Genomic DNA, 57671 nt, shown 5'->3' on the forward strand with positions numbered 1-57671 from the left:
TGATCCTTGGCGAGCTTACGGAATCGCGGAAAGAGGCCGTTTCCCACCTCGCCCGCGCCGTCCCAGGAGAAGACCACGAACTGGGGCGGCTTCTGGCCCGGCTCCAGCTTCTCCGGTGCGGGCGGCTGGTTGGGCTGCTTTCCGGTGTAGGCGGTCGAGCCGTCGCCGATCGGCTTGCTCTTCGCCGTCTTGCCGGGCTTGGTTCCGACCGTGCCGGAGGCCGACGAACGGGAGGAGGAACAGCCGGCGACAGTGAGCGCGGCCGCCGCGCCTATCCCGAGTCCACATATGCCCCGGCGGCTGAATTCACGCATAACGGTCCCATCGCATTCGTTCGAAGTTCTGGTAAGTGGGACGCCCAGAGGAGTGGGACGCCTAAAAAGAGGGCGAGGCGGATGCTGAGGTTCCGCTGCGACCCCGAGAAAAAGAATCCTCAACGGAGGGTCGTGTGCGACTTACTCTCCGAAGTCAAATGTGGAGGGATTCTCGGAGCCCGGCGCTCCGCGGCGCTCTACGTCATCCGGCGTCATTCTCTGCATGTCGTGCTCCCCCGTTCGATGGGCGGGGCAGAAAGCCGACGGCCGCAGCGGCCCTCAACCAACGCCCTTGGACGCACATGACTCTCACGGAGATCGCTAGCGCACCGGTAACGCCTCACTAACAACCCACCGTTGCCGTATCAGCCCGCCGCGTGGACCCCGACGGTCAACCCGTCGGGGTCGCACAGGAAATCGGTCGTGCAGGGCCCCAACTCCCATGGGCGGCCCGCTGTTGCCCGCGGCCCGGCGGGCACATGAGGCACAGTGCCGCGTTCACTGCGGGTGAGATCATCGTCACCGGGGTGGCCGTGCAACCCCTCTCTTTACCTGCCAATGAGTCCATGATTGCGGGGTTTTGGGGAGCGGGAAGTGGTTTTCTGCACGCGGTTGTGCCGCCTGTACGCCCTTGGCTCGGTCGGTGGTTCTCGGTACCGTAACGGCGATATTTACGACGGCATGGCGGAAGCCGGTGAGAGCCCGGCACGGTCGCGCCACTGTAAGTCCAGCACGACCCGTCCCCGGTAGGGGCGGTCGGTGCCGGGCGAGTCAGACCCGCTGCCGTCGTTGCGAGCTCCAACGACTTGGGACGCGTGTTTCCCTCAGGAGGTCCTGTTATGGCGGAGTCTGTCGCCCCGCTGACACTTGCCCCCGCTGCTCCGGCCGCGCTGCCGGCCTGGCTGATTGTTGCAGCGGGCGGTCTTCTGCGACGTCCTGATGTGTGTCCCGCTGCAATGCGCCGTCTTCCGGCGAGGAATTGTGTGAGTGAGGGGCGGCGCGGCCGTCGTCCGGCCGGTTGCGAATGGTCCCGGCAAGGACCGAAGCGGTGGGCCGGGACCGCCGCTGTGGCGGCATAAACCCGGCTTCCGGAAACACCGTGGCAGGCTCCTGCGGCCTGCGTGCGTCTGCGGCCTGCCTGCGTCCTCGGTGGACTCCTCCGACTCCTGATGATCCGTCAGTGTGCCTTGCGCCCCTGCTCGCCAGTTCCGGTTACTCCACGCATTGAGGTCATTACCTCAAGTAATTCCTTGGCTCTTCCGTGAGGTTGAGCCACCGAGTTCAGGCATGCCCTGACGAGCCCCAAGGAGAGAACGTGAATTCCGCACAGTCCGCAGTGTCCTGCCCTGCACCGGTCGAGAGTGCCCCGCATCAGCGACGGAGGATCGCTGTGATCGGTGGCGGCGCTTCGGGTACGGCGTTCTTGGTCGCCCTCGTGAAGCAGATCTCGGCCGAGCCGGCTGTGGAGGCTCCTGACGTCGTGGTGTTCGAACCGGACGGGCCGTGCGGGCCGGGCTTCGCCTACCGGGACGACACGGAGGGCGCGTTGCTCAACCGGCCGGTCTCCGCGATGTCGGTGGACTACGTGGACCGCGGTCACTTCCGGCGGTGGCTCGGGCAGCACGGGCCGGTGGCCGCCCGCACCGATGCCGGCAGCATGCTGTTCGCACCACGGTCGAGCTTTGGCAGGTATCTGACGGATGTCTTCGCTACGGCATGCCGTGACCTGCGTAATCTCGGCGGTTCCGTGGAGGCCGTCCGAGAGCCGGTGTGTGAGGTGCAGCCCACCGCGGAACGCAGCGCGGTGGTGCCGGCGCGCTCTGCCCCGCGCTGGGCGGACGACGTGATCCTCTGCCTGGGATCGCTGCCCGCGCGGGATGTGTACAAGCTGTCCGGCGCACCGGGTTACCTTCACCAGCCCTATCCCGTGCAGCAGAGTACGGATGCCGTACCGCCCGGTTCCGAGGTACTGGTACTCGGCTCCGGACTGACGGCGATCGACGTGGCCCTGGAACTGGGGCGCGGAACGGACGGGGTGCGCGTCACCCTTGGTTCGCGCAGTGGTGCGTTACCGGATGTGCGCTGCGATCTCGGTGCGGGGGACTGCGCTCAGGAACTCGTCGAGGACGTCCGGCGCACATTCGCCCAGCGGGACACCATCGGTCTCAAAGATCTCGCCGGGCTTCTCGACGGAGAGCTGGCGCGCCGGGGTACGACCCTGCGGGAAGCGCTTCACCCCTTCCTGGCCCGGACCGGCGGCGCCGAGCTGCTTCGCGCCCGGCTCGGCGAACCAGGTCCCGCCGCTGCGGTGCAGCGGTGCATCGTCGCGCTGACTCCCTGGTACTCGCGGCTCTGGAGAGCCCTGGACGCCACGAGTGGCACGGAGTTCACCCGGCGCTACAGCCGGATCTTCACCTGCCTGCGAAGTCCGATGCCTCCCGTCAACGCCCGGTCGCTGCTGGCACTGGCCGACTCCGGCAGACTCTCGTTCCGCGCCGGCATCCTCGATGTCCGCGCCGAGGGCCGCCATTTCCGGGCGTTCTACCGCGGAGGGGAGGAGCGGCGGTACGACGTGGTGGTGAATGCGACGGGACGGGGCATCGACGTGAGCGCCGCTCGCCCCGGCAGCTTGGTCGAGATGCTGACCCGGAGTGGATTCGCCCGTCCGCACCCGCTCGGCGGACTGGACGTCGACCCCGACACCAACGAGGTGCTCGATGCGTGCGGGGTGTCGATCCCCCGGCTGCACATCGTCGGAGACCTCTCGTCCGGGGTGCACTTCCACACCAGTTCGATGGAGTACGCGGCCACCCAGGCGGGCCGGGTCGCGGAGCAGGTCGCATCCCGTCTTCCCACGCGCGCGGGAGTGCTGCTGTGAACCCCGACCGGTCCACCGTGCGGATATGTCTGATCTTGCTGGTCGTCGTGCCGCAGGCGACGCTGGCGGCGTTTGTGCCCGCTGTGCCGCACATCGCCGCGGACCTCGCGACGTCGCCCGCGGCCATCGACCGCAGTCTTGTGCTGTACATGTCCGGGTACGCCATTGCCATGGCCGTGGCCGGGGTGCTGGCCGCTCGCACAGGTCCACGCAAGGTGCAGCTCGCCGCTCTGGTACTGCACGTCGTGGCGTCGGTGGCGGTGGCGGCCGCGCCCGATGTCCTCACCCTGACCGCCGCCCGGGTACTCCAGGCACTCGGTGGCGGCGCGGGGACGGTGCTCGCCCGGGTCTATGTGCAGGAAGCCCTTCCGGAACGCCAGCGGCTGGCGGCACTCACGGGGCTGTCCACAGCCATCGCGCTCACGCCCGCGCTCACACCACCCGTCGTCGGGCTGCTGGTCGACCATCTGTCATGGCGGCCGATCATGCTGGGGCTCGGCCTGCTGAGCGCCGGTACCTTCCTTGTCGCCCGGCGCACCCTGCCCCACTCGGAGGCCCAGCCCTCCGGCGCCGGATCGGGGCTGCGTCAGGTCCTGGCGAGGCCCCAGTACTGGTGGTTCACCGCAGCGATCTGCCTCGCGTGGTGCGTGTACTTCACGTTCACCACGTTCTCCAGCCACACCCTTCAGGTGCGCCTCGGCACCACGTCAACGGTCTTCAGCCTCCTCTACGCACTCGTGGTCGTCGGCTACATCGTGGGGAGCAGGACCGCCCGGAGAATGCATCAGCGCCACCGGCTGGAGCGGATACTGCTCGTCTCGGGGCTGGTGTCCCTGGTAGCGACGGCGGCCATGACCCTGGGCGCGTACCTGTTCCCGCAGGAACCTCTCGTTCTCGTCGTGCCGATGGCCGTAGCGATGACGGGTATCGGTGCCGCCTTCCCCGTCTGCCAGGCCGGCATGCTGCGGTCGGTGGGAGCCAATGCCCGCAGCGCCTCCGGCCTGTTCTTCTTCCTGCAAATGACCAGCGGTGCCCTCTATACGGGCGTGTTGTCCTGGACGGACCCGACCGAATCTGTCGCGCTGAGCCTCGCGGTGCTGGCCCCGGCTGCGGCGCTGGCCGTGTTGGTCACCGTCGTTCGCCCGGCACGGAACGCCCGCTCCGGGAGGGAGGAGAGTCCCCTCGGATCACCGGCGGGGCCGGACACACCCCAGGTCAGCAGTTCCGGCGATCCCTGTCGTACGGCTTCGCCCCAGGCGGCCGAGCGATAGACGGGTCAACGCCCGATGCGAGGCCGGGGCCCGGACAGGCCCCGGCCTCCCGTGGCATCTCCGGTCAGAGGCGCCCTGCCCATGCCCGCTACGCCGATGGCCGGTCCGGCGCGGGTACCCACCCCGCCGGCCGCGAGACAAGCGGCCGGCAAACCCGATGGTCGTCAAGTCCACTCATTGTGACGGTGGTTGAGCTCGATCTGTGTCCCATGGCGGCAGCTGACGCATGCATCGGTCGTACGTTTCTCCCCTCCCTGTAGGGCTGTGGCAGAGGGCATGGCGCCTGTCACGGGCGCCGAGGTGGCCGAACCCCCAGCACGACAGAAACCCCGGGCACAGGCTTCGGGGCAGGAAGAAGGCGCAGGTACGACCATGCATCTGACTCCACACGAACAAGAGCGCCTGATGATTCATCTCGCGGCGGACGTCGCCGAGAAGCGTCGGGCCAGAGGGGTCCGGCTCAACTACCCCGAGACAGTGGCGCTGTTGACGGTGCATGTCCTTGAGGGGGCCAGGGACGGCCGCACCGTCGCCGACCTGATGTCTTCCGGGCGGAAGCTGCTGGCCAGGGAGGACGTCATGGAGGGCGTCCCCGAGATGATCAAGAATGTGCAGGTGGAGGCCACGTTCCCGGACGGCACAAAGCTGGTCACCATCCATGATCCCTTCCCGGAAGCGGGCGAGGGCGAAGAGCTGCTCGTCTCACCCGGGAAGGTTGAGTACTCCACGGAGCCGGGCGACAAGGTCGTGCGCTTCAACGAGGGCCGTGAGGTCACCCGCCTGACCGTCAACAACCCGTGCGACCGTCCCGTCCAGGTCGGTTCCCACTACCACTTCGCCGAGGCCAACCCCGGGCTGGACTTCGACCGTGAGGCCGCCTGGGGCAAGCGCCTCCACGTCCCTGCCGGCAGCTCCGTACGCTTCGAGCCCAACATGCCCGAAGACGTCGAGCTCGTACCCATCGAGGGCAAGCGCGTGGTCCACGGCCTGCGCGGCGAGGCCGGCGGCCCCCTCATCGGTATCCCGGAGTCGTCCGATGAGGTCAGGGGTGGGCACAGTGACTGAGTGCTGCCCTGAGCCTCCCAAGCCTTCGGACCCCCTGACCCGCGCCCAGTACGCGGACCGGTTCGGCCCTACGACCCGTGACCGTATCCGTCTCGCCGACACGGAGCTGCGGATCGAGATCGAGGACGACTGGGCGGGCGGTCCCGGGCGCAGCGGGAACGAGATGGTCTTCGGCGGGGGCAAGGTGATCCGTGAGTCGATGGGGCAGTCCATCGCGCCACGCGACCCGCGCGTCGACGACAAGCCCGGCGGGCCGCAGGAGTTCGGTGACTCCGCCGGCGACGAGGTCGTCGAGCCCCCCGACACCGTGATCACAGGCGCTGTCATCCTGGACCACTGGGGCATCGTCAAGGCCGATGTCGCCCTCCGCGACGGCCACATCACCGCGCTCGGCAAGGCGTACAACGACGAGACGATGACGCCTCTCCATGAGGGGGCCGGCGAACACAACGACATCGGCCCGAAGCCCACGGATTTCGTCATCGGCCCCGAGACGGAGGTCATCGCGGGCAACGGGAAGATCCTCACCGCCGGCGGGATCGACACACACGTCCACTTCATCTGCCCCGAGCAGGTCGGCGAGGCGCTGGCCGCGGGTGTCACCACGCTGATCGGAGGCGGTACCGGGCCGGCGGCGGGCACCACCGCCACCACCGTCACGCCCGGTTCCTGGCACCTCGCCCGTACCTTCGAGGCGCTGGACGCCTTCCCGGTCAACATCGGACTGCTCGGCAAGGGCGCCACCATGTCCGAGGATTCCCTGTACAACCAGGTGGACGCCGGCATCATCGGCTTCAAGATCCACGAGGACTGGGGCGCCACCCCCGCCGTCATCAAGAAGTGTCTGGACGTCTGCGAGACGACGGGTATCCATGTCCAACTCGCGCTCCATGCCGACTCGTTGAACGAGGCGGGCTTCGTCGACGACACCATCGCGGCCATCGACGGCCGCTCGATCCATGTCTTCCACGTCGAGGGTGCGGGCGGTGGCCACGCCCCCGACATGATCAAGATGGTGAGCGAGCCGAACGTCCTGCCCGCCTCCACCAATCCCACCCGGCCGCTGACCGTCAACACGGTCAAGGAGCACTTCGACATGGTGATGGTCTGCCATCACCTCAACCCGGAGATCAAAGAGGATCTGGCCTTCGCGGACTCCCGGATCCGGCCCTCCACGATGGCCGCCGAAGACATCCTGCACGACCTCGGCGCCATCTCGATCATGTCCTCCGACGCCCAGGCCATGGGCCGCATCGGCGAGATGATCATGCGCACCTGGCAGACCGCACACGTCATGAAGGTACGGCGGGGCTTCCTGGAAGAGGACAGGCTGCCGGAGGATGAGCGGCCGACGAGGGACAAGGGAGCCGATAACAGGCGCGCCCGGCGGTACATCGCGAAGTACACGATCAACCCGGCGATCGCCCAGGGGATCGATGCGGTGGTCGGGTCCGTGGAGCCCGGCAAGCTGGCCGATCTGGTGCTGTGGGAGCCGAAGTTCTTCGGGGTCAAGCCGCATCAGGTCATCAAGGGCGGGCAGATCGCGTACGCGCAGGTGGGCGACGCCAATGCCTCCATTCCGACCCCGCAGCCGGTCCTGCCCCGCGCCGTGTGGGGCGCCACGGGACTGGCACCCCGCTCCAACTCGTTCAACTTCGTCACCCAACGGGCCATCGACAACGGGCTGCCCCAACGGCTCAGGCTGACCAAGCAGTTCAAGGCCATCAGCAGCACGCGTGACGTCTGCAAGGCGGACATGAAGGAGAACGACGCCACCCCCGACGTCGAGGTCGACGCCGACACCTTCGAGGTGATCGCCGGGGGCGAGAAGGTGGAGGACGTGTCGACGTCCATCGATGGCCGGACCGTCGAGCGGAACTACCCCCGTGAACTCCCCATGGCACAGCGGTACTTCCTCTTCTGAGATCGCTGAGGTCTTTGAGGTATGAGTGACGAAAGGTACCTGCGAAATATGAGCCGTGCCGCGCTGTTCGTCCTGGCCGATGGCCGGTTCCCCGCCGGGGGGCACGCGCACTCCGGTGGCGCCGAACCGGCCGTGGCCGCGGGCCGTATCAAGGATGCGGACTCGCTGGAGGACTTCTGCCGGGGGCGGCTGCACACCGCGGGACTGGTCGCGGCGGCGCTGGCCGCCGCGGCCGCCGCGGGGCACGATCCACTGGCGCTGGACGACGCCGCCGACGCCCGTACCCCTGTGCCGGCGCTACGGACCACCGCCCGCAAGCTGGGCCGGCAGATGATGCGGGCCGCCCGCGCGACCTGGCCGTCGGCCGAACTGGACGCGCTGGCCGCGGCCCGGCCACGGGGCGCGCACCAGCCGGTGGTGCTGGGCCTGGCGGCACGCTCGGCCGGGCTGGCACCGCTGGATGCCGCGTATGCGGTGGCGTACGAGAACATCAGCGGCCCGGCCACCGCCGCCGTCCGGCTGCTGAGCCTGGACCCCTTCGACGCCACCGCCGTCCTCGCCCGCCTCGCCCCCGACCTCGACCGGACCGCCGCCGCAGCCTCCGCGGCCGCCGAACGCCTCCCCGCTGAGGGGCTCGACGCGCTGCCCGCCGCCTCCGCGCCGCTGCTCGACATCACCGCGCAGCAGCACGCCGCCTGGCCGGTACGCCTCTTCGCCTCCTGACCCGCACGACAACCACGAAGCACTGCGAAAGACCGGAGTCTGTATGCACCGCGATCACGGCGAGACCTTCCCCGAGCGCCACACCTACAGCGCCGCCGACCTCGTACGCCCCGACGGCACCCGGCGTGCCCTGCGTATCGGCCTGGGCGGGCCGGTCGGCTCGGGCAAGACCGCCACCGTCGCCGCCCTCTGCCGGGCTCTGCGCGACGAGCTGTCCCTCGCGGTGGTCACCAACGACATCTACACCCGCGAGGACGCCGCATACCTGCTCCGCGAGGCGGTCCTGCCCGCCGAGCGCATCACCGCCGTCGAGACCGGCGCCTGCCCGCACACCGCCATCCGCGACGACATCTCCGCCAACCTGGAAGCCGTCGAGGACCTGGAGGCCGCGGCTTCGTCCGAGGGCGCCGGACTCGACCTGGTCCTGGTCGAGTCCGGCGGCGACAACCTCACCGCCACCTTCTCCAAGGGCCTGGCCGACGCCCAGATCTTCATCATCGACGTCGCCGGCGGCGACGACATCCCCCGTAAGGGCGGCCCCGGCGTCACCACCGCCGACCTCCTCGTCATCAACAAGACCGACCTCGCGCCCTACGTCGGCTCCGACCTGGAAGGCATGGCCCGCGACGCCAAGGCCCAGCGTGGCGAACTCCCCGTCGCCTTCACCTCCCTCAAGACGGACGGCGGCGTGAAACCGGTCGCCGACTGGGTCCGCGCACGCCTCTCCGACTGGACCGCGGGCCCCGCATGACCCTCGCGCCCCCGCACACCGTGCCGGCCCCCCAGCGGACTTCCGTAGGCGTGCGTGCCACCGCCCGCATCACGGCAGCAGCCAGGGGCGGCACCACCACCCTGCCCGTCCTCGACGGCGACGGACCCTTCGAACTGCGGCGCCTGCGCCCACGAGGGACCGAGGCCCGGGTATGCGTCATCGGCGCCATGAGCGCCCCCCTCGGCGGCGACCGGCTGCGCATCGAAGCCACCGCCCAGCAGGGCGCGGCGCTGCACCTCACCTCCGCCGCCGCGACCCTCGCCCTGCGCGGCCCGACCCCTGAGCCCGCCACCTACGACGTGCAGCTGACCGCAGGAGAGCACGCACAGCTCCACTGGCTCCCCAAACCACTGATCTGCGCGGCCGGCAGCGCTCTGCGGCAGACCTGGACCGTCGATCTCGCCCCCACCGCACGGCTCGTACTGCGCGAGGAACAGGTCCTTGGCCGCACGGGCGAACCGCCCGGCCATGTGGCATCTCGCCTCACCGTCCGCCGCGGCGGACGCACACTGCTGGACCAACAGGCCGCGTACGGCCCGGGCGCACCCGGCTGGGACGGCCCCGCCGTTCTCGCCGCCCACCGCGCGGCCGGGCAACTCCTCCTCGTCGACCCGGCTTTCGAGGACCAGCCCCCGGAAGTCCGCCTGCTCGGCGGCGTTCCGGAAGACGGCCGGGCTGTGCTGACACCACTGGTCGGCCCTGCCGCTCTGGTCACCGCCGTCGCCCCGGACGGACTCCGCCTGCGCCGCCTCCTGGACGCCGCACAGGCGACCGCGGCCCGCGCGGACGCTGATTCGCCGTAGCCACCACCACCCCATCCCTGCCCCTTGGTGATGTGTGCTCGTTTCGCCCTGGTCGACGCGCCGTCTGGACGCCGTCTGGACCGCCGTCTGGTGCCACCCTGGCGCCATGTGCTGGGCTGACGGGGCGCTGACCATGCGGGCGCCACCTGCTGAAGTTCGCCTGCAACCTGGATCGCCCCTCCGGCGCCGGCGCGAATCCCTACCCGCCACATCCAGCACGGCCTGGTGCCCACGTGACGTCACGATGGCGCCATGGGGGCCGAGGTGGCGCCAGAAAGGCTTGCGGTGGTGCCATAGTGATGCCATAGTGGGGTCATGGACCTCACGCCCTACGTCGACAACCTCCGGCACGAACTCGCGGTCGCCGCGGATGCGGGTGGCGACGACGCCCGCGCTCTGGCCGAGCGGCTCACCACGCCCCTGGAGTCGGCCGCCCGGCTGACCATTCTCAACGCACTGTCCGACGCCATGGGGGAGGTCACCCGTGACCTGGCGCCGGGCTCGGTCGACGTACGGCTGCGCGGGCTCGACCCGGAGTTCGTGGTGACACTGCCGCCGGAGCACGAGGTGTTCGAGGAGGCCGGGGAGCCCGAGAACGTCCCCGCACCACCGCCGGTTCCTGCCGCGGACACCGACGAGGGCGGCACCGCGCGCATCAACTTCCGGCTCCCGGCCCATCTCAAGACCCGGGTCGAGGAAGCCGCCGGCCAGGAGGGCCTCTCGGTCAACGCCTGGCTGGTACGAGCCGTCGCAGCCGCGCTGGAGCAGCCCGGCGAGCGGGCCCGCCCGGCCGGCCGCCGCTCCCGAGGCCAGCAGGGCTTCACGGGCTGGGCCCGCTAGGACGGCCCGGGCGCCACCGCTCAGCAACCCGGCACGCACACCAGCTCAGTTACTCATTCACCCTCCCCAGCCAACGCTGGGAGAGGCCCCTGACCAGCGGAAACGCAGACCACAGTCAAGAGGACGGGACAGCCATGCCAACTTTCGACACTCCCGAACCGATCTCCGCCACCCTCGAATTCGACATCGGGTCGGTCCGGATCGTCGCGAGCAAGCGCACCGACACGGTCGTCGAGGTGCTGCCGAGCAACGACGCCGATGAGCTCGACGTACGGGCGGCGGAGCAGACGAAAGTCACCTGCTCGGGCGGCAAGTTGCTGGTCAAGGGGCCCAAGAAGCGCTCCGTGTTCGGCAAGAGCGGCTCGCTCGACGTGACCATCGAGCTGCCGGCCGACTCCGAGGTCCTGGGAAACGCGCCCATGGGGGACTTCGTCTGCGAAGGCCGTCTGGGGCAGTGCCGGCTCAAGACCTCGCTCGGCGCCCTCCAGGTCGAGGAGGCGGCATCCGTCAACCTCAGGACCGGTCACGGCACGATCAGCGTGGACCGCGTAACGGGAAACGCCGAGCTCGTCGGGGCGGGGCGGATCCACGTCGGCGAGGTCGCGGGCGCGGCGTTGGTCAAGAACGGCAACGGGGACACCGTGGTCGGCGAGATCACCGGCGACCTGACGGCGAAAGCGTCCAACGGCGGCATCTTCGTTGATGTCGCGCATGCCTCGGTCGACGCCAAGACCGCCAACGGCGCCATCAAGATCGGCGATGTGACGCGCGGTCGTATCGCACTGCACTCCGCTGCCGGTGATCTCGAAGTCGGCATCCGGGAGTCCACCGCCGCCTGGCTCGACGTACACACCCGCGCCGGTGGGTTGCACAACTCCCTTGGGGAGTCGGAGGGCCCGGGCGACTCCGCCAACAAGGTCGAGGTGCGCGGCCGCACCGGCGTCGGCAACATCGTCATCCGCCGCGCGTGACGAGGTGAGCGGCGGCTCCCGGCCGCGCGATCCGCCGCTCACCGCCCACCGGCCTTCACACCCACCACCACACACGACACACCACACACGACACACCACACTTCACACCGCACTCCGCGAGGACTGTCATGTTCATGTCCAGTACGCCCGCCGCTTCACCGGCGATCACCGCCACCGGTCTCTCCAAGTCCTATGGCGACAAGGTGGTGCTCGACGGCATCGACCTGCACATCCCCGAGGGCACGATCTTCGCCCTGCTCGGCCCCAACGGCGCCGGCAAGACCACCACCGTCCAGATCCTCTCCACCCTCATCTCCGCGAACGCCGGCCAGGCGCAGATCGCGGGCCACGACCTGACCCGCGAGGTCGATGCCGTACGCGCCGCGATCGGCGTCACCGGCCAGTTCGCGGCGCTGGACAACCTCCTCACCGCCGAGGAGAACCTGTTCCTCATGGCGGACCTGCACCACCTGCCCCGCCGCGAGGGCCGCCGGCGCTCCACCGAACTGCTGCGCCGCTTCGAGCTCACCGACGCGGCCAAGAAGCCCGTGGCCACCTTCTCCGGCGGTATGCGCCGCAAGCTCGACCTCGCGATGACCCTGGTCGGCAACCCCCGCATCATCTTCCTCGACGAGCCGACCACCGGCCTGGACCCGCGCAGCCGCCGCACCATGTGGGAGATCATCCGCGGCCTGGTCGCCGACGAAGGCGTCACGATCTTCCTGACCACGCAGTACCTGGAGGAGGCCGACCAACTCGCGGACCGCATCGCCGTACTGGACCACGGCAAGCTGGTCGCCGAAGGCACCGCGGACGAGCTCAAGCGCCTCATCCCCGGCGGCCACATCCGCCTCCGGTTCGCCGACCCGGACGGTCTCGCAACGGCCGCCGCCCTCTTCGGCTCCGCAGCCCGAGACAGCGAAGAACTCACCCTGCACATTCCCAGCAACGGCAGCATCCCCACCCTGCGAGCCGTCCTCGACGCCCTGGACGACGCGTCGATCGAGGCCGAGGCCCTCACCGTGCACACCCCCGACCTCGACGATGTCTTCCTCACCCTCACCGGCCGGACCCAGTCGGGCGCCGGGACCAACTCCCAGAAGGAGAGCGTCCGATGAGCTCCCTGTCCTACGCCGTCAGCGATTCCATGACGATGCTGCGGCGCAACCTCAAGCACGCACTGCGCTACCCGAGCATGACGGTCACGGTCGTCGCGATGCCGCTGGTGATGCTGCTGCTGTTCAACTACGTCTTCGGCGGCGCCCTGGGCACCGGCATCGGCGCCATGCCCACCGGCGGCGGTGAGTACATCGACTACATCGCGCCCGGCATCATCCTGATGGCCGCGACCTCCGGAGCCCTGTCCGCCGCGATCAGCGTCTGCTCGGACATGACCGAGGGCATCGTCAACCGGTTCCGTACGATGTCGATCTCCCGCGCCTCGTTCCTCACCGGCCATGTCGTCGGCAGCGTCATCCAGACCCTGGTCAGCATCGCTCTCGTCCTCGGCGTAGCGCTGCTGATGGGCTTCCGTCCCAGCGCCACCCCCGTGGAGTGGCTCGCCACCGCCGGCCTCCTCGCCCTGCTCACCCTGGCCCTCACCTGGCTGGCCGCCGCCATGGGCCTGATAGCCAAGAACGTCGAGACCGCCAGCAACATGCCCATGCCGCTGACGTTCCTGCCCTTCCTCGGCAGCGCCATCGTCCCGCCGGAGTCGATGCCCACCGGGCTGCGCTGGTTCGCCGAGTACCAGCCCTTCACCCCGGTCATCGAGACGCTGCGAGGCCTGCTGATGGGCACCGGGATCGGCAACAACGGGCTGATAGCCGTCGCCTGGTGCGTCGGGCTCACCCTGGTCGGCTACCTCTGGGCCCGCTCGGCCTTCAACCGCGACGCGAAGCGGTAACCCTCCCACCCCACAAGCCACTTCCCCCCTTCAATCAACGTCAATCAACTTCAACCAACACCGGAGAACACCATGCACACCGAACCGTCGACGCACTCCGCCCACGACGCGCCGCAGCACTCCGAGCCGGTGACGCGACCGACCGACCGCCGCACGGGCTGCCCCTTCGACCCGCCCACCGAGCTGGCGCAGTTCCGTGCGGAGCAGCCGCTGCGCCGGCTGCGCTTCCCCGACGGACACATCGGCTGGCTGGCCACCGGGCACGACGTGGTCCGCGCGATCATGGCCGACGGACGGTTCAGCTCCCGCAAGGAGCTCATGCACGACCCGTCCATGGACATAGGTGACATGGAGATGCCTCCGGCGGCGCCCGGCGAGTTCATCCACATGGACGGGCCACAGCACGGCCGTTACCGGAAACTGCTGGCGGGCAAGTTCACCGTCCGACGCATGCGTTTGCTCACCGAGCGGGTCGAGCAGGTCACCGCCGACCACCTGGACGCCATGGAAAAGGCCGGGCCGCCGGTGGACTTAGTGACCGCGTTCGCCAAGCCCATCCCCGCGATCATGATCTGCGAGCTGCTGGGGGTGCCGTACGAGGACCGGGGCTCCTTCCAGGAGCAGGCCGCGACGATCTTCGGCGCGGACAACCTGGAAGACAAGGTGGCCGCCTACACAGCGATCCAGGAGTACCTCACACAGCTGGTGGCCGCCAAGCGCACCGATCCCACCGACGACATACTCAGCGACCTCACCGACAGCGACCTCACCGACGAGGAACTGATCGGTGTCGGCTTCCTTCTGCTGGCAGCCGGTCTCGACACCACCGCCAACATGCTCGGGCTCGGCACCTTCGCGCTGCTGAGCAACCCCGACCAGCTCGCCGCCCTACGCAGCGATCCGGGCCTCGCAGGCCAAGCCGTCGAGGAACTGTTGCGCTATCTCACCATCGTCGACCTGGGGCTGCGGGTCGCGCTGGAGGACGTCGAGATCGACGGCCGGCTGGTCAAGGCCGGTGAGACGGTCGTCGTCTCCTTCCCGGCCGCCAACCGCGACCCGGCGAAGTACCCGGAGCCCGAGCGCCTCGACCTGCACCGCAAGGCCATCGGACATCTGGCCTTCGGCCACGGCGCCCACCAGTGCCTGGGCCAGCAACTGGCCCGCGTCGAGATGACCGTCGCCTTCCCGGCGCTGCTCACCCGCTTCCCGACGCTACGGCTGGCCGTCCCGCCGGAGGACGTACCGCTGCGCGCCAACACGCCCATCTACGGCGTACAGAGCCTCCCCGTCACCTGGGACAAGGAGTAGCCCGGTGCCCGTCACCCTGACCCTTACCGTCGACCGTGACCGCTGCGTCGGCGCCGGCATGTGCGCACTGACCGCCCCCGCGGTGTTCGACCAGAACGACGAAGACGGCCGGGTCCTCCTCCTCGACCCGGAGCCGCTCCCCGCCCACCACACCGCGGCCCACCAGGCCACCGGCCTCTGCCCCGCCGCGGCCATCACCGCCATCGACACCACAACGCACCAACAGGGAAGGGAAAACCCATGAGGCCTCCGAGGCCGCCGAGGTCTCCACGGTCTCGCGGCGGCCCCTGACCCCGCCTGGACAACAAAGAGACCCAGCTTGGGGGTTGTCCCCCTGAGCTGGGCTCTGGATTCTGGAGCGGGTGACGGGAATCGAACCCGCGCTCTGAGCTTGGGAATCAGGGCGCCTTCGCAGCCTAGGAGTGGTCCTGACCTGCACAAACAATGTGCTGCGCGGCTGACTCGGACGCTTCTCTGCTCTTGATTGACCGCTGTTTACCGCCGCATCTGGCACGACACTGGTACCGCGGCCGTCGGGGACGGGACACCCAGAGGGCAGGTTGTTGCGATGCCCCAGGCGCCCTGTTGCTGGTACGCCGGTTGCACTCATGAAGGCATGGCCAAGAGTGTCCCGCGATGCAAGGTGAAGCTAAGCCAGGCCGCGCTAAGGGGGTGTGTCAAGTTAACGGCTGATCTTGGTTGTTGAGGTCTCAATGACTGGTGGAGGTTGGGCGGCCAAGCGCGTCAGGGCGGGGTCGGCCAGCGGGTTACCGCTCCCAGTACTTCGCCACCGCCTGCGCGTACGCCACCCGGTGGTCGAGCCTGTCGCCCCGGACCCGGAACCGGCCGCGCACGGACTCGGTCAGGGCCGCCCGGCCGAAGAGCTCACCCGGCCGTTTCCAGGCCGTCCGCAGCGGGGCAGTGGTGGTGTCGGCGGGGGAGTCGGAGAGTGCGAGGGCAACCAGGTACAGCAGGGCGAGCGGCAGTAGCACCAGGCACAGGAGCAGCGACGGCACCGTTCCCTCACGCCCACGCAGCACCGTTCCGTCGGGCAGGTGGATCTCGTACGCGGGCCGCCACCGCTTCTTCCGCGGCGGCAGGCGCAGTTCGGCCAAGTGCTCGTGGTCCGGGGTGAGCACGGCGAGACGACCGCCGTCATGCCGGACGACCACGGCGAGGGGCGAGGTACCGGCAGGGTCGTCGGCGAGCGTAAAGCGCGGCTTGCACCCCTTAGGTAGGGGGCGGCCGTCGGGGGCGCCACGGCGCACGTGGACGGGGGCGGAGCCTCGGGGGCGCAGTTCGTAGCGCTTGGCGTCGGGGTGGCGGGTGAAGATGAGGGTCATGGCGTGTCTCGTCTCGTCGCGTCGGATCTGGGCGCCGTTGCCGGTTGCGGAGTTCAACAGGAGAGATAGCCGTCGGGGTGGCCCGTACTCCAGAAGAGCGCGACCCCGGGCGTCTGGTCCAGGCGGAGAGTGACGGCGTCTCGGCACACTCGGCTGTGGCTTTCGATCGTCTGCATCCGGGCACGGCCACAGCCCGCATCGTCCGTCGGCGCCCGCAACGTGCGCCCGGGGAAGGCAAGTGCAGTGCCGGTCAGGTTGCCGAAGAACGCTACCGCCATCCACAGCACGCTCAAGGGGAACACACAGACGCGACGGACAGTAGCGAGGCGACCGACGAGCGGGCACGCAGCGTGCGGCGGTCCGGGAGGAACACGTCGCACGACGGCAGGTGGCTCCCATGGGCGCTCGCGGAACGCCAGGCACGCGAGTTCCCTCCCGTGCGGGTGCGAGACCGTTGAACCCCGCTTCCGGCGGGCCATGACGGAGAGCGGCTTGCCGTCCGGCGTGCGGGGGAGGGTGAACCGCAGCCTGTCCTTGGAGAGCCGCGCCACCGGTGACCCCGTACCGCAGTGCGCGGTAGCAGGCACGCTTCTCCTCTTCGTCGGCGAAGACAGCTGTCACAGTCCGGTTCACCCATCCTCCGGCCTAACCGAATACCGCGCGCACGTCACTGGCCGCCGGCGTCCCCGGGAGGTCGTCCGCCTGCTCCGCCGGGCGGACGACCAGAGATTCACCGATCTGCCGCAACATGCCTGTGTACCGCGGCAGGTCGGTGAAGCACGGTGTGGTGAGGGCGAGGACCAGCAGCCAGCCCCGGACCGGAGAGGGTATGTACAACTCGAGGTGGGCGAATTCCAGTGCCGGAAGGATGCCCTCGCCGTCCGTCTCAGTGGCGTGCAGGGAGATCACGGCCGGGCCGCAGGGTAGGTCCACCTGGGAGACGCTGCGGTGTTCGTCGAACGAGAGCGTCTCCTGGAATGAGGCGGCGATGATCTCCGGGGCCTCCGGGTCCACGGCCTCCGCCCGTACCAGGAGGTGAGCGGTGCTCGCCGTGCCGTCGTCCGTCTCGTAGAAGGCGACGGACGCGTGAAGAACGTCGTCGGCGGTCAAGGCCGTTGTGAGGTCGGAGTAGACGGCGGCGGTGGTCTCGCGCTGGAACTCCGTACCGCCCGGCCAGATCTCTTCCGCCAGCTCCCACAGGGCGACGTCGAGGACGTCCGGGGGGAGGTGCAGCGGCAGTTCGTGGAAACCCTCCGGCGTGTCCAGGGCGATCGACACGCTCTGTGGGGACGCGGACATCAGAGCCTCCCCGCAGCCGGCGTATTGGGATCGGTGAGCTGAGTGTGGGTGTCGATGGCGAGGCCCGGCAACTGCTGGACCACCTGCGGGCCCTTGGACCACCAGGAGAGGGGGTCGATGGAGCCGTCGGCTCTCAGGGCCCCGCGCAGAGATGACTTGACCGCCTCGGGGGTGAAGCTGCTGTCGAGGACCTTGTTGAGACCCTTGCTGATGCCCGCCTCCTTGATGCTTGCCCCCGCGACGTCCTGGACGTGGCTGGTCCAGGCCAGCTTCATGCGGTTGCCGAACCCAGTGGTGGTGAAGACCTTGCTTCCGCCGACGTACTCCGCCCCCCTCCCGAAGAGCGACTTGCCCTCCAGAGCCCGGCCGGTGAACCCGGCGTCCCGCAGGGCGCGGATCTTGTTGACCTTGTCGATCGAGGCGACGGTGCGGCCTTCCACCTGCGCCAGCTTCATGGGCACCTTGGCCCCCTTCATCGCGACGGAGCCGAACTTCCCGAACGGGATCACCCCGATCCCGTCCCCCACCAGGTCCATCACACCCACGTTCGCCCCACCGAGCTTCGCCGCCCCATGTGTGGCGAGGGCGCCGAGGGAGGCACCCGCGCTGGCGAGGGCCAGGGCGCCGGAGAGCGGCGGGCACCACAGGGTCAGCAGCGAGGCGACGCCCAGGATGCTGGAGGCGATCGACAGCCAGTCGCCGATCTCCTTCAGCAGGTCGGCGTGTTTGGTGCACCACTCTTGGATGCCGTGGCCCATGCGGGTGAAGAAGTCACCGAGGCTTTCCCAGAACCCCGGGTCGGGCGCGTTCTCCGTGGCCCGCCGGATGCGTTCGGCGATGCCTCGGGCCTCGTCCTGGTGGTCGCCGAGGAGGTGCTCGGCCTTTTTGACGATCGCCTCCAGCTCCTGGGTGGCGGAGTCCAGACGGTTGCGGGCGGAGTCGAGGGTTGCGTCCGCTTTGTCCAGGCGGTCGCTTGCTGCGTCTATCCTCTTCTGCGCGGCGTCCAGGGCGGCCTGGTCGGTGTAGTAGGCGCCGGCCAGGCGCAGGTCCGGGTTGGCGGCGGCCTCGTTGTAAGCCTTGACCGCGTGTTCCTTCTCGGTCTCCCGGGCGGTCACCGTCCGCTTGGCCGCTGCGGCCTCTGACTCGTATTGGCGCCCCTTGGTCTGGTACGAGGAGAGCGCGGTGTGCCATGAGCGGAGCTGTGTGACGGCGTCGCGCATGGCGTCGCGGCTGTCGCTCACGTACTTCGGCAGGTCGCCGACCTTCTCCGCGAACGCCTTTGCCGCGTCGCCCTCCCACTCGCCACCGCCCTTGCCGATGCGGGACAGGACGGCATGGGCGGAGTCGAGGGAGCGCTTGGCCGAGTCGAGCTTGCCGGTGACGGCGTCGACAGAACCCAGGTCGCCGGGCGCCGGGTTGAAGCCGAGCGCGGGGAAGTGTTGTGTGGTCATGGAGTCACCTGTCGGAGGTCGGAGCGAAGCATGGGTTGGGTGAACACGAGCTGCGTGGTGCCTACTTGGCGTTCTTCGCGAAGGCGTCGCGCAGTGAGTGCTCCAGCGACTCGTAGTTCTGCTTGACCTGCTTCAGCTTCTCCTCGATCGCCTGGGTACCGTCAGCGATCTTCTTGATGGCGTTGTCCCAGCTGTCGTGGAACTCGTCGCACGCGTTGTCCAGAGACTCCGCTCCCATCGACTTTGGGCCGGTGTCCTTCATCGCGCCGAGCGCCTTGCGCATGTTGTCCTGACTGTCGTGCAGGTCCTTCAGCATGCGTCCGAGATTGTCCGCCTCGACCTTGAAATAGCCGCCCATACGCCCTCCCCGGCGTTCCCCGTATCTGTGCACAGCCGTCAACACGTTACCGTCGGCCGGGCGTTCGACCGCACGGGGCGTCGGACGCCTGCCGAGCTGTACCGCGCCGATGTTCGGTTCGTCGACCGCGGTCACGGCCCGGTTGCACTGGAGCTCTGCGGCGTCGAGCAGCATGCGCACCGCGTCCCCCCCCACGTCTCCGCCCCATGCTCCCGGCCAGGGCGCCTGATATGCCGTGGCGGGCCCGCGGCGGGGGGCTCCCCGGTAGAGCCATCGCTGGGTGTTCGCAGGGTCATCGCCGGCCTGGAACCATCGGTCCACCGCGTCGCTGGGCAGTATCAGTGGAGCTATCGCCGCAGCCAGTGACGGGGCCAACACAGTGGGTGCGGGGGCGGAAGTCGAGAGGCGAGTATTCGCGCAGGTGCGCAGGTGTTCAGCGGCCTTGCGGGCGGCCATGACCTTCGTGCTGGAGCTGGGCACCGGCGGGCTGTGGGGCGGTCAGGAAGCTGAGGTTGCAGCGCTGTCGCGGTGGCTGCTTCGTCCACGCCGCAACCTGGCGAAGGGGCGCCTTTGTAGCGCGGGAGGCGCTGCCGGTCCTGTCTGGCGGCTTCCCACCACGCACGCCCGGGCGTGCCTAACGACCCCCCTGAAGGCCGACCAATAAACAAGGCCCAGGTCGCCGACCTGGGCCTCGACTATGGAGCGGATTACGGGAATCGAACCCGCGCTCTGAGCTTGGGAATCATCGGTGCGGGGGCGCCGCCCCGGCGACGCCATGTGTGGGGCCGGCACCAGCAGCGGCGGTGCCGGCCCCACGGATGCGTGTATGTCAGTCGCGGTGCTGGTCGAGGAAGTCGGTGATGAGCTGCTGCCATTCCTCGGGGCGTTCGACCATGGGCAGATGGCCGGTGGGGATCTCCGTGAGTTGGGCGCCGGGGATGGTGTCGGCGAGTTGGTGGTGCAGGCGGGTGGAGGTGAAGCGGTCCTGGGTGGTGGAGATGACCAGGGTGGGTGCCTGGATGCCCGGGAGGTCGTCGCGGACGTCGACCCGGGGGGCCAGCTCGGCGTGCTCGGGGGTGCCGTCGGCGACGCCGGCGGCGGTGAACCCGACAGCCTGCTGGAGCTGCTCCTCCGGCATCGCCTCCAGCGCGTCGGCGCCGAGGGCCATCATCGTGAGGTACTCGGCCAGCAGTTCGCGGTTGCCCGATTCGGCCAGCTTGCGCCAGACGGACAGGGCGAGCGCGAGCCGGTTGTCCCGGTGGGGGAAGGTCGCGGTCAGGACGAGGGCGGTGATGCGCTCGGGGTGGCGGGCGGCCGCGCGGATGGCGACCGGGCCGCCGAGCGAGTAGCCGGACACCGCGAAGGTGTCCAGGCCCTCGGCGACGGCTGCGGCGACGAGCTGGTCGGCCAGGTCGTCCAGCGACAGCGGCGCGGCGGAGCGGGGAGTGTCGCCGCTGCCGGGGTAGTCGATACCGACCACCGTGTGGCGGGCGGCCAGGCCGTCCAGGATCGGGCCGTAGGTGCCGGCCACGCTGCTGCCGGCGCCGTGGGCGAGGGCGAGGCCGGGGCCGGAACCCAGGACGGTGCGGGCGAAGGTGGCTTCGGGCAGGGGGTGTGCGGACATGGGGGTTCCCTTCTTCGAGGGGCTACGGGGTGTAGGGGTGCGGTGCTGCGACCAGGAGCGGATCTGCTCCAGGGCGGGCAGCAGGGCCCGTCCGTCGGCGGTGAGCGTGTAGGTGGTGGGCCCGGGCGGGAGCCGGCCGTGGGTGACGAGCCCGGCCTCGACGAGTTCGCGCAGCCGGTCGGCGAGCATCTTGGTGGGTTCGGTGGGCGGGCCGCAGCCGGCCGGGGGCGGCTGCGGCTCGGGCCGCCTCGTCAGCTCCGGCGGCGAGGCGGCGGCACGGAGGTTCAGGGAAGGAGGACGACCTTGCCCTTGTTGCGGCGGGCCTCGATGTCCCGGTGGGCGGTGGCGGCCTGGTCGAGCGGGTACGTACGCCACACGGGGATGTCGAGTTCGCCGGCCGCGGCCAGCTGCACCAGCTGCGGCAGGGGGTCTTCGGCGTGGTCGGCGCTGCCGGCGCTGAAGCGGACACCGTGCTCGGCGGCGGACATGTCGGCGATGGTGATCACGCGTGCGCTGTCGCCGGTCAGGGCGACGGAGTCGGCGAGGACGCCGGCGCCGGAGGCGTCGAAGACGAAGTCGACTCCCTCGGGGGCCGCGGCCTTCACCCGCTCCGCCCAGCCGTCGCCGTAACGGACGGCGGTGGCGCCCAGCGCGGTGAGGCGCTCGACGTCGTGCTCGCCGACGGTCCCGACGACGGTGATGCCGCGGGCGACGGCCAGTTGCACCGCGATGGTGCCCACACTGCCCGCGGCGCCGTGGACGAGCAGGGTCTGCCCGGCCTGCGCACCCAGCTGCCGCAGGACACGGGACGCGGTCTCGCCGACCGTGACCAGCGAGGCGGCGACCTCCCACGACAGGGCCCGGGGCCTGGCCACCGGCCGCTCCAGCAGGGCGTACTCGGCGTAGCCGCCGCCGACGGCAGCACCGAGGACCTCGTCCCCCACGGCCGCACCGGCTCCCTCGCCGACGGCATCGACGACACCGGCCGCGTCCAGGCCGGGGACCACGGGGAAGCGCGCCGGGGCGGCCTTCGCCATCAGACCGGACCGGATCTTGAGGTCGAGGGGGTTCACGGAGGCGGCCCGCACCCGGATCCGGACCTGGCCCGGCGCGGGCTCCGGCGGGGTGACCTCCGACGGCCGCAGCACCTCGGGCGCGCCGTACTCGGAGAAGGTGATTGCTTTGGACATCGGAAACTCCCAGGTAGGGGCGAGAAGAGAGGCAACTGCACGCGCTGTGACTCACTGTGCGGCTGCCTCGGCGCAGTCGACGCTCAGGCGGTGAGGGTGGGGTAGTCGGTGTAGCCGCGGTGGTCGCCGCCGTAGAAGGTGCCCTTGTCGGGGTCGTTGAACGGGCCGCCGGAGGCGAGGCGCCGGGGCAGGTCGGGGTTGGCCAGGAACAGCGCTCCGTAGGCCACCATGTCCGCGCTCCCGTCCTCGATCAGACCCAGCGCGTCGGGGCCGGTGACGTCGGGATAGGTGAACGGGTTGAGGACGAACGTGCCGGGCCAGACCTTGCGCAGCCGCGGGGTCAGGTCGCGGTTCGGCCCTTCCATCAGGTGCAGGTAGGCCAGGTCCAGGCCGGCGAGCCGGTCCAGCAGGGCGAGGTAGACCTCGTCCGGGGTGTCCTCGGAGATGTCGTTGAACTGGTTCCCGGGCGAGATCCGCAGGCCCACCCGGTCGCTGCCGATCGCCTCGGCCACGGCGCTGACGACCTCGACGGCGAAGCGGATCCGGCCCTCGGTGGTGCCGCCCCACTCGTCGGTGCGGTGGTTGGTGTTGGGCGCGAGGAACTGGTGGATCAGGTAGCCGTTGGCGCCGTGCAGCTCCACGCCGTCGAACCCGGCCTCGACCGCGTTGCGGGCGGCGTCGGCGAAGTCGGCGATGGTCTGCCGGATCTCCGCCTCGCTCAGCTCCTTCGGCGTCACGAACTCCTTCGGCCCCTCGTGGGTGTAGACCCGCCCCTCGGCGGCCACCGCGGACGGCCCCACCGGCACCAGCCCGTCGGGCAGCAGGCTCGGGTGCCCGATCCGGCCGGTGTGCATCAGCTGCGCGAAGATCGCACCGCCCTCGCGGTGCACGGCGTCGGTCACCGTCCGCCATGCCCGCACCTGCCCGGGCGTGTGCAGGCCGGGGGTGTCGGGGTAGCCCTGGCCGAGCGGCGAGGGCTGGATGCCCTCCGTGACGATCAGTCCGGCGGTGGCGCGCTGCGCGTAGTACGTCGCCATCAGCTCGGTCGGCTCGGCGCCGGGACCGTAGGCACGGCTGCGGGTCATCGGCGCCATCACGAGGCGGTTCGCCAGGCGCTTGCCGCCCAGGGCGATCGGATCGAAAGCGGTGGTCATGGGCTTCTTCCTCCGGGTGGGTAGTGCTCCGCGGCCGGGCGCTCACGAGCCCGCACCAGCAGATGCCTGCCTGAACAAGTAAATCACCTGTCCGAACAGGTAACGACATCGAATCCATTCCCGCTCTGAAATGTGAAGCACGCAACACATCGCTACCTGCCCGTATGTTCCCTGGTGGCGGCGTAGGTGCCGCCAGGTATCGCGTGGGAAGGTAGGATTACGCTGCCTAAGCAGGAAAGTGAGTTCCGATGACGCAGTCCACACCGGAAACCGGGAAGGGTCCCGCGGGGACGGGGCAGGAGGTCACCGTTCCGGTGCCGGCCGCGGCCGGCGGCGGGCCGGTCAGTCACGCGATCTTCCGCCTGGCCCGCCTGCACCGCATGTTCGCCGGACAACTACTGCGCCGGATCGGCCTGCATCCGGGCCAGGAGCTGGTGATGATGCACCTGTGGGAGCTCGGCCCCCAGAGGCAGGCCGACCTGGTACGGCTGATGGACTCCGACGCCGCCACCATGACCCGCACCGTCCGGCGCCTGGAGCAGGCCGGCTTCGTCCGCCGCCGCCCCTCACCCACCGACAAGCGCGCCTCACTCATCGAACCCACGGCGGCCAGCCATGCCCTGCGCCGTGAGGTCGAGCAGGTCTGGAGCCAACTGGAGGACCTCTCCACGGCGGGCCTCTCCCCCGACGAGCGAACCGCCGCCCTGCACACCCTCGAACGCCTGGAACAGAACCTCGTCCAGGCCGCCGCCGACCCCGACGGAGCATGCGGGGAGAATTAGCACCTCGACGGCTGCAACGGCAGCAAAAGGGAGTGTCGGCAAAGGGGATGCCGACAAAGGGGATTGACCACCCGTCAGCGGCTGTCCGCAGTGTTGACGGCCCCCTGAAAACCCCACGCCCAACAGTTCCCGGACGCCTGTTCGCTGCCTGACCCACCCCTCAACGTCCCCGCGTCCGAGCCAATCTGCGCCACCCACCGCTCGGCGAGTGCCTGTCGGCGGGGAGCGCCGCACCGGGGGATCCCACGGCGCACCATCCCTCAGGGGGCGCCGCATACCCTCCGGCCTCGCCGTTCTCACGGGAAGGGGCACGCGGACGGTGCGTCGGATTGCAAGAGGTCCAGATGAAGCAAGGACCAGGTCACCGACCTGGGCCTCAACTATGGAGCGGGTGACGGGATTCGAACCTGCGGCTCTGAGCTTGGGAATCACGGGGTGATCGGCATGCAATCTGCGCCCTGATCTGCCAGAAAGGCCACCTGGGCGCCTCATTCCGATACCCCGTTGCGTACCCGAATTCCCCGTGGTTCACCGGCCCTTCGGGCACGCAACGGGCACGACGGCCGTCGGTGTGTCGGCACATGGCGTGGCGAAATTGCGCTCTTGCACAGTAATGCATCATCTGCACAATCGGGACGAAGGGGGACGCTGCTTGCCGAGGAGCTGAGTAGATGGATGCTGCCGCTCAAGTAACACTCATCACCGGCTTCGCGACGGCCGCCGTAGCTATTCTTGGTTACTGGGTTAACCAGCATGCCGCCCGCCGCGAGCGGAAATCCAAGACCTATGCTGAGGCGTTGTTGGCCATCTCGGACTACGAGGAACTTCCGTATCTCATTCGACGACGGCCCGATGGGGTCGGTGAGACACGAGCTGCAATCGTTCAGCGTCAGACTGAAGTGTTCTCGCGAATCCGCTATAACCAGGCGCTCTTGGATATGGACTCTGCGGTGGTAGGGGAGGCCTACCAGCTTCTTTTCACGCAGACTCGTCGACGGGGAGGTCCATACAGGAAAGAAGCTTGGATGGGGGAGATTATCACGAGCGACGCAGAGATTCCGGACTCTGCATATTATCCATACGACAATGACCCGGAACTTAAACTCTGCTTGAAGGCCATGCGGCGGGAATTGACGCCATTCTCTGGGTCTTACGCAGCGACAGATCAGGAAACTCCGTGAAAGTCGGCCCGAGTGGCAAGCGCCTGCATGGATGAGGGCTCGCGAGGCCGGCGCCACGACATCCGCTTTGTAAGTTCGCTCCGACACTCAGGTGATAGCTGCGCCTCGGACCGTTTACACCACCGTAGGCCGCTCGCGTCTCCCGTCGTTCGCAGCCGTTGATGTCAGCTGTAGATGTCAGCCACACCGCATCTCACTGCCGCCACCGCTCGCGCAGGTCCGCCCCGTTCGCCGACAACGCGCGCCTTCTTGCCCTGGTACTCGCCCCGCCCGGCGCTGCAACGCCATCAGACATTTGACAGCTGAACTGTGGTGACGCACTCGCCAGCTGGCGACATCTGTCAGCCTTGGTCCGCTCCGGACGGCCCAGCGACGGCCCGGCTACCGATCCGACTGCGGCGGCTGCCATGTCGATCCCGTCTGACGACCGGCGATGGCTGCGGCGAGTGCCAGCAAGGCTTCAACCTGTGCGACCTGGGCACGGGCTTCATATGAGGCTAGCTTTCCGAGCTTGATCGGTGCCAAGAGATCGCTCGCGGCTTGGGCGTGTTCTTCGTAGCTGGCCATGCGGAACTCCCCAGTGAGTGGATCATGGGAGCGGAACCGTACTACGTCGACCGTCGAGCCTGATTCCCTCCCCGGTACAGGCAACCCGCTACCGCTCGGATGGCGGAGTCTCAATGGCGGAGGCAACCCGCCGACCGATCGACGTCCCTCGATGCGAACTACCGGCGGGGTCGTCGCTGGGGTCTGTTGGCCTGGTCGTCAGAGGTCCTGCGGTCTCGGGCGGTCATCTGAGATCACCACGGTTGCTGTACTTCGTTGCTATACAGCAGATGCTAGGCGTCCGGTAGCGGGTAGAGGCTCTTCAAGTAGGCAAGAGCCACACCAGATACGGTCGGCTTCCAGCCCAGCTCCCGTTCCACTTCCTCACACCGCGACCCTGCCCGGGCACGCAGCTGCTCACTAGGCCTCACGTTTAGGCTGCCATCGGCCTTCGCGGTGCCCCTTACGGCTCGCGTGGGTCGATCGGGAACGAACTCACCCGAGAGGAAAAGGCGCAGACCCTCGTTCACGCGATCAGTGATGGCGTCACCAACTGCCTTGGCCGACTTCTTGAGGTGCTCACGCTCCTGCGCTGTGGTCCGCATTGCGAGGTTGGGTCGACCTTTGTTGGCGGCAGGACCAGACTGTCGCAGTCGCCCCCACGCGTTGGGAGCCAACACTTCGTCGACAGACTCTGCAAGTTCGATCGCCGCGTTCCGAGGGTGAAGGCGACGATGGCGGCTCGGCGGGAAGTGTGAGCGCGCGCCTGGGCTGCGTGAAAGCGTTCGAGGGCGATGCCGTCCCGGCTGATCGGGCACGTAGCGGGCACGAAACGCCTAGCACGGTCTAGACAACACAGAGGCCCAGCCGGGGAGTTAACTCCCTGAGCTGGGCCTGAGTCTTTGGAGCGGGTGACGGGAATCGAACCCGCGCTCTGAGCTTGGGAAGCTCATGTTCTACCATTAAACTACACCCGCGTAATCCCGCCTCGGATCGAGAGCGGAACATCGTCGCACACTCTACCCCATCACCGCGTCGCGGTGCATTTGGCATGCCCGGGCGCCGCAGGCCGGGGGTGGTGCGGGGTGCTTCGCGGGTCGTGGGGGAGGGCTCCGCCGGGTGGGATGTGGGTGCGGGGCGCGGGAGTTGGGGCGTACGGTTGGGCGTCGGAGTGCCGCGTGCGAGTGCGCCCAGTTCATCCCCTAATGTGGCTTTTGTTGTCCACGCAGTTGGGAGAGGGACCTGATGGAGCGCACCGTCGTACGTTGTGCTGAGGGCCATGTGTTCAGCACCGCTTCGTTCCCCATGCAGACCACCGACCGGCTCGGTCCCGGACGGCTGTTGCGCTGCCCGCGCTGTGCTCGGCTGCGGCATTCGGTGCCCGTGGAGCACGCGAAGCGGTAGCGGGCGGGCCGCGGCGCTCGAAGAGCGGTCGGGCAGTGGTCGGGCAGCGATCGCGTAGGGGCCGTGCGGTGGTCGCGTAGCGGTCGAGCCAGTGGTCGTCGAGCGGTCGTTCAGCGGTCGTGTGGTGATCGTGCGGAGCGAGGCGGTCGTGGCCAGGTCGTGAGGTGTCGATCAAGAGGGCGTAGTGGTGGGCCCGGTCTCCCTGGGGGGGGGCCGGGCCCTCGTCGTGCGGTGGGGGTGGTGCGGGCGCGTATCCTCATGTGCGTGCTTCTCTCAGACAAGGACATCCGGGCCGAGATCGACGCTGGTCGGGTGCGCATCGACCCCTATGACGAGTCGATGGTGCAGCCGTCCAGTATCGACGTGCGCCTCGACCGGTACTTCCGGGTGTTCGAGAATCACCGGTACCCGCACATCGACCCCGCCGTCGAGCAGTCCGATCTGACCCGTGAGGTCGTTCCGGAGGGGGACGAGGCGTTCATCCTGCACCCGGGTGAGTTCGTGCTGGCCTCGACGTACGAGGTCATCTCGCTGCCCGATGATCTTGCGTCCCGGCTCGAGGGGAAGAGCTCGCTGGGGCGGCTGGGGCTGCTGACGCACTCGACCGCCGGGTTCATCGACCCGGGGTTCAGCGGGCATGTGACGCTTGAGCTGAGCAATGTCGCCACGCTGCCGATCAAGCTGTGGCCGGGCATGAAGATCGGGCAGCTGTGCATGTTCCGGCTGACCTCGCCGGCCGAGCACCCGTACGGCAGCGAGCGGTACGGCTCCCGTTACCAGGGGCAGCGTGGTCCGACGCCGTCCCGGTCGTTCAGGAACTTCCACCGTACGCAGGTGTGAGGCGGGCAGAGGCGCGTGGCCGGGCGCAGGGCGGGGCTGTCCGGCCGGCCGTGGGACAGAGAAGGCTGAGAGAGATACGTGAGTGACGTGCGGGAGAACCTGACGTACGAGCGGTTCGGCGGGGCGATCCGCGAGCTGGCGCAGACGATCGCGGATGACGGGTACGAGCCCGACATAGTGCTGTCGATCGCCCGCGGTGGTGTCTTCGTCGCGGGCGGGCTGGCGTACGCGCTGGACTGCAAGAACATCCACCTGGTGAACGTCGAGTTCTACACCGGTGTGGGGACCACGCTGGAGATGCCGGTCATGCTGGCGCCGGTGCCGAACGCGATCGACTTCTCCGAGAAGAAGGTGCTGATCGCCGACGATGTCGCCGACACCGGTAAGACGTTGAAGCTGGTGCACGACTTCTGTGTGGGGACCGTGGCCGAGGTCCGTAGCGCGGTGATCTATGAGAAGTCGCACTCGCTGGTGAAGTGCGAGTACGTGTGGAAGCGCACGGACGAATGGATCAACTTCCCGTGGAGCGTCGAACCGCCGGTGGTGCGCCGTGAAGGACAGGTTCTCGACGCCTGAGGCGCGCAAGTAGCTTTTGTGGTGAGGGAGTTGGCCGACAGGTCAGCTCCCTCACGCATGTTTCGGCCAATCCCGTTCCGGGTGTTCCGCCTGTTCTTACTTACGAGTAAAACCCGCGGTAACAGCAGACCGGAGGGGAGACCCCATGGTGCGTGCGAGACGTGGGCGGCGGGGGCGGGCGGCGGTCGCGGCCTTGACCGCGGCCTTGACGGTGGTGTTCACCACTGCGGTGAGCGGGGCGAGCGGCGCCACCGCAGGGGCTGGTGCCGCCACCGCAGGGGCGGGCGCCGCGGCGGCCAGGCCGCTGTCGGCCGAGCTGGAGAAGGTCCGGGCACAGGAGGCGGTCGCGCTCTACGGGGACCCGGCCGAGCGGCCCCTGGCGGAACGGAAGTCCGCATTGATCTCGCTGGGGGACAGTGAGATCTCGGGCGAGGGCGTCGGGACGTACGAGCCGGGGACGGACGGGCCCGGGAACTGGTGCCACAGGTCACCGGACTCGGCGATCCACCGGACCGGGATCGCGGCCGAGGTGACGTACAACGTCGCCTGCTCGGGCGCGTACAGCGGCAACATCGTGATCGGCGGGAGCCGGCAGTACCCCGATGAGCTGGTGCAGAGCGACAGTCTGGCGATCAAGGCCCGTAACACCCGGCTGAAGATGGTGCTGCTGGTCGCGGGCGCCAATGACGATCTCCAGTTCGGGCCGGTGATGACGGACTGTGTGAAGCGCTGGTTCCTGTTGCAGGGGACCTGCCGGCCCGGGTACGAGCCGGGGTGGCAGGGGCGGGTCGACGGGCTGGTGCCCAAGGTCGAGCGGACGCTCGGCGATCTGCGGACCGTGATGCGGGACGCGGGGTACGCGGACGGCGACTACCGGCTCGTGGTGATGTCGTATCCGAGCCCGATCGGGCCGGACGTGGAGGACAACCCCAGCTATCCGGGGAAGCTGCCGGGCGGCTGCACCGGCTACACCTCGGATGCGGCGTGGGGGCGCGATGCCGCCGTACCGGCCTTCGAGCGGGGGATACGGAAGGCGGCGCGGGACACGGGCGCGACGTACCTCGACGCCTCGCGGCTGTTCCACGGGCACGAGGTGTGCATGGAGGACACCTGGGCCCGCGGGCTGTGGGTGAACCTCACCAACCCCTTCCCGCCGGACGCGAATTCGGTGCGGCAGTCGTTCCATCCCAACCTGCGCGGGCACGGTGCGTTCGCGTCCTGTCTGACCCAGCTCTACGCGGAGCCGGGGCTGCGGGAGGCGTCCTGTACGGATCCGGCGAGCACCGGGCGGCCGAAGCTGTACGCGGGAGGCTGGGACGACGTCTACCGGCCGTGGAAGAACGCCGCCACCGGGAGCTGTGTGGACGCGAACGGCGGCAGCAGCCGGAACGGTACGGCCGTCATCGGGTGGGACTGCCACGGGCAGCGCAACCAGGACTGGTGGTACGACGGCGAGCAGCGGTCGGTGCATGTGGGGCTGACCCAGGACCGGTGTCTGGACGTGCCGGGCGGACGGTACGAGGCGGGTGCGGCGCTGGTGCTGTGGAACTGCTCGGGCGCGGCCAACCAGCAGTTCGTACGGGCCGATGGCGGCGCGGTGCAGCCGGCCGCTGCCCGGGCGCTCTGTCTGACGCTGGGCGGGGCGAAGGAGCCGCTGCGGCTCCAGCGCTGCGACGGGTCCGCGGGGCAGCGGTTCACCGGCTGACGTCCGCCGTACGGCCAGGGGCCCGCTCCGGAGCCGAGTGCTCCGGGGCGGGCCCCCGCGTGGTGGGCCGGGCCTGCGGCCTACAGGGTGCCGAGCTTGAGCAGGCCCAGGAGGGCGACCAGCTGGATCGCCGAGGCGCCGAGGGCCTTGGGCCACGGCAGGTCGTGCGACTTGCTGACCATGGAGGTCAGCAGATAGCCGCAGGCGAGCCAGGTCAGCCAGCCCAGGACCTGGACCAGGGTGGAGTCGCCGCCCAGGAACATCGCGAACAGCAGCCGGGGCGCATCCGAGATGTTCATGATCAGCATGGACAGGCCGATGGTCGGCTGCCAGGCGCCGTCGCCGCCGAGCTGGCGGGCCAGGGTGTGGGTGACCGCGCCCAGGATCAGGCTGCCGATGATGAACATCACGGCGGTGATCAGCACCCAGGGGATGCTGTTGGAGAGCGTGGCGTTGAGCACGTCCTCGCGGGCCTTGTCGAAGCCGAAGACCGCGAGCAGGCCGTAGACGAAGGTGACGATGAGCGCCGGGCCCCAGACCGTGTGGTCGCGCATCTGCCAGAACGTGGCGTCGGGGCGCAGCACCATGCCGGACAGCAGCTGCTTCCAGTGCAGCCGGGGGCCGGCCGGCGGTGCGGAGGTCTGGCCGGCGCGGTAGGTGCCGCCGGCCGCGTAGTCGCCGTCACCGGGGCCGTCGCCGTACTGGCCGGGGTACTGGCCGTAGGCGTCCGGGGCCTCGCCGATGCTGAACTGCCGGGTGCTGCCCGGGTTGTTGTGGTCGCCGTACGGCGCGTAGGACTGCTGGGCGGGCTCGTAGCCGCCGTCGCCGAAGTACTCGGGCTCACCGTACTGCCCGGGAGCCTGCGGCTGTCCCTGCGGCCCGCCGCCGTACTGCTGCGGGGGCTGCTGCCACTGCCCGTGCGGCGGTGGGGGCTGCTGTCCGTACGGTCCTTGCTGTCCGTACGGAGCCTGCTGCCCCTGGTGCCCCTGCTGTCCGTCCTGCGCGGGGCGGGCATCCCGTCCGCGACCCATCCTGAATCCAGCCACGCCTTCGAAAGTACCTGGTCCGCGGGGAACGGGGGGCCGGGCCGGGGGACTGGGGCGGCGTTTGCTGCTGAGCTGTGACATCCCCTAGGGGGATCCCGGAGGGAATTCCGGTCCGGAGCCCGGAGTCCGGCCAAGGGTCAGCTCCGGAAGGTTCTCCCTGTTGCCACTGCCGTCGTTCGTGGCCAGGACCCGGAAACCGTGGTGGGCGTAGAACGCCCGGGCCTCGCTGTTGAGTTGGAAGAACACGCAGGGTGAGACCGCCGGGGCGGTGGCGCCGCACCTCGGCGAGCAGCCGGCTGCCGATGCCGGTGCGCCGGACGTCCGGGCGGAGGTAGAGCTGGTCGAGCAAGTTCACGGGGGCGGGCGGGTGGCCGGGCAACCGGATTTGGGGGTGTACGCCGACGGCCGGCCCCCACCACAAGGGGACCGGCCGTCGGTCAATGCGCCTGCGCGCGCGGTTACTTCACCGGCTCGGGCTCCGGGGTGTCCGTGGACTCCTCGTCGTCGGCCGGGTCGGCGGGGGCCTTGACGGAGTCCAGCAGCAGCTGGGCCACGTCGACGACCTGGACGGATTCCTTCGCCTTGCCGTCGTTCTTCTTGCCGTTGACCGAGTCGGTCAGCATCACGAGGCAGAAGGGGCAGGCCGTCGAGACGATGTCCGGGTTGAGGGACAGAGCCTCGTCGACGCGCTCGTTGTTGATGCGCTTGCCGATGCGCTCTTCCATCCACATACGGGCACCACCGGCGCCACAGCAGAAGCCGCGCTCCTTGTGGCGGTGCATCTCCTCGTTCCGCAGGCCCGGCACCTTCGCGATGATCTCGCGCGGCGGGGTGTAGACCTTGTTGTGCCGGCCCAGGTAGCACGGGTCGTGGTACGTGATCAGACCCTCGACCGGGGTGACCGGGATCAGCTTGCCCTCGTCGATCAGGTGCTGGAGCAGCTGGGTGTGGTGGATGACCTCGAACTCGCCGCCCAGCTGGGGGTATTCGTTCGCGATGGTGTTGAAGCAGTGCGGGCAGGTGGCGACGATCTTCTTCTTGGACTTGGGCTTCTTGGTGGACTCGTCGTCACTGTCCTCGCCGAAGGCCATGTTCAGCATCTCGACGTTCTGCTGGCCGAGCTGTTGGAAGAGGAACTCGTTGCCCAGACGGCGGGCCGAGTCACCGGTGCAGGCCTCGTCGCCGCCCATGATGGCGAACTTGACACCGGCGATGTGCAGCAGCTCCGCGAAGGCCTTGGTGGTCTTCTTCGCCCGGTCCTCCAGGGCGCCGGCGCAGCCGACCCAGTACAGGTAGTCGACCTCGGTGAGGTCCTCGATGTCCTTGCCGACGACCGGGACCTCGAAGTCGACCTCCTTGGTCCACGCCAGGCGCTGCTTCTTGGCCAGGCCCCAGGGGTTGCCCTTCTTCTCCAGGTTCTTGAGCATCGTGCCCGCCTCGCTGGGGAAGCTGGACTCGATCATGACCTGGTAGCGGCGCATGTCGACGATGTGGTCGACGTGCTCGATGTCGACCGGGCACTGCTCGACGCAGGCGCCGCAGGTGGTGCAGGACCACAGCACGTCCGGGTCGATGACACCGCCCTCTTCGAGGGTGCCGACCAGCGGGCGCTCGGCCTCCGCGAGGGCGGCGGCCGGGACGTCCTTCAGCTGCTCCTCGGTGGCCTTCTCCTCGCCCTCCGCGGTCTTGCCGCCGCCCGCGAGCAGGTACGGCGCCTTGGCGTGCGAGTGGTCGCGCAGCGCCATGATCAGCAGCTTGGGCGACAGCGGCTTACCGGTGTTCCAGGCGGGGCACTGCGACTGGCAGCGGCCGCACTCGGTGCAGGTGGAGAAGTCGAGGATGCCCTTCCAGGAGAAGTGCTCGACCTGGGAGACGCCGAACTGGTCGTCCTCGCCCGGGTCCTCGAAGTCGATCGGCTTGCCGGCGGAGGTCATCGGCTGGAGCGCGCCCAGCGTCACCTCGCCGTCCGCCTCGCGCTTGAACCAGATGTTGGGGAAGGCCAGGAAGCGGTGCCAGGCCACACCCATGTCGGTCTTGAGGGAGACCGTGATCATCCAGATGAAGGACGTCGCGATCTTGATCCCGGCGAAGAGGTAGGTGAGGTTCTGGAGGGTGCCGAGGCTCAGGCCCTTCAGGAAGACGACCAGCGGGTACGAGGCGAAGAACGCGGGCTCGTAGTGATCGACGCCGTGCTGGGCGCCCTCCAGGGCGTGCAGCGTCACGATGCAGATGCCGACGATGAGGATGACGGTCTCGACGAAGTACGCCTGGCCGGTGTTGGAGCCCGCGAAGCGGGACTTGCGGCCCGCCCGGCCCGGCCTGCTCAGCTGCCGGATGACGATCAGGACGATGATGCCCACGGTCGTCAGCGTGCCCATGCCCTCGACCCACATCTCCCACGGCAGCCAGCCGCCGATGACCGGGATCAGCCAGTCGGCCTGGAAGAGCTGACCGATGGCGTTGACGATGGTCAGCAGCAGGGAGAAGAAGCCCACCGCCACGAACCAGTGCGCCACGCCGACGACGCCCCAGCGGTTCATCCGGGTGTGGCCCAGGAACTCCTTGGCCACCGTGAGGGTGCGCTGCGCGGGGTCGTTGGTCCGGGTCCCGGCGGGTACGGGCTGGCCGAGCCGTACGAAGCGGTAGATCTGCAGGATGGCGCGGCCGAACAGCGCGACGCCGACCGCGATTAGGACCAGCGACACAATGATCGCGGCGAGTTGCATTGGTGGCTCCTCGAACCTGCGAGAGCGGAAAAGACTGGGATTGCTGGGAAGGCTGAGCGGTACTACTAAGCGGTAACTTTTTGGGTCTGCGGCTGAGGTTACCCATTCTCCTCGGTGCCATGAAGCCGCCCGGCCGGTGATCTGTGTCGCGAAGGCAACCCTGTCCGGGGTGCCGACGTCTTCGGGGGCGGCCAGGTGACGGTACGGGCCATATGAAAGTTGAGCGACCCTGACTCAGGTCTGTTGACAGGTTTTCTTTGGTGCTGCACTCTTGAGCCTGTTCCACTCAAGTCAGCTGGAGGAATTGAAATGGCACGTGCGGTCGGCATCGACCTGGGCACGACGAACTCCGTCGTCAGTGTTCTCGAAGGCGGTGAGCCCACCGTCATCACCAACGCCGAGGGCGCCAGGACCACGCCGTCCGTTGTCGCCTTCGCCAAGAACGGCGAGGTGCTGGTCGGCGAGGTCGCGAAGCGCCAGGCGGTCACCAACGTCGACAGGACCATCCGGTCGGTCAAGCGCCACATGGGCACCGACTGGAAGATCGACATCGACGACAAGGGCTTCAACCCGCAGCAGATGAGCGCCTTCATCCTGCAGAAGCTCAAGCGGGATGCCGAGGCGTATCTGGGCGAGAAGGTTGTCGACGCGGTCATCACCGTTCCGGCCTACTTCAACGACTCCGAGCGCCAGGCCACCAAGGAGGCCGGTGAGATCGCGGGCCTCAACGTCCTGCGTATCGTCAACGAGCCCACCGCGGCCGCCCTGGCCTACGGCCTGGAGAAGGACGACCAGACCATTCTGGTCTTCGACCTCGGTGGCGGCACCTTCGACGTCTCGCTGCTGGAGATCGGCGACGGCGTCGTCGAGGTGAAGGCCACCAACGGTGACAACCACCTCGGTGGTGACGACTGGGACCAGCGTGTCGTCGACTACCTGGTGAAGCAGTTCCAGAACGGCCACGGCGTCGACCTGTCCAAGGACAAGATGGCGCTCCAGCGTCTGCGCGAGGCCGCCGAGAAGGCGAAGATCGAGCTGTCGTCCTCCACCGAGACGACGATCAACCTTCCCTACATCACCGCCTCCGCCGAGGGCCCGCTCCACCTGGACGAGAAGCTCACCCGCTCGCAGTTCCAGCAGTTGACCGCGGACCTCCTGGAGCGCTGCAAGACCCCGTTCCACAACGTCATCAAGGACGCGGGCATCCAGCTCTCCGAGATCGACCACGTCGTTCTCGTCGGTGGCTCGACCCGTATGCCGGCCGTCGCCGAGCTCGTCAAGGAGCTGACCGGCGGCAAGGACGCCAACAAGGGCGTCAACCCGGACGAGGTCGTCGCCATCGGCGCCTCGCTCCAGGCCGGTGTCCTCAAGGGTGAGGTCAAGGACGTTCTGCTCCTCGACGTGACCCCGCTGTCCCTCGGTATCGAGACCAAGGGCGGCATCATGACCAAGCTCATCGAGCGCAACACCACGATCCCGACCAAGCGCTCGGAGATCTTCACCACGGCCGAGGACAACCAGCCGTCCGTGCAGATCCAGGTCTACCAGGGCGAGCGCGAGATCGCGGCGTACAACAAGAAGCTCGGGATGTTCGAGCTGACCGGTCTGCCGCCGGCCCCGCGTGGTGTCCCGCAGATCGAGGTCTCCTTCGACATCGACGCCAACGGCATCATGCACGTGACCGCGAAGGACCTGGGCACGGGCAAGGAGCAGAAGATGACCGTCACCGGCGGCTCCTCGCTGCCGAAGGACGAGGTCGACCGGATGCGCCGGGAGGCCGAGCAGTACGCGGACGAGGACCACCGCCGCCGCGAGGCCGCCGAGGCCCGCAACCAGGGCGAGCAGCTCGTCTACCAGACCGAGAAGTTCCTCAAGGACAACGAGGACAAGGTCCCCGGTGAGGTCAAGACCGAGGTCGAGACCGCCGTCGGCGAGCTGAAGGAGAAGCTCAAGGGCGAGGACACCGCCGAGATCCGTACCGCCACGGAGAAGGTCGCGGCCGTCTCCCAGAAGCTGGGTCAGGCCATGTACGCCGACGCCCAGGGCGCGCAGGCCGCCGGTGGCGCCGAGGGCGCTGCCGCCGGTGACCAGGCCAAGGCCGAGGACGATGTCGTCGACGCCGAGATCGTCGACGACGAGAAGCCGAAGAAGGATGGTGCCGCGTGACGGAGGAGACCCCGGGCTTCGAGGAGAAGCCCGACGTCCCTTCCGACGCCGCCCCCGAAGACGCGGCGCAGGCCGAGTCCGCCGAGAAGGCGGGCTCGGCCCCGGCCGGGGACGTACAGGACGTGGCACTCCAGGCGCAGCTGGACCAGGTGCGCACGGCGCTCAACGAGCGCACGGCGGACCTCCAGCGGCTCCAGGCGGAGTACCAGAACTACCGCCGTCGGGTGGAACGGGACCGGGTCACGGTCAAGGAGATCGCCGCGGCGAACCTCCTGTCCGAGCTCCTTCCCGTGCTCGACGACATCGGCCGGGCGCGTGAGCACGGCGAACTGGTCGGCGGCTTCAAGTCGGTGGCCGAATCGCTGGAGACCGTGGCCGCCAAGCTCGGCCTCCAGCAGTTCGGCAAGGAGGGCGAGCCCTTCGACCCGACGATCCACGAAGCGCTGATGCATTCGTACGCGCCGGATGTCACCGAGACGACGTGCGTTGCGATCCTTCAGCCCGGGTATCGCATCGGTGAGCGGACGATCCGTCCCGCACGGGTCGCCGTCGCCGAGCCGCAGCCGGGCGCGCAGAGCGCCAAGTCCGCCTCGGACGAGGACGCCAAGCCGTCGGACGAGGAGAGCGGTGGCCCGGAAGAGGGCTGACGTGCGGACACAGAAGAGAACAGAACGGAAGGAGGGACGTCGGGGATGAGCACCAAGGACTTCGTCGAGAAGGACTACTACAAGGTCCTCGGCGTCCCCAAGGACGCCACCGAAGCAGAGATCAAGAAGGCGTACCGCAAGCTCGCCCGCGAGAACCACCCGGACGCCAACAAGGGCGACGCCAAGGCCGAGGAGCGCTTCAAGGAGATCTCCGAGGCCAACGACGTACTGGGCGACGCCAAGCGCCGCAAGGAGTACGACGAGGCGCGGGCGCTGTTCGGCAACGGCGGCTTCCGGCCCGGTCCGGGCGGGGGCGGCGGCTCCTTCAACTTCGACCTGGGCGACCTCTTCGGGGGCTCGGGCGGAGCCGGGGCCGGCGGCTTCGGCGGCGGGCTGGGGGACGTGTTCGGCGGTCTGTTCAACCGCGGGGGCGCCGGTACGCGTACCCATCCGCGGCGCGGCCAGGACATCGAGTCCGAGGTGACGCTGAGCTTCACCGAGGCGGTCGACGGGGCCACGGTCCCGCTGCGGATGTCCAGCCAGGCGCCGTGCAAGGCGTGTTCGGGCACCGGCGACAAAAACGGTACGCCTCGGGTCTGCCCGACCTGTGTCGGCACCGGACAGGTCAGCCGGGGCGGGGGCGGCGGCTTCTCGCTGACCGACCCGTGCGCGGACTGCAAGGGCCGGGGCCTGATCGCCCAGGACGCGTGCGATGTCTGCAAGGGCAGCGGACGCGCGACCAGCGCCCGCACGATGCAGGTCAGGATCCCCGCGGGGGTCTCCGACGGGCAGCGCATCCGGCTGCGGGGCAAGGGCGCGCCGGGCGAGCAGGGCGGCCCGGCGGGCGACCTCTACGTCGTTGTGCATGTCGACGCCCACCCGGTCTTCGGCCGGAAGGGCGACAACCTCACCATCACGGTGCCGGTCACCTTCCCGGAGGCCGCGCTCGGCGGCGAGGTGAAGGTGCCGACGCTGGGCGGCCCGCCGGTGACGCTGAAGCTGCCGGCCGGCACTCCCAACGGACGCACGATGCGGGCCCGGGGCAAGGGCGCGGCCCGCAAGGACGGCACCCGGGGTGATCTGCTGGTCACCATAGAGGTGGTCGTTCCCAAGGACCTCGGCGACAAGGCGAAGGAAGCGCTGGAGTCCTACCGCGAGGCGACCGCGGGGCCGGACCCGCGGGCGGAGCTGTTCCAGGCCGCGAAGGGAGCTTGAGATGGACAGCCGGGGCGGGCAGCGTCGTAACCCGTATGAACTGACCGATGAGTCGCCGGTGTACGTCATCTCCGTCGCGGCTCAGCTCTCCGGCCTGCATCCGCAGACCCTGCGGCAGTACGACCGGCTGGGGCTGGTCTCGCCCGACCGCACGGCCGGGCGGGGCCGCCGCTACTCGGCCCGGGACATCGAACTGCTCCGTACGGTGCAGCAGTTGTCCCAGAACGAGGGCATCAACCTCGCCGGCATCAAGCGCATCATCGAACTGGAGAACCAGGTCGCGGCCCTCCAGCAGCGGGTCGCCGAACTCCAGGGCGCCCTGGAGGGCGCGGCCAGCGCGATGCAGCAGAGGGAGGCGGCGGTGCATGCCTCGTACCGGCGCGATCTGGTGCCGTATCAGGACGTCCAGCAGACCAGCGCGCTGGTGGTCTGGCGGCCCAAGCGCTCCGAGTAACGGGCGCGGTGAAGTCGCAGACGAAGGGCCGGGGTGACGAACCCCGGCCCTTCGTGCTGCATACGGGCCGTCAGCAGCCGTTGTAGCCGGCCGTAGGCATCGACAGCCGCCGGTGTACCTGGGACTTCATCGCCAGGGTGTAGACCGGCTCGTCCAGGTCCGCGGTCTCCAGGCGTACGCCGGCCGCCGCGCAGCGCTCGGAGAACTCGTCGGCCCCGTCGATGGCGTTCTCCAGCGCCCGGCGATTGGGCGTCACAAACACATCGACCAGGCCCTTTTCCACATCGCGCCACAGCGCGCTGTGGTCGGCGCGCAGCTGGTGCAGGCTGAGCCGGCAGGTCAGGTGGTAGTCACGGGCCACCGCCCACTGCCGGCACATGTCGTGCTGGCTGCGGTCGTCGACCAGGAACGGATCCTCGTCCAGCTCGGACAGTGGCATCAGGCAGGCGATCGCCGTGACTCGGACCGAGTTCATCGTGCCCTCCGGGGCGTGGCGACTGTGGGGGCGACGATACTCCCGAGGGCGGCCCGCGGTGCAGGGGCGGTACCGGGCGGCGAGGCGTATCCGCAGGCGTGGCAGATCTTCCAGCCGTCCTGATTGACGGCGAGCTGGCCGCCGCAGCGCGGACAGAGCTCGGCGCGCGGGTGCGGAAGGGCGGGGCGCGGACGCCGCGGGACGGCCCTCACACTGCGCGATGCCGGCGCCATGCATCCTCCAACTGCCCTCATTTGTACGGGACAGGGCCGATGCCGCCCGCCCTTGCGCGAGGCTGTTCGGTTCCCGTTCGTACCTGGGTACCAGGTGGAGAGCGGGTGCCGGATGCGGAGCGTCCGTTTTCGGCCAGGGCCGGGCTGGGTGCGGGAGGGGGAGACGGGCGTCAGGCCCGCCCCATCGCCCTGGTGACCGCGATCTCGATCATGACCCGGTCGGGGTTGGGCGTCGGGGTCCGCCCGTACCGCGCGGCGTAGCGGCTGACCGCGTCGGCCACCGACTCGGCGTCCGTACGCACCCGCGCGATGCCCTCCAGGGTCGCCCAGCGCCCCTTGTCGACCTGGCACACGGCGACGGTGGCGCCGTCCGCGCCGGCGGCGAGGATGTTCTTGACCTTGGTGCTGTCCTTGCGGGTGATGACCCGCGCGATCCGCTGCCCGGCGTCGTAGGTGACGCCCACCGGAACGACGTGCGGCGTCCCGTCCGTACGCAGCGTGGTGAGCGTCGGCATCAGGTACTCGTCCCAGAAGGCGAGGTACTCCGGACTGAGGGCGCTGAGGTCGTGGGCCATGGGGTCAGGGTAGAGGGGGCCTTGCCGGCCCGGCCCGGCGGTCGGAAAAACCGGGGGTTCCTCGGCACGGGCCACCTTGAGTGGAATAGACTCAACTTATCGCACGTTGGCATGAGCAGGATTGGCTGAGGGCACCCGTGCCGATAGGCAGTACGGGCACGATGGCACGAGTACGAGGAGGACCGCGAGGACCGTGGACGCCGAGCTGACCAACAAGAGCCGGGAGGCGCTGAGCGCCGCCAATGAGCGGGCGGTCACCGCCGGGCATGCGGACATGACGTCTGCGCATCTCCTGCTCGCGCTGCTGGCCGGGCAGGACAACGAGAACATCATGGACCTGCTGGCCGCCGTCGAGGCGGACGCCGCCGCGCTGCGCAACGGCGCAGAGCGCCAGCTGGCCGGGCTGCCCAGCGTGCAGGGCTCGACGGTCGCCCCGCCGCAGCCCGACCGCGAGCTGCTCGCCGCCATCGCGGACGCCACCCAGCGCGCCAAGGAGCTGGGCGACGCCTATGTCTCCACCGAGCATCTGCTGATCGGGATCGCCGCCAAGGGCGGGCGCACCGGTGAGCTGCTGGAGCAGCAGGGCGCCTCCGCCAAGAAGCTGCTGGCCGCCTTCGAGGCCAGCCGCGGCGGGCAGCGGGTGACCAACCCCGACCCGGAGGGCACGTACAAGGCGCTGGAGAAGTTCGGTACGGACTTCACCGCCGCCGCCCGCGAGGGCAAGCTCGACCCGGTGATCGGCCGGGATCATGAGATCCGCCGCGTGGTGCAGGTGCTCTCCCGCCGTACGAAGAACAACCCGGTGCTGATCGGCGAGCCGGGCGTCGGCAAGACCGCCGTCGTCGAGGGGCTGGCGCAGCGGATCGTCAAGGGCGATGTGCCCGAGTCGCTGCGCAACAAGCGGCTGGTCGCGCTCGACCTGGGCGCGATGGTCGCGGGCGCCAAGTACCGCGGTGAGTTCGAGGAACGGCTGAAGACCGTTCTCGCGGAGATCAAGTCCAGCGAGGGCCAGATCATCACCTTCATCGACGAACTGCACACGGTCGTCGGCGCGGGCGCCGGCGGCGACTCGTCGATGGACGCCGGCAACATGCTCAAGCCGATGCTGGCCCGTGGCGAGCTGCGGATGGTCGGTGCGACCACGCTCGACGAGTACCGCGAGCGGATCGAGAAGGACGCGGCGCTGGAGCGCCGGTTCCAGCAGGTGCTGGTCGCCGAGCCGACCGTCGAGGACACGGTGGCGATCCTGCGCGGGCTCAAGGGCCGCTACGAGGCGCACCACAAGGTGCAGATCGCCGACTCCGCGCTGGTCGCCGCGGCCACCCTCTCCGACCGCTACATCACCTCCCGCTTCCTGCCGGACAAGGCCATCGACCTGGTCGACGAGGCCGCGTCGCGGCTCCGGATGGAGATCGATTCGTCCCCCGTCGAGATCGACGAGCTCCAGCGCGCCGTGGACCGCCTCAAGATGGAGGAGCTGGCGCTCAGGAACGAGACCGACGCCGGCTCGCTCCAGCGCCTGGAGAAGCTGCGCAAGGACCTCGCCGACAAGGAGGAGGAGCTGCGCGGCCTGACCGCCCGCTGGGAGAAGGAGAAGCAGGGCCTCAACCGCGTCGGTGAGCTCAAGGAGAAGCTCGACGACCTGCGCGGACAGTCCGAGCGGGCCCAGCGCGACGGTGACTTCGACACCGCCTCCAAGCTGCTCTACGGCGAGATCCCGGCCGTCGAGCAGGAGCTGGAGGCGGCGGCCGCCGCCGAGGCCGAGCAGGAGGCGTCCAAGGAGTCGATGGTCAAGGAGGAGGTCGGGCCGGACGACATCGCCGATGTGGTCGGCTCCTGGACCGGCATCCCGGCCGGCCGGCTCCTGGAGGGCGAGACCCAGAAGCTGCTGCGTATGGAGGAGGAGATCGGCAAGCGGCTGATCGGCCAGGCCGAGGCCGTACGGTCGGTCTCCGACGCGGTGCGGCGCACCCGCGCCGGTATCGCCGACCCCGACCGGCCCACCGGCTCGTTCCTCTTCCTCGGCCCGACCGGTGTCGGCAAGACGGAGCTGGCCAAGGCGCTTGCGGACTTCCTCTTCGACGACGAGCGGGCGATGGTCCGGATCGATATGTCGGAGTACGGCGAGAAGCACTCGGTCGCCCGCCTGGTGGGCGCGCCGCCCGGCTATGTCGGCTACGAGGAGGGCGGTCAGCTGACCGAGGCGGTCCGCCGTCGCCCGTACAGCGTGATCCTCCTCGACGAGGTGGAGAAGGCGCACACCGAGGTCTTCGACATCCTGTTGCAGGTCCTCGACGACGGCCGCCTCACGGACGGCCAGGGCCGCACGGTCGACTTCCGCAACACCATCCTCATCCTGACCTCCAACCTCGGCTCCAACTTCCTCATGGACCCGCTGCTGAAGGAGGAGCAGAAGAGGGAGAAGGTGCTGGAGACGGTCCGTGCGGCCTTCCGCCCCGAATTCCTCAACCGCCTCGACGATGTGGTGGTCTTCCACCCGCTGGGCACCGAGCAGCTTCAGCGGATCGCCCGGCTCCAGCTCGCCCACCTCCAGCACCGCCTCGGCGACCGCCGGCTCACCCTGGACGTCACCGACCGTGCCCTGAGCTGGCTCGCCTGGCTCGGCCAGGAACCGGTTCCCGACGCCCCGGCCCCGGACCTCTCCTACGGCGCCCGCCCGCTGCGCCGCCTGGTCCAGACGGCCATCGGCGACCAGCTCGCCCGCGCCATCCTGGCGGGCGAGGTCCTGGACGGGGACACCGTCCGGGTGGACGTCGACGGCGACCGGCTGTCGGTCGAGGCGGAGCGGCCGGGCCCGGCCGCCTGACCTGCGCTTGCCGGGTGCTTGCCCGGGCCGCCGCGATATCCGCTCCGTCCGGGGTTGCCAGGACGGGGCGGATGTGGGGGAGGATGGCAGGGACCATACGAAGGGAATTCCACGGTGAGCATCGACCCGTCCTCGATTCCGAATTTCGGGGGCCAGCCCGAACCTGAGCCGTCGGGGCCTGATGGTCCCGTCCTGCCCGACCAGGACCTGGTCAAGCAGCTCCTCGACCAGATGGAGCTGAAGTACGTCGTCGACGAGGAGGGTGACCTCGCCGCCCCGTGGGAGCAGTTCCGCACGTACTTCATGTTCCGCGGCGAGGAGGAGCAGCAGATCTTCTCCGTCCGCACGTTCTACGACCGTGTCCACGGCATCGACGAGAAGTCGAAGCTGCTGGAGGCGATCGACGACTGGAACCGCCGGACCCTGTGGCCCAAGGCCTACACCCACACCCATGACGACGGCACGGTCCGTCTGATCGGTGAGGCATCGATGCTGATCGGCACCGGCGTCTCGCTCGAACACTTTGTGTCGAGCACGGTCAGCTGGGTTCGCGCCTCGATCGAATTCGACAAGTGGATCGTCGAGCAGCTCGGCCTGGAAGCCGAGATCGAAGGCGACTCCGACCAGAAGCCGGGCGACGACGAGGCCTGACGCACGTACGTCTCACCCAGCTCGGCTGCGTGGGCCCGTGGAGCATCCGCTCCACGGGCCCACGTCCGTTCCGGCAGGCAGACGCCGGGGCCGGTCGGGGTGTCAGAGCCGCTTGAGCCGGGTTGCCGCCTCCTGGAGGACGTCGACGCTCTTGCAGAAGGCGAAGCGGACGAAGGGCGCGCCCTGGTCCTTGTGGTCGTAGAAGACGGCGTTGGGGATGGCGACGACGCCGGCACGTTCGGGGAGGGCCCGGCAGAAGGCGAAGCCGTCGGTCTCGCCGAGGGGACGGATGTCGGTGGTGATGAAGTACGTACCGGAGGGGCGGAAGACCTGGAAGCCGGCGTCGGTGAGGCCGGTGGTCAGGACGTCGCGCTTGGTGCGCAGGTCGTCGCGGAGGCCGGTGTAGTAGCTGTCGGGGAGGGCGAGGGCCTCGGCGACCGCGTACTGGAAGGGGCCGGCCGAGACGTAGGTGAGGAACTGCTTGGCCGAGCGGACCGCGCCGGTCAGTTCGGCCGGTGCGGTGACCCAGCCGACCTTCCAGCCGGTGAAGGAGAAGGTCTTGCCGGCCGAGCTGATGGTGACGGTGCGTTCGCGCATGCCGGGGAACGACGCGAGCGGAAGGTGCTCGCCCTCGAAGACCAGGTGTTCGTAGACCTCGTCGGTGATGACGAGGAGGTTGTGCCGCACCGCGAGCTCGGCGACGGCGGCGAGTTCATCGCGGGTGAGGACGGTGCCGGTGGGGTTGTGCGGGGTGTTGAGGAGGATGAGCCGGGTGTTGTCGGTGATGGCGTCGCGCAGCTCGTCGAGGTCGAGCCGGTAGGCACCGGACTCCGGGTGGGCGCGCAGAGTCACCGGGACGCGGCGGCCGCCCGCCATCGCGATGCAGGCGGCGTAGGAGTCGTAGTACGGCTCCAGGGCGATGACCTCGTCGCCCGGTTCGAGCAGGGCGAGCAGCGAGGCGGCGATGGCCTCGGTGGCACCGGCCGTGATCAGGACCTCGGTGTCCGGGTCGTAGGACAGGCCGAGGTGGCCGTAGAAACGCTGTTGGTGGGCGGCGACGGCGGTGCGCAGTTCGGGGATGCCGGGGCCGGGCGGGTACTGGTTGCCGCGGCCGTCGCGCAGGGCGCGCACCGCTGCCTCTCTGACCTCCTCGGGTCCGTCGGCGTCGGGGAAGCCCTGGCCGAGGTTGATGGAGCCGGTCCGTACGGCAAGTGCCGACATTTCGGCGAAGATCGTGGTGCCGAACTCGGCGAGGCGTCGATTGAGCAGCGGTCGGTCCATGCGCGCCATCCTCCGCCGAACCTCTGGACTTCCTCAACTGTGCTTTGAGACTCCGCGGCGAGGGCATCAGCCCCGCACCAAGGACAGTGACGGCCGGCAACGGGGGCGGCCGACGGCGGCACGGGACGGTGCCGCGGCACAGGCGCCGGTCCGGAGCGGATGACTCGCTTCGGTGGCGCACCGGGCGATGGACGGAGCGATGCTCCCCCACTGCCTGAAGGGCGTGGGAGGTACCCCCCACGCTTCGGGGGAACGAGAGGAGTGTGAGGCAGATGGGAATCGCAGTCTTCCTGGTGATCTGCGTGGTGGTGATCGGCGTGGTGGCCGTGGCCTCCCGGCTCGGCACCGGTGGGAGCGGCCGCAGCTACGGGTCGGGCGGCGGCAACAACGGTTCGGGCGGCGGCAGTTGGTGGGCCGGCGGTGACTCAGGGTCGAGCGGTGGCCACCACGGCCACCACGGGCACCACGGGGGCCACTCGTGCGGCGGCGGCTCCTCCTGCGGCGGCGGAGGAGGCGGCTGCGGTGGCGGTGGTGGCGGCGGTGGCTGCGGCGGTGGCGGGGGCGCCTGAACCGCGCCGGGACATCTGAAGAACGAAACGCGGCTTCCGGACCACCGGACGGCCCCTCAAAAGGGACACATGCGGGGGCGCGTGCGATGCCGCATATGCGCCCGGCGGGCGTTGGTGACCGTTCACCAACGCCCGCCGGGCGCACTGGCGTTGAACAGATGAACTGCATGGCCCTCTAGGGGATGAGAACCCGGAGAAGATGAGTAAAGACGCTGTGAGTGAGCGGTCATTCATGATTCCCTCTTCATAGAGAATCCCCCACGTTCTCCGATCCCACGTGGGCACGAGCCGGCAGGCAGACGTACATTCCTGATCCTTAACGGGCGGGCCGGCCCACCATTCCACTGCGTGCTTGCGGAGCCGACCCATGCTCACCACTCTGAAGACGGCGTACACCGATACCCGTGCATCCGACCTCGCCTGGGCGTTGGGCAGGGAACCCCTGCCGGCCCTTGCCGTACTTGATCTCCAACTCCATGGCGCACACGTGCAGTTGAGGCTGCTCGGCGCCTCTCACCAGGTGATTCTCGAAGAGGAGAGCGGCAGCTGTTCCGAGACGGTCGCCTGTATGCCGGGCAGCAGCACCCCGCTGCCGCTCGGTGTGGCAGAACGCCTGGGCGACTGGGAGTACGAATTCGCCGCCCATGTGGAGACCCTTTCGCGGGGCTCCTTCGCAGGCCGGGCACAGGAGTTGCTGGCGCTGGTCGCCGAGCATCCGCACGGCCTGGCCGGTACCTTCCCCGGCTCGCCGCACGCCTTCACCGCGATGCTGGCGCAGTGTCAGCAGGGGCAGGTGCGCTGGCGGACCTGGCACGCGTACCCGCAGGAGGGCCGCCTGGTGGCCACCCGTACCCGCGTGGGCGTACGTGCGGCGGTCGCGGCGGTCTAGCGCGGGACCGGCGGAAGTGAGTAGGCGGGTCGGCGGGGCTGGTTGGCCGGGGGTGTGCGGGGACGTGGGGTGTGACGGGCGCGTGGTGCATGCGCCCAGAGTGCGGAGAGCCGTCGGGGCGCGTACGGGGCTGTTCGCGCCGGGCGCACAGCGCGGCGACTCCCGCCGTCCGGTGCGCGGAAACAACGCCCCAGCCGGCGTACGCAACCCGGCAGACTGCACTCGTGTGGGTGACCAAAAGCCAATGAACCGTCACGTAGCGTTCGCCCCATGAACGACCCGCCAGAGCCCGCTCGCACCGGCGTCGTCGTGCCGCCGGAGGCCGTTCCGTCGGAGGCCGTGCCACCGCCGGCCCGGCTCCCCGTGCCGGCCGGGCTCGGCCGGCTGCTGGTCCTCGCCGTGGTCTTCGTCTGCGCCGCCTGCGGTCTGGTCTACGAGCTCGAACTGGTCGCGCTGGCAACGTACTTGGTCGGCGACTCGGTCACCCAGGCCTCGGTCGTGCTGTCCGTCATGGTCTTCGCGATGGGCGTCGGCGCGCTGCTCGCCAAGCGGCTGCGGTGCCGGGCGGCGGCCGGGTTCGGGGCGGTCGAGGCCGGTCTCGCGCTGGTCGGCGGCTGTTCGGCGATGGCGCTCTACGCCTGCTTCGCCTGGTTCGGCCAGTCCCGCTCCGCGCTCGTCGGCTTCTCCCTGCTCATCGGCGTCCTGATCGGTGCCGAGGTGCCGCTGCTGATGACGCTGATCCAGCGGGTCTGCCGGCAGGACGCGGGCGGTGCGGTCGCCGACCTGTTCGCCGCGGACTACGTCGGTGCCCTGGTCGGCGGGCTGGCCTTCCCCTTTCTGCTGCTGCCGTGCCTCGGACAGCTGACCGGTGCGCTGGTCACCGGTGCGGTCAACGCGGTGGCCGGCGCCGCGCTGGTGCTGTGGCTGTTCCGCCGTGATCTGACCGTCCGCGCCCGCTGGACGCTGCTCGGCGTCAACGCCCTGGTGCTGGCGTTGCTCGCCGCGGGCATGGTGCTGGCCACGCCGTTCGAACGGGCCGCCCGGCAGGCGGTGTACGGCGCCTCCGCCCGGGTCGCGGTGCAGACCGGCATCCAGGAGGTGGTGATGACCGGGGGCACGGGGGACGGAACCGGTGCGGGACAGGAGAGGAAAGGTTCCGGCCGGCCGCTGGAGCTCTATCTGGACGGCCGGCTGCGGGTCAGTGCGGACACCGAATTCCGCTACCACGAAGCGCTGGTGCACCCGGCGATGGCGGCCGGCCGGCACGCCCGGGTGCTGGTCCTCGGCGGCGGCGACGGCCTCGCGGTGCGCGAGATCCTCCGCCACCCCGCGGTCCGCTCGGTGACCGTCGTCGAACTCGACCCCGGCGTCCTGCGGTTGGCGCGTACGGACCCCGGACTCGCGCGCCTCAACCACCACTCGCTCGGCGACCCGAGGGTCCATGCCGTCACCGCCGACGCCTTCGAGTGGCTGCGGGAGCAGGGCGGGAACAGCCCCCGGCGGTACGACGTCATCGTCTCCGACCTCCCCGACCCCGGCATCACCGCCAGCACCAAGCTCTACTCCCAGGAGTTCTACGGACTGGCGGAGCGGATGCTGGCCGACGGCGGGCGGCTGGTGGTGCACGCCGGGCCGCTGGCCGCGCGGCCACGGTCGTACTGGACGGTGGACGCCACCATCAGGTCGGTGGGCCTGGCGACCGTGCCGTACCAGCTGCCGGGCCGGCCGGCCCACTTCTACGGCGGCCCGGACCGCGCGGCGCCGGACACCCCCGCCGTCCCACCGCCCGGCCGGCTGCGGTACTGGGGCTTCGTCCTCGCCGCGGAGCACCGGCCACGCTTCGGCCTCGCGCCCGATGCGCCCGCGCCGGCGGGCCTGACCTCCCAGGAACTGGAGGCCGGGCGCCGGGGCGCCGCCCGCTCCCGGATCTCCGGCCTGCCGGCGTCGACGCTGATGCATCCGCGGTACCAGGACTGAGCGGAGACCCGCCCGACAGCCCCGCAGCGCAGAAAATTGGGTGCACGCGGGCACGGGTCCCGGGGGTGCTGGGTAGGCTCCCATGTCATGGAGCATGAGGTGTACGTTCCGTTTCCCGTCGGCACCGTGCGGCAGGCGCTCGCCGAGCCGGAGCGGGTGGCGCGCTGTGTCCCGGGAGTCCAGCTCGACGCCGATGCGGCCCCGCACTGCCCCGAGGGTCGGCTGCGGCTGCGGGTAGGAAGCTCCACCATCACCTATCGCGGCTCGCTGACGGTCACGGACGGCAGACCCGGCGAGGACGGTACCGAAGCCGCGGTGACGGTCGAGGTGAAGGGCGCCGAGACGCGGGGCGACGGAGCGGTGGCGCTGACGCTGACCGTACGGCTCTCCCCGGCAACCGAGCCCGGCCCCGGCACGACACTGAGCTGCGCCGGCACCGTCCACAGCGACGGCCGGCTCGCCGAGGTGACCGACCAGGCCGCGGCCTCCGCCGGCCGCCGGCTGCTGGACCGTTTCGGGGAGAACCTGGCCGAGGACCTGCGCCAGCGGCCACCGGCGGCCAACGGGGACTCCGGCCGGCCGGACGTCTTCGACACGGAGGTACCGCCCCCGTCCCTGGACCCGCTCAGCGACGAGGACGCCATCGAGAACGCCGTCGAGGAAGCCATCGAGGACGCCGGGGACGACATCGACCTGGGCGACGCGGTGCACGAGGTGACCACCGGGCCCCCCTACGACGACGACCTGGACGGCGTCGCCCCCGCCGAGGCCGCGCACGCCCGCCGCACGATGATCGGCCGCAGCGCGGAGGAAGTCGACCACGCCCCGCCCCGCGGCCGGTACGCCCCCGTCCCCGCCCCCGAGACCAACGCCACCTCCCTCACCCTGCGCTGGGCCGCCCCGGCGGCCGCGGTGGTCCTGGCCTCTGCGGTGGTGGTGGGACGGGTACTGCGGCGTCGCCGTTAGTTTTCCCTCCCACGTTGTCGGCTGCGGCGCCGTGGTGGTCTCTCGCCGTTGCGCCTGGCGGCGGGCGTGGTGTTGTCGGGTGCGGTGCCGCTCCTCCGGACTTCGTCCTGCGGCGCGGCCCCTCCCGTGGGTGGGTGGGAAAGCTGGGTGGGGGCGGGCGTTGAGTGTCCCGTTGCTGTTACTGGATCCATGAGCGTGCACCCGCCCCCTTACGGGCACCCCCACCGGTTTATTTCCTCCCACCCACGGGAGGGGACGGGCCGGAGGGGTCTTGTTTGTGGACGTAAAGCGAAGCAGTCCACAAACAAGACCCCTCCGGTCCGTCACCGCACCCGACAATCCAACGCCCGCCGCAGGCGCCACGGCGAGACGACACACGGCGGGAAAGCCGACAACGTGGGGATATGGTCAAGAGCGTGAGGAGCGACAAAGACACACAGGCCCCGCCCGACGCGGTGGGTGTGCGGCTCGCGGCCGGGGCGGCCGAGGTGACCGTGCAGCCGGAGAACGGCTGCCGGATCGGCAGTCTCCGCGTCGGCGGTACGGAGTTGCTGCGGCAGGGCGCCACGTACGGCTGCTTCCCGATGGTTCCGTGGTGCGGCCGGATCGAGCACGGGCAGTTCCGCAACGGCGGTCAGCTGCACCAGATGCCGGTCAATGCCGCGCCGCACGCCATCCACGGCACCGGCCGCAACCTCCGCTGGCGCACCGCGCGTTCGAGCGCCACGGCGGCGGCCTTCATCTACGACCTCACCGACCCGGCCGCCTCCTGGCCGTACCCCGGTCAGGTCACCCACCTTGTCGAACTGGCCGAGGACGGCGGCTCGCTCACCCTCACCATGGGTGTCGAGGCGACAGCCGACTCCTTCCCGGCGCAGGCCGGCTGGCACCCCTGGTTCCGGCGGAACCTGGGCGAGGGCGGTGAGGACGTACGCCTCGACTTCGCGCCGGAGTGGCAGGAGGAGCGCGGCGCCGACCACCTCCCGACCGGGCGACGGATCACGCCTGGGCCCGGCCCCTGGGACGACTGCTTCGGTATGCCGCGCGGGGTGGATGCCACCCTCACCTGGCCGGGCCGCCTGGAGCTGAGGATCACCAGCCGTGCCGAGTGGGTCGTGATCTACGACGAGCAGGAGGCCGCGGTCTGTGTCGAGCCGCAGTCCGGCCCGCCGAACGGCCTCAACACCCTGCCGCGGCTGGTCACCCCCATCGACCCGCTGGAGATCTCCACGACCTGGAGCTGGCGGAGTCTGGGTTAGGCGTGGCCTGTGGATCCGCAGGCGCCGGTGATCCGTAAGGCACGCTCTGCGCACCGCATAAGCTCATGGGCATGAGTGACGACGTGCGCGGCGCGCTGCTGCAACAGATCAAGGACAAGGCCGTGGTGCACGGCAAGGTGACGCTTTCCTCCGGCAAGGAGGCCGACTACTACATCGACCTGCGCCGGATCACCCTGGACGGCGAGGCCGCGCCGCTGGTCGGGCAGCTGATGCTGGACATCACCGCCGAGCTGGACTACGACGCGGTCGGCGGGCTGACGCTCGGCGCCGACCCGGTCGCCACGTCGATGCTGCACGCCTCCGCCGCGCGCGGCCGTCGGCTGGACGCGTTCGTCGTCCGCAAGGCTCAGAAGGCGCACGGTATGCAGCGCCGGATCGAGGGCCCGGACATCACGGGCCGCCGGGTGCTGATCGTCGAGGACACCTCCACCACCGGTGGCTCGCCGCTGACCGCGGTCGAGGCGGCGCGCGAGGCGGGTGCCGAGGTCGTTGCGGTCGCGACGATCGTGGACCGCGGCGCCGCGTCGGCGATTGCCGAGGCCGGCCTGCCTTATATCACGGGCTACCAGCTCGGCGACCTCGGCCTGGCCTGAGGACGTCGGAGGGGCGCGGTAGCTGGTACCTGCGGCTCTGACCTGCGGTTTTGTTAAGGGGTGCGCTGTTTCACGTGAAACGGCGCACCCTTTTCGTCCGAGGGCCGGACGGTGATGTGGAGCTCCCGGCCCAGTCTGGGAAGATGTGCTCGGCGAAGTCCTCGCCCCCCATGGTCAGGGCCAAGAACGCACACCCGCATACACAAGGAGCGGACAGATGCCCATCGCAACCCCCGACGTCTACAACGAGATGCTGGACCGGGCGAAGGCAGGCAAGTTCGCCTACCCGGCCATCAACGTCACGTCGACGCAGACGCTGCACGCCGCGCTGCGGGGCTTCGCCGAGGCCGAGAGCGACGGCATCATCCAGATCTCCACCGGTGGTGCGGAGTTCCTGGGCGGTCAGTACAACAAGGACATGGTGACCGGCGCGGTCGCGCTCGCCGAGTTCGCGCACGTCGTCGCCGCCAAGTACGACATCACCGTCGCGCTGCACACCGACCACTGCCCCAAGGACAAGCTGGACGGCTATGTCCGCCCGCTGCTCGACATCTCCGCCGAGCGCGTGGCCAAGGGCCAGAACCCGCTCTTCCAGTCGCACATGTGGGACGGCTCGGCCGAGAACCTGGCCGACAACCTGGCCATCGGCCAGGAGCTGCTGGCCAAGGCGGCCGCCGCCAAGATCATCCTTGAGGTCGAGATCACCCCGACCGGCGGCGAGGAGGACGGCGTCACCCACGAGATCAACGACGAGCTCTACACCACGGTCGACGACGCGCTGCGCACCGCCGAGGCGCTGGGCCTGGGCGAGAAGGGCCGCTACCTGCTCGCCGCCTCCTTCGGCAACGTCCACGGCGTCTACAAGCCGGGCAACGTCGTACTCCGCCCCGAGCTGCTGAAGGACCTCCAGGAGGGCGTCGGCGCCAAGTACGGCAAGACCGCCCCGTTCGACTTCGTCTTCCACGGCGGCTCCGGCTCCACCGAGCAGGAGATCGCCACCGCGCTGGAGAACGGCGTGGTCAAGATGAACCTGGACACCGACACCCAGTACGCCTTCACCCGCCCCGTCGCGGACCACATGTTCCGCAACTACGACGGTGTGCTGAAGGTCGACGGCGAGGTCGGCAACAAGAAGACCTACGACCCGCGCAGCTGGGGCAAGCTGGCCGAGGCCGGTATGGCCAAGCGCGTGACCGAGGCCTGCGCCAACCTGCGCTCCACCGGCACCAAGATCAAGTAGTCCGTCCCGTAAGGGTCAGAGGGCCCCGCATCTCCGGGTGAGGTGCGGGGCCCTCGCCGTGCACGGACCCCTGCCGCCGGGCAAGCTCGCGATATGAGCGCACCGTACGAAACCCCGGCCCCCGGCGGCGTCCGGCTTGCCTCGGCGCAGGGCCGGTGGGTGCTGACGACGGCCGTGCTGGGCTCCGGTATGGCCTTTCTCGACGGCACGGTCGTCAATGTCGCGCTGCCGAGGATCGGCCGGGATCTCGATGCGGATCTGGCGGTCCTCCAGTGGACCGTCACCGCCTACCTGCTCACCCTCTCCTCGCTGATCCTGCTCGGCGGCGCCCTCGGCGACCGGTACGGCCGCCGCAGGGTCTTCGTCATCGGTGTGGTCTGGTTCGCCGCCGCCTCCCTGCTGTGCGGGCTCGCTCCGAACGCCGGGATGCTGATCGCGGCCAGGGCGCTCCAGGGCGTCGGCGGGGCGCTGCTCACCCCCGGTTCGCTGGCGCTGATCCAGGCGGTCTTCCACCCCGACGACCGGGCGCGGGCGGTCGGCGCCTGGTCGGGGCTGGGCGGGGTGGCCGCGGCGGTCGGCCCGTTCATCGGCGGCTGGCTGGTGGACGGCCCCGGCTGGCGCTGGGTGTTCTTCCTGAACGTGCCGCTGGCGGCGGTGTGTGTGCCGGTGGCGCTGCGGCACGTACCGGAGACCCGGGAGCGGGACGTCGGCGAGCGGCGGGGCTTCGACGTACCGGGCGCGGTGTTGGGGGCGCTGGCGCTGGCCGGGGTGAGCTATGCGCTGATCGCCGCTCCGGGACGGGGCATCGCGCCGGGCGTGCTGGTGCCCGCGGTCGCGGGGCTGCTGCTCGGGGTGGTCTTCCTGCGCGTCGAACGGCGCAGCCCGGACCCCATGCTGCCACCGTCGATCTTCGGCATCCGGCTGTTCTCCGCGATCAATGCGGTCACGGTGTGCGTCTACGCCGCGTTCAGCGGCTTCTTCTTCCTGTCCGTGCTCCAGTTGCAGGTCGTGGCGGGCTACTCGGCGCTGCTCGCCGGCACCGCGCTGCTGCCCACGACGGTGCTGATGCTGCTGCTCTCCGCCCGCTCCGGCGAGCTGGGCCAGCGCATCGGCCCGCGGATCCCGCTCACCGTCGGCCCGCTGCTGTGCGCCGCCGGGATGCTGCTGATGATGCGGGTCGGACCGGGCGCGGCGTACTTCGCCGATGTGCTGCCCGCGCTGGTGGTGCTGGGCATGGGGATGGTCACCCTGGTCGCCCCCCTCACCTCGACCGTGCTGGCTTCGGTGGACGTGGACCGGGCGGGCCTGGCCAGCGGCATCAACAACGCCGCGGCCCGGGCCGCGGGCCTGGTCGCGGTGGCCGCACTGCCGCTGCTGGTGGGCATGGGCCCGGAGTCCTACCGCTCGGCCGACGAGTTCGCCGCGACCTTCCGGCGCGCCATGCCACTGCTGGCGGGCGTCCTGCTGGCCGGCGCCCTCATCGCCTGGTTCATGATCCGCCCCGCAACGCTGCGCGCCGCAACCCCGCCCGCGGAGGAGCGCTGCCACCCCGAGTGCACGTACCACTGCGGGGTGAACGCACCGCCGCTGGACCCGGGCGGCGGCTAGGAGGCCTTCCCACGTTGTCGGCTGCGGCGCCGTGTGTCGTCTCGCGGTTGCGCCCTTGGCGGCCCTCCCACGTTTTCGGCTGCGGCGCCGTGGTGGCTTGTCGCCGTTGCGCCTGGCGGCGGGCGTGGGTTTGTCGGGTGCGGTGCCGCTCCTCCGGACTTCGTCCTGCGGCGCGGCCCCTCCCGTGGGTGGGGGGATTTCTCGTGGGGGCGGGCGTTGAGTGTCCAGTGGCCCGTTACTGGGTCCCCCAGCGTGCAACCGCCCACCTACGGGCACCCCCACGGTCTTCTTTCCCCCCACCCACGGGAGGGGACGGGCCGGAGGGGCCTGGTGTGTGGACGTAAAGCGAAGCAGTCCACACACCAGGCCCCGGAGGTCCGTCACCGCACCTGACAGCCTCGCGCAGCGTCCCCGCCCGCCGCAGGCGCAACGGCGAGCAACCACCACGGCGGGACAGCCGACAACGTGGGAAGGAAGCCCAAGCGCAGCGGAACGTAAGGGAGACTGGACCCATGCCCATTCACGAGAACCTGCTCGGGGGTCCGCCCCCGACCCATCTGCCCGACGACCCGGAGCCCCGTGAGCTGCTGGCCGCGGGCACCGCGCCGTCCGATGTCGCCGCGAAGTACCCGACCTCCTCGCTGGCCTGGGCGCAGCTCGCGGACGATGCGTTCGCCCAGGGGCGGGTCGTCGAGTCGTACGCGTACGCCCGCACCGGCTACCACCGCGGTCTTGATGCGCTGCGCCGGGCCGGCTGGAAGGGCCACGGCCCGGTGCCGTTCGAGCATGAGCCCAACCGCGGCTTCCTGCGGGCGCTGCACGCTCTGGCCCGCGCCGCCCAGGCGATCGGTGAGCAGGAGGAGTACGAGCGCTGCACGGCGTTCCTGCGCGACTCCTCGCCGACCGCGGCCGAGACCCTCTCCTGAGCTGCGGGGCCGGGCCCGCCTGGTTCTCTGACCAGGCGGGCCTTGCCTTCTCCGGGGACCATTGCGGAAGATGCCCGGTGGGGACCGGGGCCCCCGTGCCGACATGGCAGGGGCGGACCGCTACCCGGAGTACGTTTCGAGGAGACAGCGATGTCCCACGAGGTAACCGGCGGGGCTCAGGAGTCTGAGACCCCTAACCTCGACTTCGCAGGTACCACCCCGTACGAGGACTACGTCCAGGCCGATGTCCTCACCCATCTCCAGCACCCGCTCTCCGACGACCCCGGCGAGATGGTCTTCCTGGTCACCACCCAGGTCATGGAGCTGTGGTTCACGGTCATCGTCCATGAGTGGCACACCGCGGCCGCGGCCCTGCGCCGCGACGATCTGCCGGTGGCCATGGACGCCCTGCGCCGCTCGACCTATGAGCTGGAGGCGCTGAACGCCGCCTGGAAGCCGCTGGCCAGGCTGACCCCGGCGCAGTTCAACTCCTACCGCAGCGCGCTCGGCGAGGGCTCCGGATTCCAGTCCGCGATGTACCGGCGGATGGAGTTCCTGCTCGGTGAGAAGTCCCCGTCCATGCTGGTGCCGCACCGTGGCGCGCCCCGGGTGCACGCCGAACTGGAGAAGGCCCTCCAGGAGCCGAGCCTGTGGGACGAGGTGCTGCGACTGCTCGCCCGGCGCGGTTACGCCGTGCCCGAGGCCGTGCTCCGGCGGGATCCGGCGCAGCGCTACGAACCGGAACCGGCCGTCGAGGCCGCCTGGGCCGAGGTCTACGCCGGTCCGCAGGAGTCCGAGCTGGTCCGGCTGGGAGAGGCGCTGACCGATGTCGCCGAGCTGGTCTGGCGCTGGCGCAACGACCATCTGGTCGCGACCCGGCGGGCCATGGGGGCGAAAATGGGAACTGGTGGTTCCGCGGGTGTGGCCTGGCTGGAGAAGCGGGCCCGCAAGAACGTCTTCCCCGAGCTGTGGACGGCGCGCAGCCATGTCTGAGACACCCGGAATCCCTGAGAACGCCGGCGCCGCGGAGGCTGCCGAGGAGCGTGAACTGTCCGTGCGCGCACGGCAGTTGGACGCCGATGATGCGCTCGCCGCGATCCGCGACCGGTTCGTCCTGGATGGTGTGACCGATCAGGCCTCCGGCGAGGCTGACGTCTACCTCGACGGCAACTCCCTGGGCGCGCTGCCCCGTGCGGTGCCCGGCCGGCTGGCCGATGTCATCAACCGCGAGTGGGGCGAGCTGCGGATCCGCTCCTGGACCGAGTCCGGCTGGTGGACCGCGCCCCAGCGGGTCGGCGACAAGATCGCCCCGCTGATCGGGGCGGGCCCGGGCCGGGTGGTGGTCGGCGACTCGACCAGCGTCAACATCTTCAAGGCCGTGGTCGGCGGCGTACGGATGGCCGGCAAGGGCTGCACGGAGATCCTGGTCGACGCCACGACCTTCCCGACCGACGGCTATATCGCCCGCTCGGCGGCCCGGATGACCGGCCTCGCGGTGCGGCCCGTGGAGCCCGCGCGGATCGCCGACGAGGTCACCGAGCGCACCGCGCTGGCGCTGGTCAACCATGTCGACTACCGCACCGGCGAGCTCAACGACCTGCCCGGCATCACCAACGCGCTGCACTCGGCGGGCGCGCTCGCCGTCTGGGACCTGTGCCACAGCGCGGGCGCCCTGCCGGTCGGCCTCGACGCCCACCATGTCGACCTCGCCGTCGGCTGTACGTACAAATACCTCAACGGCGGCCCGGGTGCGCCCGCCTACCTCTACGTCCGCGAAAGCCTCCAGGAGCGGTTCGAATCGCCGCTGCCCGGCTGGAACTCGCACGCCGATCCGTTCGCGATGGACCCCGGCTACACCCCCGCCGACGGCATCGCGCGCGGCCGGGTCGGCACCCCCGACATCCTCTCGCTGCTCGCCCTGGAGGCGGCGCTGGAGGCCTGGGACGGGGTCGCGATCGAGGACGTACGCAGCAAGAGCCTCGCGCTGACCGACTTCTTCCTGGAGTGCGTCGGTGCGTACGTACCGGCCGGCCGGGCCCGCTCGGTCACACCGCGGGAGCACCAGCGGCGCGGCAGCCAGGTGTCGCTGGCCTGCCCGGGAGCCGGTGAGGTGATGGACGAGCTGATCCGGCACGGGGTGGTCGGCGACTTCCGCCACCCGGACGTGCTGCGCTTCGGCTTCACCCCGCTCTACACCTCCTTCGCCAACGCGGAGCGGGCCGCGTGGGTGCTCGGCGAGGTGCTGGGGGCGCTGCCCGACGTGGGCCCGGCAGGGACCGGCGGGTGAGCGTGGCGGACGAGGAGACGGCGCTGCTGGGGCTTGCCCCGGTGGCGCCGGACCGCACGGTGGCCTACGGGCCGCATCCGGACCAGATCGTGGATCTGTACGGGCCGCGGGCGGGCGCGGGGGCTGCGGCCCCCGGCCCGCTGGTGGTCCTGCTGCACGGCGGGTTCTGGCGCGCGGCGTACGACCGCCGCCACCTGTCGCCGCTCGCCGCCGCACTGGCCGGTCAGGGGCTGCCGGTCGCGCTCGCCGAGTACCGCAGGGTCGGCGCGGGCGGCGGCGCCCCGCAGACGTTCGAGGACGTTTCGGCGGCCGTCGGGGCGGCGGCCGGCGCGGTGCCCGCATCGGGGGGCACCGTGCTCGTCGGGCACTCCGCCGGCGGCCATCTCGCCCTGCTCGCCGCCGCCGGCCCCGGCACGCCGGTGACCCGGGTGATCGCCGTCTCGCCGGTCGCCGATCTGGCCCGCGCCCATGAGCTGGGACTGAGCAACGGTGCGGTGGCCGAACTGCTCGGTGCCGGCCCCGGCCTCCCGCAGCGCCTCGCCGCCGCGGACCCGGCCCGCCGCCCGCCGCCCGGCATCCCGGTCACGATCCTGCACGGCACCGACGACCCGGACGTCCCGCTCGACCTCTCCCGCCGCTACGCCGCGGTGAGCCCGGCCACGACGGAGCTGCGTGAGCTGCCCGGCGTGGGCCACTACGCGGCGGTCACCCCCGGCACCCCGAGCTGCGACGTCCTCTTCGCGCTGCTGCACCTACCGGGGGGTACGGCTCCAGTTACCAGGTAGTACTTGAGACGGACGCCGGGAAATCCC

General features: G+C 69.9%; 49 protein-coding genes, 1 tRNA gene, 1 pseudogene and 1 riboswitch. Of the genes and pseudogenes, 36 read left to right on the plus strand and 15 right to left on the minus strand.

What is annotated here, in order from left to right; translation table 11 throughout:
• Nucleotides 1–314: pseudogene (locus ACZ55A_RS30975) on the minus strand (hypothetical protein); the annotation flags it as partial.
• 660 nt (nt 315–974) lie between these two features.
• Nucleotides 975–1116: riboswitch (cobalamin riboswitch) on the plus strand.
• Between the two features lie 588 nt (nt 1117–1704).
• Between ACZ55A_RS30975 and ACZ55A_RS30980 the strand changes: the two are divergent.
• The 13 genes from ACZ55A_RS30980 (at nt 1705) to ACZ55A_RS31040 (ending at nt 15019) form a co-directional block, all read left to right on the plus strand.
• A complete protein-coding gene (locus ACZ55A_RS30980) occupies nt 1705–3192 on the plus strand; it encodes an FAD/NAD(P)-binding protein (RefSeq protein ID WP_468847043.1) in 1488 nt (495 codons plus the stop codon).
• Entirely contained in the window at nt 3189–4463 is a 1275-nt protein-coding gene (locus ACZ55A_RS30985; protein WP_468847045.1) for an MFS transporter, read from the plus strand. Before ACZ55A_RS30980 ends, ACZ55A_RS30985 begins: the two co-directional genes overlap by 4 nt.
• 372 nt (nt 4464–4835) lie before the next feature.
• Nucleotides 4836–5528 carry an urease subunit gamma gene (locus tag ACZ55A_RS30990; protein ID WP_468847047.1) on the plus strand — a complete coding sequence of 231 codons (693 nt, stop codon included), beginning with the start codon at nt 4836–4838 and terminating at the stop codon, nt 5526–5528.
• Nucleotides 5512–7452 (plus strand): urease subunit alpha, encoded by a 1941-nt coding sequence (locus ACZ55A_RS30995; protein WP_468847048.1) that lies wholly within the window; start codon nt 5512–5514, stop codon nt 7450–7452. The genes ACZ55A_RS30990 and ACZ55A_RS30995 overlap by 17 nt, the downstream gene beginning before the upstream one ends.
• 48 nt (nt 7453–7500) lie before the next feature.
• Nucleotides 7501–8175 carry an urease accessory protein UreF gene (locus ACZ55A_RS31000; protein WP_468847050.1) on the plus strand — a complete coding sequence of 225 codons (675 nt, stop codon included), beginning with the start codon at nt 7501–7503 and terminating at the stop codon, nt 8173–8175.
• Nucleotides 8176–8218: 43 nt separating this feature from the next.
• Nucleotides 8219–8926 carry an urease accessory protein UreG gene (ureG, locus tag ACZ55A_RS31005; RefSeq protein ID WP_468847052.1) on the plus strand — a complete coding sequence of 236 codons (708 nt, stop codon included), beginning with the start codon at nt 8219–8221 and terminating at the stop codon, nt 8924–8926.
• Complete coding sequence (locus ACZ55A_RS31010; RefSeq protein WP_468847054.1) at nt 8923–9750, plus strand: urease accessory protein UreD; 828 nt, start codon at nt 8923–8925, stop codon at nt 9748–9750. Before ureG ends, ACZ55A_RS31010 begins: the two co-directional genes overlap by 4 nt.
• A gap of 315 nt (nt 9751–10065) precedes the next feature.
• The gene (locus ACZ55A_RS31015) at nt 10066–10590 is read left to right on the plus strand and encodes a hypothetical protein (protein WP_468847056.1); all 525 of its coding nucleotides are present in this window, start codon (nt 10066–10068) and stop codon (nt 10588–10590) included.
• Between the two features lie 134 nt (nt 10591–10724).
• Entirely contained in the window at nt 10725–11561 is an 837-nt protein-coding gene (locus ACZ55A_RS31020; RefSeq protein WP_468847059.1) for a DUF4097 family beta strand repeat-containing protein, read from the plus strand.
• 128 nt (nt 11562–11689) lie between these two features.
• A complete protein-coding gene (locus ACZ55A_RS31025) occupies nt 11690–12679 on the plus strand; it encodes an ATP-binding cassette domain-containing protein (RefSeq protein WP_468847061.1) in 990 nt (329 codons plus the stop codon).
• A complete protein-coding gene (locus tag ACZ55A_RS31030; RefSeq protein ID WP_468847063.1) occupies nt 12676–13467 on the plus strand; it encodes an ABC transporter permease in 792 nt (263 codons plus the stop codon). The genes ACZ55A_RS31025 and ACZ55A_RS31030 overlap by 4 nt, the downstream gene beginning before the upstream one ends.
• A 72-nt stretch (nt 13468–13539) precedes the next feature.
• On the plus strand, nt 13540–14775 hold the full coding sequence (locus ACZ55A_RS31035) for a cytochrome P450 (protein WP_468847065.1): 1236 nt from the start codon (nt 13540–13542) through the stop codon (nt 14773–14775).
• Nucleotides 14776–14779: 4 nt separating this feature from the next.
• Nucleotides 14780–15019 carry a ferredoxin gene (locus tag ACZ55A_RS31040; RefSeq protein ID WP_468847068.1) on the plus strand — a complete coding sequence of 80 codons (240 nt, stop codon included), beginning with the start codon at nt 14780–14782 and terminating at the stop codon, nt 15017–15019.
• 523 nt (nt 15020–15542) lie between these two features.
• Here the strand turns inward: ACZ55A_RS31040 and ACZ55A_RS31045 are convergent.
• From ACZ55A_RS31045 to ACZ55A_RS31075, 7 genes are all read right to left on the minus strand, one after another.
• Nucleotides 15543–16175, minus strand: coding sequence for a hypothetical protein (locus ACZ55A_RS31045; protein WP_468847070.1), 633 nt, complete (start codon nt 16173–16175; stop codon nt 15543–15545).
• 588 nt (nt 16176–16763) lie between these two features.
• A complete protein-coding gene (locus ACZ55A_RS31050) occupies nt 16764–17417 on the minus strand; it encodes a hypothetical protein (protein ID WP_468847072.1) in 654 nt (217 codons plus the stop codon).
• Nucleotides 17417–18868 carry a putative T7SS-secreted protein gene (locus tag ACZ55A_RS31055; RefSeq protein WP_468847075.1) on the minus strand — a complete coding sequence of 484 codons (1452 nt, stop codon included), beginning with the start codon at nt 18866–18868 and terminating at the stop codon, nt 17417–17419. The genes ACZ55A_RS31050 and ACZ55A_RS31055 overlap by 1 nt, the downstream gene beginning before the upstream one ends.
• 61 nt (nt 18869–18929) lie before the next feature.
• Entirely contained in the window at nt 18930–19400 is a 471-nt protein-coding gene (locus tag ACZ55A_RS31060; protein ID WP_468847077.1) for a hypothetical protein, read from the minus strand.
• 655 nt (nt 19401–20055) lie between these two features.
• Nucleotides 20056–21039: an alpha/beta fold hydrolase gene (locus ACZ55A_RS31065; RefSeq protein ID WP_468847079.1), complete on the minus strand. Its 984-nt coding sequence runs from the start codon at nt 21037–21039 to the stop codon at nt 20056–20058.
• A gap of 95 nt (nt 21040–21134) precedes the next feature.
• Nucleotides 21135–22040, minus strand: a complete 906-nt coding sequence (locus ACZ55A_RS31070) for an NADP-dependent oxidoreductase (protein WP_468847082.1) — start codon at nt 22038–22040, stop codon at nt 21135–21137.
• A gap of 83 nt (nt 22041–22123) precedes the next feature.
• Nucleotides 22124–23194 carry an alkene reductase gene (locus tag ACZ55A_RS31075; protein ID WP_468847085.1) on the minus strand — a complete coding sequence of 357 codons (1071 nt, stop codon included), beginning with the start codon at nt 23192–23194 and terminating at the stop codon, nt 22124–22126.
• Nucleotides 23195–23442: 248 nt separating this feature from the next.
• On the opposite strand from ACZ55A_RS31075, the gene ACZ55A_RS31080 reads away from it, so the two are divergent.
• Together ACZ55A_RS31080 and ACZ55A_RS31085 are read left to right on the plus strand one after the other, a co-directional pair.
• A complete protein-coding gene (locus ACZ55A_RS31080) occupies nt 23443–23976 on the plus strand; it encodes a MarR family winged helix-turn-helix transcriptional regulator (protein WP_468847087.1) in 534 nt (177 codons plus the stop codon).
• A gap of 671 nt (nt 23977–24647) precedes the next feature.
• Complete coding sequence (locus ACZ55A_RS31085) at nt 24648–25157, plus strand: hypothetical protein (RefSeq protein ID WP_468847090.1); 510 nt, start codon at nt 24648–24650, stop codon at nt 25155–25157.
• A gap of 381 nt (nt 25158–25538) precedes the next feature.
• On the opposite strand, the gene ACZ55A_RS31090 is transcribed toward ACZ55A_RS31085, so the two are convergent.
• Nucleotides 25539–25724: a hypothetical protein gene (locus ACZ55A_RS31090; RefSeq protein WP_468847093.1), complete on the minus strand. Its 186-nt coding sequence runs from the start codon at nt 25722–25724 to the stop codon at nt 25539–25541.
• An 882-nt stretch (nt 25725–26606) separates the two neighbouring features.
• Nucleotides 26607–26680 (minus strand) — tRNA-Gly (locus ACZ55A_RS31095).
• Between the two features lie 691 nt (nt 26681–27371).
• Between ACZ55A_RS31095 and dcd the strand changes: the two genes are divergently transcribed.
• The 3 genes from dcd to ACZ55A_RS31110 all read left to right on the plus strand — a co-directional run bounded on the left by dcd (nt 27372) and on the right by ACZ55A_RS31110 (nt 30228).
• A complete protein-coding gene (gene dcd / locus ACZ55A_RS31100) occupies nt 27372–27947 on the plus strand; it encodes a dCTP deaminase (protein WP_393485405.1) in 576 nt (191 codons plus the stop codon).
• 78 nt (nt 27948–28025) lie between these two features.
• Nucleotides 28026–28523, plus strand: coding sequence for a phosphoribosyltransferase (locus tag ACZ55A_RS31105; protein ID WP_468847096.1), 498 nt, complete (start codon nt 28026–28028; stop codon nt 28521–28523).
• 145 nt (nt 28524–28668) lie between these two features.
• Nucleotides 28669–30228 (plus strand): ricin-type beta-trefoil lectin domain protein, encoded by a 1560-nt coding sequence (locus ACZ55A_RS31110; RefSeq protein ID WP_468847098.1) that lies wholly within the window; start codon nt 28669–28671, stop codon nt 30226–30228.
• Between the two features lie 80 nt (nt 30229–30308).
• On the opposite strand, the gene ACZ55A_RS31115 is transcribed toward ACZ55A_RS31110, so the two are convergent.
• Together ACZ55A_RS31115 and ACZ55A_RS31120 are read right to left on the minus strand one after the other, a co-directional pair.
• The gene (locus ACZ55A_RS31115) at nt 30309–31259 is read right to left on the minus strand and encodes a Yip1 family protein (RefSeq protein WP_468847323.1); all 951 of its coding nucleotides are present in this window, start codon (nt 31257–31259) and stop codon (nt 30309–30311) included.
• Nucleotides 31260–31732: 473 nt separating this feature from the next.
• The gene (locus tag ACZ55A_RS31120) at nt 31733–34000 is read right to left on the minus strand and encodes a (Fe-S)-binding protein (RefSeq protein ID WP_468847101.1); all 2268 of its coding nucleotides are present in this window, start codon (nt 33998–34000) and stop codon (nt 31733–31735) included.
• A gap of 309 nt (nt 34001–34309) precedes the next feature.
• On the opposite strand from ACZ55A_RS31120, the gene dnaK reads away from it, so the two are divergent.
• Genes dnaK through ACZ55A_RS31140 form a run of 4 tightly spaced genes read left to right on the plus strand, consistent with a single transcriptional unit; the run spans nt 34310 to nt 38482 of the window.
• Nucleotides 34310–36166, plus strand: coding sequence for a molecular chaperone DnaK (dnaK, locus tag ACZ55A_RS31125; protein ID WP_468847104.1), 1857 nt, complete (start codon nt 34310–34312; stop codon nt 36164–36166).
• Entirely contained in the window at nt 36163–36813 is a 651-nt protein-coding gene (gene grpE, locus ACZ55A_RS31130) for a nucleotide exchange factor GrpE (RefSeq protein ID WP_468847107.1), read from the plus strand. The genes dnaK and grpE overlap by 4 nt, the downstream gene beginning before the upstream one ends.
• Before the next feature lie 45 nt (nt 36814–36858).
• On the plus strand, nt 36859–38028 hold the full coding sequence (gene dnaJ / locus ACZ55A_RS31135; RefSeq protein ID WP_468847110.1) for a molecular chaperone DnaJ: 1170 nt from the start codon (nt 36859–36861) through the stop codon (nt 38026–38028).
• A 1-nt stretch (nt 38029) separates the two neighbouring features.
• The gene (locus ACZ55A_RS31140; protein ID WP_468847113.1) at nt 38030–38482 is read left to right on the plus strand and encodes a heat shock protein transcriptional repressor HspR; all 453 of its coding nucleotides are present in this window, start codon (nt 38030–38032) and stop codon (nt 38480–38482) included.
• Nucleotides 38483–38552: 70 nt separating this feature from the next.
• On the opposite strand, the gene ACZ55A_RS31145 is transcribed toward ACZ55A_RS31140, so the two are convergent.
• Entirely contained in the window at nt 38553–38957 is a 405-nt protein-coding gene (locus ACZ55A_RS31145; protein WP_468847116.1) for a hypothetical protein, read from the minus strand.
• A 403-nt stretch (nt 38958–39360) separates the two neighbouring features.
• A complete protein-coding gene (locus ACZ55A_RS31150; protein WP_468847119.1) occupies nt 39361–39765 on the minus strand; it encodes a pyridoxamine 5'-phosphate oxidase family protein in 405 nt (134 codons plus the stop codon).
• 193 nt (nt 39766–39958) lie between these two features.
• Between ACZ55A_RS31150 and clpB the strand changes: the two genes are divergently transcribed.
• Both clpB and ACZ55A_RS31160 read left to right on the plus strand, forming a co-directional pair.
• Nucleotides 39959–42592 carry an ATP-dependent chaperone ClpB gene (clpB, locus tag ACZ55A_RS31155; RefSeq protein WP_468847121.1) on the plus strand — a complete coding sequence of 878 codons (2634 nt, stop codon included), beginning with the start codon at nt 39959–39961 and terminating at the stop codon, nt 42590–42592.
• Between the two features lie 114 nt (nt 42593–42706).
• Nucleotides 42707–43243, plus strand: coding sequence for a YbjN domain-containing protein (locus tag ACZ55A_RS31160; protein ID WP_468847123.1), 537 nt, complete (start codon nt 42707–42709; stop codon nt 43241–43243).
• A 102-nt stretch (nt 43244–43345) separates the two neighbouring features.
• On the opposite strand, the gene ACZ55A_RS31165 is transcribed toward ACZ55A_RS31160, so the two are convergent.
• Complete coding sequence (locus ACZ55A_RS31165) at nt 43346–44524, minus strand: pyridoxal phosphate-dependent aminotransferase (protein WP_468847126.1); 1179 nt, start codon at nt 44522–44524, stop codon at nt 43346–43348.
• Between the two features lie 272 nt (nt 44525–44796).
• Here ACZ55A_RS31165 and ACZ55A_RS31170 point away from each other — a divergent pair, with 272 nt between their 5' ends.
• From ACZ55A_RS31170 to ACZ55A_RS31225, 12 genes are all read left to right on the plus strand, one after another.
• Complete coding sequence (locus tag ACZ55A_RS31170; protein ID WP_468847129.1) at nt 44797–45093, plus strand: hypothetical protein; 297 nt, start codon at nt 44797–44799, stop codon at nt 45091–45093.
• Nucleotides 45094–45460: 367 nt separating this feature from the next.
• Entirely contained in the window at nt 45461–45982 is a 522-nt protein-coding gene (locus tag ACZ55A_RS31175) for a DUF2617 family protein (protein WP_468847131.1), read from the plus strand.
• A gap of 270 nt (nt 45983–46252) precedes the next feature.
• Nucleotides 46253–47959, plus strand: coding sequence for a polyamine aminopropyltransferase (locus tag ACZ55A_RS31180; RefSeq protein ID WP_468847134.1), 1707 nt, complete (start codon nt 46253–46255; stop codon nt 47957–47959).
• 87 nt (nt 47960–48046) lie between these two features.
• Nucleotides 48047–48925, plus strand: a complete 879-nt coding sequence (locus tag ACZ55A_RS31185; protein WP_468847136.1) for an SRPBCC domain-containing protein — start codon at nt 48047–48049, stop codon at nt 48923–48925.
• 416 nt (nt 48926–49341) lie between these two features.
• On the plus strand, nt 49342–50184 hold the full coding sequence (locus tag ACZ55A_RS31190; protein WP_468847139.1) for an aldose epimerase family protein: 843 nt from the start codon (nt 49342–49344) through the stop codon (nt 50182–50184).
• A gap of 71 nt (nt 50185–50255) precedes the next feature.
• Nucleotides 50256–50798 (plus strand): orotate phosphoribosyltransferase, encoded by a 543-nt coding sequence (gene pyrE, locus ACZ55A_RS31195; protein ID WP_468847141.1) that lies wholly within the window; start codon nt 50256–50258, stop codon nt 50796–50798.
• A gap of 217 nt (nt 50799–51015) precedes the next feature.
• On the plus strand, nt 51016–52038 hold the full coding sequence (gene fbaA, locus ACZ55A_RS31200; protein ID WP_085925560.1) for a class II fructose-bisphosphate aldolase: 1023 nt from the start codon (nt 51016–51018) through the stop codon (nt 52036–52038).
• 93 nt (nt 52039–52131) lie between these two features.
• Nucleotides 52132–53646, plus strand: a complete 1515-nt coding sequence (locus tag ACZ55A_RS31205; RefSeq protein WP_468847145.1) for an MFS transporter — start codon at nt 52132–52134, stop codon at nt 53644–53646.
• Between the two features lie 512 nt (nt 53647–54158).
• Entirely contained in the window at nt 54159–54572 is a 414-nt protein-coding gene (locus ACZ55A_RS31210) for a DUF3151 domain-containing protein (RefSeq protein ID WP_468847148.1), read from the plus strand.
• 150 nt (nt 54573–54722) lie between these two features.
• Nucleotides 54723–55565, plus strand: a complete 843-nt coding sequence (locus ACZ55A_RS31215) for a tryptophan 2,3-dioxygenase family protein (protein ID WP_468847151.1) — start codon at nt 54723–54725, stop codon at nt 55563–55565.
• Nucleotides 55558–56859, plus strand: coding sequence for a kynureninase (kynU, locus tag ACZ55A_RS31220; RefSeq protein ID WP_468847154.1), 1302 nt, complete (start codon nt 55558–55560; stop codon nt 56857–56859). The genes ACZ55A_RS31215 and kynU overlap by 8 nt, the downstream gene beginning before the upstream one ends.
• Complete coding sequence (locus ACZ55A_RS31225; protein WP_468847156.1) at nt 56856–57644, plus strand: alpha/beta hydrolase; 789 nt, start codon at nt 56856–56858, stop codon at nt 57642–57644. The genes kynU and ACZ55A_RS31225 overlap by 4 nt, the downstream gene beginning before the upstream one ends.
• Nucleotides 57645–57671 lie beyond the last annotated feature (27 nt).

It is taken from the genome of Streptomyces sp. NPDC034111, assembly GCF_055575375.1.

Excerpts from the sequence above, each read along its gene's own strand:
- ACZ55A_RS30990 (WP_468847047.1), top strand. The coding sequence starts at position 4,836 with ATGCATCTGACTCCACACGAACAAGAGCGCCTGATGATTCATCTCGCG.
- ACZ55A_RS31000 (WP_468847050.1), top strand. The coding sequence starts at position 7,501 with ATGAGCCGTGCCGCGCTGTTCGTCCTGGCCGATGGCCGGTTCCCCGCC.
- ureG (WP_468847052.1), top strand. The coding sequence starts at position 8,219 with ATGCACCGCGATCACGGCGAGACCTTCCCCGAGCGCCACACCTACAGC.
- ACZ55A_RS31010 (WP_468847054.1), top strand. The coding sequence starts at position 8,923 with ATGACCCTCGCGCCCCCGCACACCGTGCCGGCCCCCCAGCGGACTTCC.
- ACZ55A_RS31015 (WP_468847056.1), top strand. The coding sequence starts at position 10,066 with ATGGACCTCACGCCCTACGTCGACAACCTCCGGCACGAACTCGCGGTC.
- ACZ55A_RS31020 (WP_468847059.1), top strand. The coding sequence starts at position 10,725 with ATGCCAACTTTCGACACTCCCGAACCGATCTCCGCCACCCTCGAATTC.
- ACZ55A_RS31025 (WP_468847061.1), top strand. The coding sequence starts at position 11,690 with ATGTTCATGTCCAGTACGCCCGCCGCTTCACCGGCGATCACCGCCACC.
- ACZ55A_RS31030 (WP_468847063.1), top strand. The coding sequence starts at position 12,676 with ATGAGCTCCCTGTCCTACGCCGTCAGCGATTCCATGACGATGCTGCGG.
- ACZ55A_RS31035 (WP_468847065.1), top strand. The coding sequence starts at position 13,540 with ATGCACACCGAACCGTCGACGCACTCCGCCCACGACGCGCCGCAGCAC.
- ACZ55A_RS31050 (WP_468847072.1), bottom strand. The coding sequence starts at position 17,417 with ATGTCCGCGTCCCCACAGAGCGTGTCGATCGCCCTGGACACGCCGGAG.
- ACZ55A_RS31055 (WP_468847075.1), bottom strand. The coding sequence starts at position 18,868 with ATGACCACACAACACTTCCCCGCGCTCGGCTTCAACCCGGCGCCCGGC.
- ACZ55A_RS31060 (WP_468847077.1), bottom strand. The coding sequence starts at position 19,400 with ATGCTGCTCGACGCCGCAGAGCTCCAGTGCAACCGGGCCGTGACCGCG.
- ACZ55A_RS31065 (WP_468847079.1), bottom strand. The coding sequence starts at position 21,039 with ATGCTCGCCGACCGGCTGCGCGAACTCGTCGAGGCCGGGCTCGTCACC.
- ACZ55A_RS31070 (WP_468847082.1), bottom strand. The coding sequence starts at position 22,040 with ATGTCCAAAGCAATCACCTTCTCCGAGTACGGCGCGCCCGAGGTGCTG.
- ACZ55A_RS31075 (WP_468847085.1), bottom strand. The coding sequence starts at position 23,194 with ATGACCACCGCTTTCGATCCGATCGCCCTGGGCGGCAAGCGCCTGGCG.
- ACZ55A_RS31080 (WP_468847087.1), top strand. The coding sequence starts at position 23,443 with ATGACGCAGTCCACACCGGAAACCGGGAAGGGTCCCGCGGGGACGGGG.
- ACZ55A_RS31085 (WP_468847090.1), top strand. The coding sequence starts at position 24,648 with ATGGATGCTGCCGCTCAAGTAACACTCATCACCGGCTTCGCGACGGCC.
- ACZ55A_RS31090 (WP_468847093.1), bottom strand. The coding sequence starts at position 25,724 with ATGGCCAGCTACGAAGAACACGCCCAAGCCGCGAGCGATCTCTTGGCA.
- ACZ55A_RS31110 (WP_468847098.1), top strand. The coding sequence starts at position 28,669 with ATGGTGCGTGCGAGACGTGGGCGGCGGGGGCGGGCGGCGGTCGCGGCC.
- ACZ55A_RS31115 (WP_468847323.1), bottom strand. The coding sequence starts at position 31,259 with ATGGGTCGCGGACGGGATGCCCGCCCCGCGCAGGACGGACAGCAGGGG.
- ACZ55A_RS31120 (WP_468847101.1), bottom strand. The coding sequence starts at position 34,000 with ATGCAACTCGCCGCGATCATTGTGTCGCTGGTCCTAATCGCGGTCGGC.
- dnaK (WP_468847104.1), top strand. The coding sequence starts at position 34,310 with ATGGCACGTGCGGTCGGCATCGACCTGGGCACGACGAACTCCGTCGTC.
- dnaJ (WP_468847110.1), top strand. The coding sequence starts at position 36,859 with ATGAGCACCAAGGACTTCGTCGAGAAGGACTACTACAAGGTCCTCGGC.
- ACZ55A_RS31140 (WP_468847113.1), top strand. The coding sequence starts at position 38,030 with ATGGACAGCCGGGGCGGGCAGCGTCGTAACCCGTATGAACTGACCGAT.
- ACZ55A_RS31145 (WP_468847116.1), bottom strand. The coding sequence starts at position 38,957 with ATGAACTCGGTCCGAGTCACGGCGATCGCCTGCCTGATGCCACTGTCC.
- ACZ55A_RS31150 (WP_468847119.1), bottom strand. The coding sequence starts at position 39,765 with ATGGCCCACGACCTCAGCGCCCTCAGTCCGGAGTACCTCGCCTTCTGG.
- ACZ55A_RS31165 (WP_468847126.1), bottom strand. The coding sequence starts at position 44,524 with ATGGACCGACCGCTGCTCAATCGACGCCTCGCCGAGTTCGGCACCACG.
- ACZ55A_RS31170 (WP_468847129.1), top strand. The coding sequence starts at position 44,797 with ATGGGAATCGCAGTCTTCCTGGTGATCTGCGTGGTGGTGATCGGCGTG.
- ACZ55A_RS31175 (WP_468847131.1), top strand. The coding sequence starts at position 45,461 with ATGCTCACCACTCTGAAGACGGCGTACACCGATACCCGTGCATCCGAC.
- ACZ55A_RS31180 (WP_468847134.1), top strand. The coding sequence starts at position 46,253 with ATGAACGACCCGCCAGAGCCCGCTCGCACCGGCGTCGTCGTGCCGCCG.
- ACZ55A_RS31185 (WP_468847136.1), top strand. The coding sequence starts at position 48,047 with ATGGAGCATGAGGTGTACGTTCCGTTTCCCGTCGGCACCGTGCGGCAG.
- pyrE (WP_468847141.1), top strand. The coding sequence starts at position 50,256 with ATGAGTGACGACGTGCGCGGCGCGCTGCTGCAACAGATCAAGGACAAG.
- fbaA (WP_085925560.1), top strand. The coding sequence starts at position 51,016 with ATGCCCATCGCAACCCCCGACGTCTACAACGAGATGCTGGACCGGGCG.
- ACZ55A_RS31205 (WP_468847145.1), top strand. The coding sequence starts at position 52,132 with ATGAGCGCACCGTACGAAACCCCGGCCCCCGGCGGCGTCCGGCTTGCC.
- ACZ55A_RS31210 (WP_468847148.1), top strand. The coding sequence starts at position 54,159 with ATGCCCATTCACGAGAACCTGCTCGGGGGTCCGCCCCCGACCCATCTG.
- ACZ55A_RS31215 (WP_468847151.1), top strand. The coding sequence starts at position 54,723 with ATGTCCCACGAGGTAACCGGCGGGGCTCAGGAGTCTGAGACCCCTAAC.
- kynU (WP_468847154.1), top strand. The coding sequence starts at position 55,558 with ATGTCTGAGACACCCGGAATCCCTGAGAACGCCGGCGCCGCGGAGGCT.